Raw genomic sequence first — 56040 nt, 5'->3', positions numbered from 1 at the left:
CCGCCGACATCATGCAGGCTCGCGCCATCGCGGGCGGACTCGCGGAGTTCGGCATCGGGCAGCGCCGCTGGTCCGCCGCCTACGACCACCAGGCCGCCGCCGTCGTCCTGCGCGTGGACACCCCGCGCGGACTGTACGCGCTCGCCATCCCGGCCCCCGGCCAGCCGTTCCCCGTCCGCCACCGTGGCGAGCGCATCGGAGCGCTGGACTGCCGCCGCACATACGGCACCGCCGACAGCTACACCGCCGCCCTGTTCGCCACCTTCCTGCGCGACCGCGCCGCACTCGACATCCCCGGCCGGGATGCTTGTCTCACACCCAAAAACATGGTTTAATTAATGATGTCGGAGGGGGAGGGCAACCCCCCTCCGACACCGCGGGCCGCCAGCCGGCCCGACCCCGGCCGTACGCGGAGGGCAACCCGCCCGGCCGGGCCCGCGATTCCTCTCTCACCAGCAGGAGCACCCACGATGACCAGCGCAGCCATGCGTTTTTCCATCCCCGCCACAGCCCAGTCCCGCGTCCATCAGCTTGTCGAGGCCACCAACGCCCGCGCCGCCGTCCACCACCTCAGCGCGTACACGCTCGACATCAGCAAGCCGTTCCTTGCCGACTACCACGACATCGACGGCCGCCTGATCGGCCAGCGACCCACCGTCACCGTGACGATCTGCGGTGACATCCCCCGTCACCACGGCTGGACCGTCATTGCCCGCCTGGATCACGACGAGGAGGGTGAGACGATCACCAGCCTGTTCCCCGGTCTGCCCGGGCAGGACGCCGAGGCCGCGCGCCAGTACCGGGCCATCGAGAACTTCTGCCACGGGTGCGCCGTCGCCCGCCACCGCACCGCTACCTACCTTGCCCGCCACGAGCACGGCGAGATGCGGCAGTTGGGCACGACGTGCGTTGAGCCGTACACCGGTCTGCCGATCAAGGGACTTGAGGCCCTGTGGCGTTTCGGCACGCTGAAGGACTCCGATTGGGACGGCGAAGAGGGCGGCATCCCGGCCGATCTCCGCGTCCCGGTGATCGAGGTCCTGCGGGTCACCGCCGCCATCGTGAAGACCGAAGGCAGGTTCTACAGCCGTTCCGAGCAGTGGAAGAACACCCCGCCGACCGCCGACGGCGTCGAAGCGTACTTCTTCGACCGCAAGGCCCCGATGGACTGGCGGGCCGCCATCGACGCCGACCCCGACGCGCCGACCACCGCCGCCGCCGTCCGGGCATGGGCCGTCCAGGGATACGGCAGCCTCTCCGACTACCGCCACAAGGTGGGCCAGTTGGCGAAGGGTGAGACCGTCGACCCGCGCCACCTGCCGACGCTGGTGTCCGCCATCGCGGGTTGGTACCGCGACCAGGAGAAGGAAGCCGCCGAGCAGGCTGCCCAAAACAGCAAGCCGCAGGGCACGGTGGGCGAGCGCATCACCACCACCGCCACCGTCACCACCGTGATCGAGCTGGAGGGCCGGACGTACGGCTACCACACCCAGCGCCGCCGACTGGTGAAGTTCCAGGACCCGAGCGGCAACGTGTTCGTCTGGTTCAGCTCCGCCGCCGACGTCCCCGACCAGGGCGACGAGGTCGAGCTGACCGGCACGGTCAAGGACCACAGCATCTACGGCGAGACCGCACAGACCGTGCTGACCCGGTGCCGCGTCGCCGCGCGCGAACCGGTCGCCGCGTAGGAACAGCCCCGGCCTGGCGGGAGCCACCGCCCGGCCGGACCCCGACCGCCGGGCCGTGGGGTGGACGGCATCGAGCCGCCCACCCCACGCTCCGCCCACCACCGACCGGGGGCACCCACGTCGGCGGCCGGCGCCGGTCACCGGCCCCCGTAGGAAGGGCGTCCCTCCAGGACGGCTCAGCCTGGCCCGGCTCGCAGCCGGCCGGAACGTCCGGGCCGCGGGCGGCCCTCCCGCCCCGTCCGGACGCCGGGCCAACGGGCGTGCCCTGCGGGCACGACGGCACTGTCCATCGCGCTCCGCGCGAGACGGGCGGCACCTCCCCGACGTCGGAGCACGGTCCGACGTCGACCGGACCACCGAGACACTCACTCGACCGCACCGTCCAACGTGTCCCAAGTGAAGTGTCGGGCGTTGCCGATTCATGTCCTTGACCGACACCAGCATCGCTGCGGCTCACCCTGCCGCCTTCTCTCCGGCCGCCTCGACGAAAGGCATCCAAGTCGATCTGCCGCCGGTGTTCTGCCCGATGCCGCTGCGCTGCCATCCGGACGTCAGTCTCCTCGAACGCCGTGGCATCGAGTGGATGGACCGACACGGCTTTTGCCGCACTCCCGATCAGCGAAACCGTGTCACCGGCACCAAAACAGCCCACTTCTTCGCCTACCTCTGTCCCGATGCGGATGCGGAACTGCTGCAGGCAGCTGTCGACTGGGGCTACCTGATGTTCGTCTTCGACGACCGGCATTGCGACGAGGAGTCGGACGCCGACGACGCATTCATCTTCCTGGATCTGGCCGTCCGCATCGTGCGCACCCTTGAGGCTCCCGACGCTGGTGTTCTCGACCCCCGGCACCCCTTCACCGCACCCGTGACTGACCTGGCCCACCGCATCCACCGCACCAGCAGTCCGACCCATGTGCGACGGCTCGTCGAATCACACCGCTCCTGGTTCAGCGGAGTCGCATGGGACCAGGCCGCGCGCACCCGCGGCTGGCCCACCATCAGCGACTACCTGTTCACACGGATGCTGTACGTCGCCAGCTTCACCACACTCACCTGGTTCCAGCTCAGCGAGCACAGCGAGATGCCGGACCGTCAGATCAACGCACCCGCCGTACATGCGCTGACCGAGATGGCCGGCACCGTCGCCGCCATCGACGACGACCTGTACTCCTACGGCAAGGAACTCTGGTTCACACGCCGTCGCGACGACCCGGAAGCCGTCTTCCCCGGGAACTTGGTCAACCTTCTGCGAACCACCCACGACTGCACGCTCGACCAGGCCCTACGCGAAACCGTTGTGATGCGTGATCGCATCGTCGACCGCTTCATTGACGTACGCGACCGCCTCCTGCCGCATGCCGGCGCACCGCTACAGCGCTATCTTTCCAACCTGACCTGCCTGATCCCGGGTAACTTCGCGTGGGGCCTGGCCGCCGACCGCTACACCAACCCTGACGGCCGCCACCCAGGAGCCGTAACCACCCGAGGCAGCATCACTGACATCCCCAGCGCCACCGGATCCCCCGGCATCCCTTCCATCGCCTGGTGGTGGCACGACCTCCCCCTGCCGCCCTGCTGACCCTCGTGCCGGATTTGTCATCGCAGTGCGTCCGCCCGGCGCCATCGGCCAGGAGGCCGACTTCGCCCGGACCTAATCCGGGCCCCGACCTGCGGGAGATTCGCTGGGGGCCCGGACTGGTCGGTGCCGGTGTCAGTGATTGTGTGCCTCCGGCGGGTCCTCTCTCGGAGGGTGTGGGGGCTGGTTGGTTGGGTGCGGCGTAGTTGTGGTGCGGGTGAAGGGGGGTTCCCTCCTCGGCCGGACACCCGGGGGCGTATCAGGAACCCGGTCACGGCGTCCAGGCCGAGCCGCTGCGCGGTCGCTGCGCGAGCCCGGACACCGTGCCCGGAACCCTGATACGGCGGAGCTGTCCGACCGAGGAGGGAACCCCGCCCAGGCCCGTTGTGGCCGGACCCGGCCGAGCGGGTGCCAGCCGATGGTGGCGATAAAAGGCCAGTTCAGAGCGCATATCCAGGTTGACCCAGCCCTAGAACTCGGTTTAATTAGTGGTGTCGGAAGGGGAGGGCAACCCTCGACCGGCACCCGGCGGGCCAACCGGCCGCCGACAACCTCTCTCACTAGGAGGCGGACGATCAACACGCCTCCCACCGTCGCGGAACTGCCCCATCCGATCGCCCTCGAACTCGGCGGGAACTGGCGACCGCAGCCCGCGCGCCACGGCGTCCAGGAGCTGGACCACGCCGCCACGTTCATACACCTGGACGGCCGACAGCTCCACCTCTCCGAGCGGTTCGACGACCCTGGACACCTGCACATCCGGGGTGCGTTCCACACCACCGACTACCCGTTCCGCAGGGGGGAGCGCGACACGGTCCGAGTCGCCATGAGGGGGGACCCGGCAGACATCGCGGCCCGGATCGCCGCCGATCTCATCCCCGTGCACCGTGACGTTCACGAGCGCGTGAAGGAACACAACCGCGCACAGGCCGAAATGCGCCGGGACGTTGAGGAGGCCGCACGCGATCTCTCCGCCCGGCTCCCGGGAGCGCGAACCCGAATCGACGGCACAACCGCCCTTGTTTACATGGATCTTGAACCGGGCGAAGTCCGTATCGGACTCGACGGCGACACCGTGAGTCTCGTACTCAACGACGCCCCCGGATCATCGCCGACGCCGTCGTATTCGCGGTGAGCCGATTCCCTCCCCACGTCCAGACCCCCGAGGGGGAGCGCGGCGAATACGTCGACAGATTCACCTTCTAATTCCCCGTGCGTTGCGGCGGCGCGCTGCCCAGCGCGCCGCCCTGCCCAGAAAGGCCCAGGATGAGCGCCGACGTATTCACGATCGAACCGCAATGGATCGTGCAGGCCCCGTACCTCCGGTGCACCCTCAAGCGCGCCCTTGCGCTCCAATCCGTACATAGTGTGTGGTCCGGTACCGAGCACATCAACAACGCCGTGGCGATGGCTTATGGCGATCAACTCCCGGATTCCGGCCGATGGGAACTGACCCGCTCCCAACTCCGCACACTCAAAATCACCATTGAATGGCGCAGGGCCACGCGCGGGGCCAGCGACAGGAAGACCGCCCCCGATATCCTCGAACGCTGGACGCGAATAGAGGACGAGGTCATAGCCGCATACCGCGCCGCGAGCAATAAAGCAGGGTTGTACTGGATCTAGGGGGTTGCCGATCCCCCAGGAATATGGTTTAATTAGTGGTGTCGGAAGGGGGAGGGCAACCCCCCTTCCGACACCCCCGAGGGTCAGCCGGCCCCGGAGGCCCACCTCTCACCAGGAGGACTGCGACATGCCCCGTAAGCCGAAGATGACCGACGAAGAGCGCCGGGCCTACTCCGCCAAGATGCGCGGCGAACTCGAAGCCGTCATGGATCGTGCGTATGGCGCGATGGTTGCCCGCGAGGACTTCTGGGCCGCCGTCATGCGTACGGCCGCGAACCTCACCCACACGGACCGTGACGACCGCAGCCCCACCAACTGCATCGCCGTCGCCGCCCAGTACCCCAACGCCACCCACATACTCAGCTCCGGTGACTGGCGAAAGGTCGGACGCTTCCCGGCCAAGGGCTCCACCTCTCTCCGCATCTGGACGCCGATCAAGCGGCGGCCCGAGGGGGGCCAGGAGGCTACGGCCGCAGCCGCCGACGGCGGGCAGCGAGAGGCCACCGACGGGACCGCCGGGGGTGAGGCGCGCAAGGTGTCGGGCTTCAAGGCCGGGCCGGTTTTCGACATCAGCCAGACCGACGGCGACGCCTACGAGCCGCCCGCCGCCGCCCCGCTCGCCGCCGAGGCCATCCGCGATGTCCTGGTGAACCAGTACCGCGACCAGTACCACGAGGACCCCGAGCAGGCCGGGGGGTTCGACTTCACCCAGGAAGCCCCCGACAACGCCGTCCGCATCCTCCTGTACGGCCACGCGTGGCGGCGCATCACCGAGGCGGATGCCCCCCTTCCCGGCCAGCACGCCGCCGAAGTCGCCTCAGCCGCGCACGTCGCCGCGCTCATCCTCGGAATCACTCCGGGCCCCGCCGTCATGCCGCCGCTCGCGGGCATCATCACCCACGACAAGAAGCCCCCGGTTCACGAGTCCGCCGTACGGGCCATCGAGACCGGCCGCGCCGTCAGGGCCGCCGCCGAGCGCCGCCGCGAACTTGCCGTGACCAGTTGACCCGAACCCGAAAACATGGTTTAATTAATGGTGTCGGAAGGGGGAGGGCAACCCCCCGACCGACGCCCCCGCCTGGGCCGACCGGCCCCGGCGGAACCTCTCACCAGATAGGACACGACATGCTCACCACCGACCAGAAGCTCACCGTCCAGGACTTCCCCACCGCGACACTCGTGATCGCCGGACCCTGGCACCGGGGCCACCAGCTCGACACCCGCCCCGCCGTCGTCGTCGGCCCGTTCGGCGGGCCGGAGTTCGCGGACGAGGCCACCATGTCCGTGGTCTGGTACTTCACCCACGGTGCCCCGCAGCCGGGCGACTCGGTCCAGGCGATGTTCCCGCACGAGCTGACCCGGCTGGACGACACGCTCACCACGATGCACCAGGACACGTTCCGCGACATCGTCCGCAGCCTGCGCCGGGGCCGGTTCGCCTACGACGACGGGGACGCGCTCCGCGCCGCCGTCCGCCAGGCATGGCGCGAGCGGACCGGACTGGCCGACGCCGACCCGGCCGCCCGCCACACGCTCCACCGCAACTGACACCGAGGCCCGCCGGTCCGGGGGAGGACAACCCTCCGGTCCGGCAGGCCCCCCAGCACCCCAGCGGACACCCCTTCGGGGCGGCAGGACAGGTCCGGTGCGTTTACCGCCGCCGGCCGACTCCGCCGCAGGCGGCTCCACCGACCGACAACGGGCACCAGACCGCAGCGGACGCGCCCCGCGGGGGCGCGACTGCCCCTGTCGCCGCGCAGGCGCGACGACCCGCGAGCCGATCGTCCCTCACGGCCCGCGCCGGTGGTGCAGCGCCGCTGCCAACGCACGGTCCGCCCTGCGGCCGGACCACAAACTCTCACCAGAAAAGACCAGTTCAGTGACTATCGAGATCACCCACACCCGCCGAGAAGGAACCCTGATCGAGGGGACCAGCCGGGGCGACGGATCGGCCGAGATCCTGCGACTCCGTGAGTACGGTCGCACCCAGCGCCAGCCCTTCCGCTGGAGCAGGAACCTTGACTGCTGGTACCTCCCGCACAGCCGCGACCACGCCACCTACATCCCCTCGCTCGAACTCCTCGCGCAGCGACTCCGGGAGAAGGGGTTCGAGGTCACGTTGACCGTCGACAACGCCGACCGCCGGAGCTTCAGCGAGGCCGAGGAGAAGCGGGAGGAGAAGGCCGAAGGCCGCGCGGATCGGTTCGGGGGGTACGCCGCCAGCGCTGCCCAGTCCTCCGAGGCTGCGTGGAAGAAGAGCATCGACATATCCGAGCGGTTCGCCTTCGGTCAGCCGATCCTCGTCGGTCACCACTCCGAGGGCCGTGCCCGCCGCGATCACGCGCGGATGGACGACGCGATGCGCAAAAGCATCGGCGAGAGCGACCGCGCCGCCCACTGGAGCGGCCGGGCGCAGGCCGCCGCGAACTACCAGCAGTTCAAGAAGGACCCCGGCCGCACGCTCCGCCGTCTCGACAAACTGCGGGCCGACCTCCGCGCGGTCGAGAAGTGGCAGCGCGGGGAGTCCGCCAAGGGGTTCTCCCGGAGCCCGGCAGACCCGGAGCTGGAGATCGAGCACCAGGAGCTGATCGAGGAGATCGCCCACTGGGAGAAGGTCATCAAGGAGGCCGAGGCCGAAGGCTTCAAGGTGTGGTCGCGGGCCGACTTCACCCGCGGGGACTTCGTTCTCTACCGCGGTACCTGGTACGAGGTCCTGCGGGTCAACCCGAAGTCCGTGACCATCCCGCACATCCATAACGGCAGCGGCAAGCGCATCGTCCGCGCCACCGGCAACGAGCACGACGACTGGACATGGACCGCCCCCTACGACGGCGTGTCCGGACGTAAGAGCCCTGACGAGATGCAGCAGTCGCCCCAGGCCCCGGCCATCGAACCGCAGGAGATTGCCGAGCAGTCCCCGGCGGTCGAGGAACCGGGGCCGGTCGGGAAGCCGACCGCCGCAGCGGCCCCCGCCGCAGGTGCGAACTGGCTGGACGGAATGGCGCTGGTGCTGATCGCCTCGAAGGGCTCCAGCCGCTCCCGCAAGCGGCGTGCCCTGTGGGCGATGACCCGCCGCGAAGCACAAGCCGTATGCGGCGACCCCCGCACCTCCGGCCGCTCCTACATGCTCACCTGGACCGACCGGCCCGGCACCGAGGGCGCCGACTGGGAATGGGTCCCGGACAACGGCAGCCACGCGCCGGTCCTCAACGAGCTGGGGATCACCCCGCGCCGTGAGTGGACCGCCGCCCCGCAGGCCCCGGCCGCCGAGGCCGCGTAACCGCGCCCCCGCCCGCCCCGGCGGCCGAGCGCGCCGGGGCGGGCCCCTCTCTCACCAGAACAGGGCACCACCATGACCACGCAACTCCTCGAACGACCCGCGACCATCACCGTCCCCGAAACCGAAGCGGGCAGGCCCATCGTCCCCGGGACCGGTGGCAGCAGCACCGTCCCGACGTACCGCGTCGGCACCCCCGACATCCAGTGCCGATACCCCGTGATCGTTGGCGAAGACCAGGTCATCGGCCGCGCCTACCGGTGGCACCGTGACTGGCTCGTCCTCACCACTGCGGGCGAACGCAACCTCCGCCGCCCGCCCAAGGGAACCCCCGGCACAGACATGGCCGCCGCTCATCTCGCCGAGGAGTACGCCGCCGGTCGGATCGGCGCCGTTCCCCTGGGACAGGTGCTCGCCGAGGCTCCGACGCCGTTGTGCGGGCCGGTGCCCCTCCTGCACCCGCGGATGCCGGTCAACGATCGCAACATCGAAGGCGCGCAGATCGCGTTCGCGGGACTCGCGGCCCATCACTGGCGAGCAGTCCTCACAGGGTTCCCCGGCAGCGATAACCACTGGTACCTCAGCTGTGAATTGTGCGACTGGGAAGGCCCGAAGTTCTGGAGCCACTTGCGCGGACGCAACGGAGAGCCGCCGAGCGCGCGCCGCCACAAGGGCGGGTGCATCGGAGAGGACAAGGTCCGCCGACTGATCCCCGCCTACCACTAGCAGCCCGACCGAGGGGCGGCGGCAGCCCGCCGCCGCCCCCGTCCTTCCTGAAGGACAGCACCGTGCCGACCCGACACACCCCCGAAAGCATCGTCATCGCGGACGCCCCCGCCGCCATCCTGGAATGGGCCGCCCGCCACATCGAACACGTCGGCATCCACCAGGGCCCGCGCCTCTTCGACGGTCCCGGCCGTACGGCCACGTTGCCGTGCTGGCCGCGCGGCGCACTCCAGGTCGCCGCCGGCCACGGTCGGGGAGCCGCCGGCCGGACGTACGACTGGGACCGCATCGACCGTGCACGCGACCAGGCGTTCGCCCTACTCGCGGAAACCCTCGCCGGTCACCCTGTCGACGCCGACGACCCCACCGCAGTCAAGGCCCTGCACCGCGACGTCATCGACCGGTGGAGCGCCGAGCCCGGACGTAGCGCCGCCGACGCCGCCCGCGCTTTCCGTACCGCCGCCGCACACGCTGAGCGCGCCCTGTTCTGACCCCCGACGCCCGCCAGCATCCCGAGCCACCGAAGGCCCACACGATGGACGAGACGACAGAAGACCGCAGCACCACCAGGACGCCGAGCCGCCGAGGAGCCGCCACCCCCAGCCGGGACGGCGTCCACCGACTCAGCGTTCCCCTTCACCCCCGGCTCAGCGCGACCGAGCTGATCCGCGTACTCCTCGCGGCCCCCGAGGAAACCGACCTCTCCGCCCTCGACCCCGTACAGGTCCGGTCGCTCATCGCCGACGTGCTCACCCAACACGGCTATGACGTGCTCGACCGATCGCCGTACTACCCGGAGCTCGACCGCCACCAGGACGCCCGCCGCGCCGTGCGCCGTGCGTACGGGCCTCGGTTTCTCGACGCCCCCGACGAACAGGCCGTGCTCGCGGACCCGCTCCGCGAAGTGCTCGCCGCCGGAAGCAGGACGTCGTGACCGCCACCGTCGCCGAGCCGACCGGAGCACGGGCACGGCAGACGTACTACTGGCGAGTGCGCAACGCGCGGACACGCCACCGACCCGAGTGCGCGGCCCAGGCGTGGCACATCCAGCCCGGACATCCCGGCGGCGCGTACAGCGATCTGGGCCACGAACTGGACCCGCCCGCGCACCACACCCCTACCCTGCTCTCCCGGAGCCGGCCGACCGGTTGCCGCCGGGGGGAGAAGCAGGAGTTCCGCGGCGGGTGTCTCGCGTGCCAATGGGAAGGCCCCGTGCGCTGCGGCGACGGGTCTCGGAGACGGTGACAACGAGGCGGTGGAGGAGGCGCACGACCATGCGTTCCCCGGCTGGCGGACGCTGCCGCCGATCACCACGGTCGAGGACCGGTGGGCCGTCCCGCGGAGCCGGAGCCGCCGGGCTCAGCTCATCGCCCGGTACCCGGCGGGCTGGATCGACCAGGGCGCTCCCGTCGTGACCTGGCGCCGATACCGCCGCGAAGCTCACGCCCCGCCGTACGCGGGACGCCCCCGCTACGAACTCCGCATCACCCGGCCGTCGCGCGGCAGGGGTCACCGCCCCGCAGGCCAAGGGGCCCTCTTCTGATGACCGCCGTCCTCCGGATCAGGGCCCCGCCCCGCTCAATCCAAAGGTGGTTTAATTACTCCGCCGTCAGCGGAGCGGGCAACCTCCGAGCGTCCGTACGGGCGCCGCCCACCCCAGACACAAGATGACGGCCAGCGCACAAGGGCAACAAGGCGCTGGCCGTCGGTGTCTCTCTCACCAGAAAGACCACACCATGCTATGTGACCGACACCCCGACTGTCCCCAGCCCGGCGACATTGCACAGCTCACCAGGGGTAACAGCATCGGCGCCGATCCCAACGACACCTTCGTCATCGTCGAGGACTTCCCCCCGACCGGCCGGCACCTCGTGCTCAACCTCCCCGTCGACCACCCCGGCCGCGCCGACTGGGCCGCCGCCGTCCCCCTGGCCGACATAGCCACCCTCACCCGGCTCGAACCGGCGGGCAGCCGTACGTGGGCGCCGGCCCCGGACCCGGACGACATCCAGTGACCGCGCCAAGCGCTCACGACCCCGACCAAGAACAGGAGGCGACCGTGTCCCGCAAGACCGGCCGCACGCTCTACTCACGCGCCGACCTGCGCAAGGTCCACGGCATCAGCGAGCCGACCCTTCAGAACCTCTGGACCGACCGGGAGAACAACGGGCACCCGCCCGTGGCGGACATCATCGACGGCGTCATGCACTGGGACGGCGACGTATGGGCGACGTGGCACCACGAGTTGCAGCGGCAGCGCGCCGCCGCCAGCACCACCAACCCGCCGAAGCTCGACGGCGACCCCGAAGAGATGGTCGGCCCCGCCGAAGCTGCGAAGGTCTGCGGGTTCGCCGATTCCACCACCGTCTCCCACTACGTCAAAAACCCGCCCGAGGGGTGGCCGGCACCGGACGACTGGGACGAGCTTCCGACCCGGCGCCGCCCGAAGTGGAAGCGCTGGCGGCTGTGGCAGTACCTCGCGGACCGGAAGGGCCGCGGGCACGCCGGCGGGCGCCCCACGGGCCGCCGGGGACTGGCCTACCCCTACCAGGGAGACGAGCGGCTGACCCTCGCCCGGCAGGCCATCGCGGCGAACCCCGGGGCGAAGAACGCCGAACTGATCCCGCAACTCCAGGGCCAGACGGAGAAGACCTACTCCCGCCCGACCTGGAATTCGCTCCTCAAGTCCGCCCGCGAGCACCCCGAGGAGTGACCCGTGCCCGACGCCCGCTGTCCGCGCTGCGGCGGCCCGCTCGGTGAACGACCCGCACGTTCCCGGCTGACCACCGACCGCGAGGTCTTCATCTGCACCACGTGCGGTACGGAGGAAGCCGTGCGCGAGGCCCACGGTCAGGCACCGGTGCCGTTCGGCGAGTGGCCCCTGCACACGTAGCCGTCGGCCGAGCCACACGGCCAGCATGTCGAAGGTCCCCGCTCCGACCCGGAGCGGGGACCTTCGACATGTCACCAGACGCTTGCGGGTCGGGCAGGGCCCAACCAAGACCGCTCGACCCAACAGCAGGGGCGACGCATAGCGGCTACGAGCCCCCGCCGATCGGGAGCCCGCTTCCCCCTCCGGCCGCAATGGCTGCGCGCGTCCGGTGTTTACGGTGCGGTCGTCTTCCCCGCCGCAGTGCGCGCGTTGAGGGCGTCGGTGGCGTTGGGGTAGGAGGGCATGAGGGTGCTGATGCCGGTGAGGTCGAGCATCCGGGCGAGCCGGTCGGGCACGCAGGCCAGCGTGAGGGAGCCGTTGTCGGCTTTCGCGCAGCGCAGGATGCCGATGAGGGCGCTGAAGCCGGTGGAGTCGCAGAAGGTCACCCGCGTGCAGTCCAGCACGAGGTGCGGATGGCCCTGGGCTATCAGGTGCAGCGCCTGGGCGCGCAGGGCGGGAGCGGTCTCGATGTCGATCTCCCCGGCGACGGCGATGAGCGCGAGGGGCCCGTCGGTGTGCTGGACGGTGAGCGTGAGGTCGTCAGTCACGAGAGGTGCTCCTGGCCGGTGCCGGGGTGGCGGAGGTGTGGGTGGTCACGGCGGTCGCAGGCTGACCGGTGGCCAGGGTGAGGGGGACGGACAGGGCCAGCAGGGCGATGTCGTCGCCGGCGCCGTGCGGCAGGTCGGCGACCAGAGCGACGGTGTCCTCGACCAGCATGGTGGCCGAGGTCGTGGTGCGGGTGGCGAGGAAAGCGGCTACGCCGTCCTCGCCCAGCATGGTGCCGTCTTTAAGGCGGGCCTCGGTGAGGCCGTCGGTGTAGAGCAGCAGGCCGTGGCCGGGGGCCAGGTGCAGGGTGCGGGAGGCGAACTGCGCCCCTTCGAGGGCGCCGACCAGCATGCCGCCGGAGGGCCGCACGCCCTGGAGTTGTACGGCGCCGTCGCTGCCGGGTTGCAGGTGGAACACGGGCGGGTGGCCGCCCATGGCCACCACCACGGTGTATCCGCCGTCCGTGGTGGGGGTGAGGGTGCCGAAGACGCAGGTGCAGTACCGGGTGCCGATCGACACGTCGATGAGCAGGGCGCTGTTGAGGGCGTCGAGTACGGCGGTGGGGTCGTTGTGGTTGTGGTGCTGGGCTGCCTCGCGCAGGGTGTAGCGGGCCAGCGAGGTGACGGCGGCGGCTTCGGCGCCCTTGCCGCACACGTCGCCGAGGAAGAAGGCCCACTTGTCCCCGCCCAGGGGGAAGACGTCATAGAAGTCGCCGCCGACATCACGGGGTGAGTCGGTCTGGTAGTGGCAGGCCAGCTCCAGCCCGGGTACCGCCGGCAGGTTCGGGGGGAGCAGGGTGCGCTGGAGGGTGGAGGCGAACGCAGCAATCACCTCCGTGTCGCGCTCGGCCCGCTCGCGAGCTTCCTCCTGCTCTATGCGTCGTTCCTGTTCCTCACGCAGCCGGTGCAGGGCGGACAGGCGCAGTTCCAATGCGTCCAGGACCATCGAGGCGAGGTCGACCAGGGTCGCTATGTCGTCCTGGCTGATCACCCGGGGTTTGGTGTCGAGGATGTTGACGGTGCCCAGCCGGTGGCCGCCGGAGGTGACGATCGGCGCGGCGGCGTAGAACCGCACCCCCATAGAGCCGGCGACCAGCGGGTTGGCGCAGGCAACGGGGTCGGTGAGGGTGTCGGGTATCACCAGTGCCTGGTCGCTGCCGATCGCGGAGCCGCACAGGCCCGGGTCCCGGCCGATCTGGGTAACGCCGTCCAGGCCGTGGGCGGCCTTGAACCAGATCCGGTCACTGTCCACGATCGTCACGGTGGCCACGGGGACGTCGAACAGCCGCGCGGCGATCGCCGCGACCCGGTCGAAGGCGCCGTCCGGCGGGGTGTCGAGGATGTCGTAACGGCGCACCGCCGCCATCCGCGCTGCCTCCTCATCGATCGGAAGCACGCGTTGCAGCCGCTGCTCGTTTCCGGGTGAGGCGGCAGGAACAGGTGCCGTCATCGCTAGCTCCTGCCTTCCGCGCCGGGACCGGCCCGTACGGCCGCCCCTCGGACAGTGGGGACTCTACGGCAGCACACCCCCGAGGAACCGACCGCCGTCACCGTCGCGAGCCTGCTCGACGCCGGGCTCCTGGTCCACGCCGAGGACGGCACCGCCGTACTGGCCGACGACGTCCGGTACAGCCTCCGCCTCAGGATGCCGACGACGTCAGCACCTACTGACACACCTCATGGCAGGACCACTGACATCCAGTGGCAGATTCCGCTGACGTTCCGATGGCAGACGACACCTCGCACAGAGGTAACAGTCCAACAGGACATCAGGCTCCAGGAGCCTGATCCGCAGAAGCGACGAGGCCGCTCCGAATGCCCGAGGCTCCCTCGTCGATCATGATCTTGAATTCTGAGGACCAAGGTATCGTCACTTCGTGACGATACAATCAGCCAAGATGACCGAAACTGGCCGAATGACGGCGGGGGGTGAGCGGGCCGATGGGATGGGTAACCATGATCGGCCCGTCCGACGAGCAGGTTGAGTACCGCCTTACCGGCGGCCACGGATGCGGGAAGTCCGTAGCGGTCGACGCCGCGCCCCTTATTGCCGCCATCGAGGCGAAGGCCGAAGCCGCCGGTGCCCCCGTCGCCTCCCTGCTCGCCAACCGCGAGGCCAAGCGCGCCTTCTTCCGCGCCCGCGGGCTCATCCGCAGCAAGGGCACCGCACGCTTCACCGGCTTCGACGTCGTCGAAGTCGCCGCCGCAGCCGGGCTCGACGCCCGCGACCTCTACGGCGAACAGGCCCTCCTCGCTCGGCCTGCGGACGGACAGGTGGACTACCACCTGGACGCCAATGAACGGCCCCTGGTCTGGATCGGCGGCGGGCTCACCGAGTTCGACATCACGCCCGGCAGCACCCTCGCTCCCGAGCAGTTCCCGGCCGTCCGGCGCCTCATGCTCGGGGAAGACCCCCGGACCGGGCAGACCCTCGTGGACCCCAAGCTGGCCATCGCGCCGGCCGCCAAGCTCCCCGCCGCCCCACTGGCCCGCGCCATCCGCCGCGCCGCCGCCGAACGCAGCGTGAACCCCACCTCCCTGCTCGACTCCAAGCGCAAGCAGGACGCCTTCCGCCGGATGGAGAGCCAGCTCAAGCGGTTCGGAGAGACGCATCGCGTCCCCGTCTCTACGGTGCTGAAGCTCGCCGACGCCGTCGGCATCAACGCCGTCGACCTCTACGGCGAGGACACGATGGAGAAGGCCGTCGCCGCCGAGGCGGACGGCCACCTGGACGCCCGTGCACTCCTGCGTGCCGTCGAGGCCCGCGCCACCGAGACCGGACAGCAGCCTGCCGACCTGTTCGACGCCGCGTCCATGAAGCGCCGGTACGTCCAGACCGAAGGCGAAGGTGCACGTCGTCTCCGGGACCTGCCGATGGACGTCCGCGAAGCCGTCGCGATGGCCAAGGCGGCAGGGCTCACGCCCGAGGACGTGTGGGACGCCGAGGAGATCAAGGCCGCCCTCCTCGAAGGCCGCGTGCAAGTCGGCAACCGCGGCGCCGACGTCACCTTGGACTTGGCGAAGTCGAAGTCCGCGTTCCTCGCGTATGCGCCCGAGGAGATCGCCGCCCAGGTCGAGGGCATCTACACGGCCGCCGGCCGCGAGTCCATCGGCGCCCTGGAGCGGTGGACCGCGTACGCCATGCGCGGCCACCACGGCGATGGCGACGACGCCGAGACCGTGAAGACGAGCGGGTTCTCCGGCTGGATGATGGTCCACCGCGCCGCCCGCCCCGTGGACGGCGCCCCGTACGGAGACCCGCACTTCCACCTGCACTTCACCCTCGCCAACATGGTCAAGGGCACCGACGGCAAGTGGTCCACGATGGCCAGCGGGGGCCGCGACCTCCACCGGCACACCCGCGCGACCCAGTCCCTCATGAACGCCCGCATCCGCAGGGAGTTGACCAACGAGTTCGGTATCAGCTTCCGCCGTGAGGAGCGGACGGGAGCGTGGGAGATCTCAGCGATCCCCGAGTCCACCATCAGGCTCTTCAGTAAGCGCGACAGCCAGGTCCGGGACCTGCTGACGAAACTCGGCATCGACTACGACAGCGCCACGACCCGCGAGCGCAACGCCGCCTCCACCGCGTCCAAGGCCGCGAAGAACGGCGAGGCCGCCGGGGTCGGGGACGATGTTCTCCGCGCCTACTGGCAGGCCGAAGGCCGCGCGGCCGGAGACGACCCCGACGCCATCGCAGCCAGCGCGATGGAACAGAACCGAGCAGACCAGAACCCCACTCTGGACGAACTGTGCGCCCAGGTCTTCGACCCCAAGACCGGTTTGACCAGCCACTCCAAGGAGTTCACCCACGCCGCCGCCATCGCCGCCGTGCTGGACGCCCTCCCGTACGGCGTCGCTGGCGCCGCCGAAGCCGAACAGCTCACCAACTCCGCACTTAGGCACGCCGGATACGCGGTCCAGCTCAACCCGAAGGGCGCCCAGCACTTCACGCACGCCGACCGGTACACCACGGCGGATGTCGTGGCGGCCGAAGCGCTGATCGTCTCCGAAGCCACGAACCGGCTCGGGACTCAGGCCGCCGCAGTCAGCAGCGACACGGTCGACATGACGCTGTCCACCGTCGAGGCCCAGCACGGCGGCAGCTTCACGTTCTCCGACGAACAGCGTGCCGTCCTCGAACGGCTGCTCACGGCCGGACATGGAATCGACGCCGTCGTGGGCATCGCCGGATCGGGCAAGACCACGATCATGGACACTGCCCGGCAGGCATGGGAGGCCCACGGTCTCGTCATCGCCGGCGCGAGCACGGCCGCCGTCGCCGCCGCGAACCTGAAGGCCGAGGCGGGCATCGAGTCCCGCACCCTCGCGTCCTGGTTGACCGGCATCCGCAACGGAGGCTCCGGCCTCACCGGCGTGGACGTGTTGGTCGTGGACGAAGCCGCGATGTGCGATGACCGCGACATCGCCGAACTCCTCACCCACGCCGCGGAAACCGGCACGAAGATCGTCGGCATCGGTGACCCCAAGCAGCTCCACTCGCCCGGCATCGGCGGCAGCTTCGCCGCCGTGCACCACATCGTCGGCGGGCTCACCCTCAGCCAGAATTTCCGCCAGAAGGACATGGTCGAGCGCCGGGCACTGGAACTGTGGCGCGACGACAACCGCGTGGAAGCGCTCCGTACCTTCGCCGGGACCGGTCGCGTGCACGCTCTCGCGGACAAGGACGCCACCCTCGCCGCGATTCTCACCATCTGGGCCGACAAGCGCGCCGCGCACAACGACGACCACACCGCCGTGCAGCAGCTCCTCATGCTCGCCGCCACCAACGAGATCGTGGAAGAGCTGAACACCGGCGCCCGCGCACAGCGGAAGGAGAACGGCGACCTCACCGGTCCCGAGCACGCATACGCGCTGCCCGGCGGCGGCGAGCTGACCCTGTCCGTCGGTGACCAGGTCCTCCTTCGGGTCAACGACTACCGGGGCAAGAAGAGCCGGGGCGAGAAGAGCCGGGGCGAGAACGAAGACGTCCTGAACGGCTACCGCGGAATCGTGCGCGCCGTGGATGAGGAACGCCGGGTGCTGGTCGAGTGGCGAGAGAAGACCGAGGACGGTCACCGTGACATTGCCGAATGGGTGGACGCCGACTACATCGCACAGGGCGGCCTCAGCCTCGGATACGCGATCACCGGCCACAAGTCGCAGGGCCTCAGCGTCCAAGAGGCCCTGGTCTACGGACCCGGCGCTCAGGCGAACGCCCTGTACACGATGATGAGCCGCGACAAGAAGGAGTCCCACCTCTTCCTGCCGCTCTCCGTCTACGAGACCGATGCCGACCGCGCCCGCCACGGCGATGCACTCACCGACCAGGAACAGCTTGACCGCGCCGTGGCGGGCCTCATCCGCGAGATCGAGAACGGCACCGAGGAACGCATGATCCTCACCGAACTCCCGAGGAACGCGGTCCCTGCCCACGTCCGGCAGGCCGTAGCGGACCTGCCGACCCCGCGCGCACCTGGTACCGGAGAACCGCGTGGCGCGGTCGCTCCCGACGAGGACGTGGACACCGAGAACGGCCCCACCCCGGCGCCCGCCGCGCGGCGCGCGGATTCGACCGCGTCTCCGGAACCTGCGCCGATGGCCAAGCGTCCGTACGCGCACCTCACCAGTCCGGCCCTGCGTGACGCGGCGCGCAAGGCCGTCGTGGCAGCGCGCGCCACCAGTACGGCTGCCGACAGGGCGGAGGCTGCCGCCGATCGCGCCGAACAGCAGGCTGCCGCCGGGACGGGTCCGAACGCGCTCGCGCTCAGCCGTCGCCAGCAGGACGTTGCCCAGCGTGCCGTGGCGATTCGCGAAGTCCGAGCACTGGGCGGCACGATCACGGAACGCACTGACCGACTGCACTATGCGCAGACCCGCATCCAAGGACTCGAACAGCAGCTGGCCGCGGCCGGCCGCTTGGGCCGGCCGGTGCTCCGTGGAGACGAACGGGCTGCGGCCGAGGCCGACCGTGAAGAACTGCTCCGTACGCGCGAGGAGGACGCGCGAAAACTGGAGCAGCTGAGCACGCGGCTCCATGAGGTCACCCAGCAGGCCGGACCAATCGGCGAGCACGCCGCTGTGCTCGCCGAGGCTGACATTCCGCAGCAGGAGAAGGCCGCACTCCTGCGACGTGCCCTGGAGAAGGACAGCCAGCGCGCCAAGCAGCTACGTGGTGACGCCATCAGCTCTCGCACGACCGCCAACGGATCCGCGCATCGCGCTCAGGGACTCGAAAGGGAGGTGTCGACACGCGCGATGCAGTCCCATACGGCGACCGATGACGCCAGGGCGCTTTCACCAGAGCGCTCGACGTACTCTCTGGATGGATACGGCGCCGAGCCACTGGGACATGACGAGCAGGCAGAGCATCTCAACGACGATTTGCCGTCGCTCTAGGCCCTCTCCGGCGGATCCTATGCGCAATAAGCTCAGCTGCCGCGGGCCTTCAGCCAGAGCGGGTGCGGTTCTCAGGGTTCGGTGAGTAGCTTCTGTGCGAACCGTTCCAGCGACATGTTGTGTGCGGCTGCACGCTCTGCCAGTGCGCGAATGTCCGGCTCGGTGAGCAGAACAATCACACGGTGGGATGCTGCGATTCCCAGGGTCTGCGGGGTGTGCGCCTGCCCTAAGTGTTCCGTGAGAAGGTCGGCAAGAATCTCGGGCACCGGACTTCGAGGCTTCTCGCCGTGGCGAATCCACCGACTCACTCGATTTCCAGACACGGCCACACCGGTGTGACCCTGCTGTATTGCTCGGGCGTTAACCCGCCGAGCCGTCTCGCGGTTGCTCCAGCCGGCCTGCGAAACAGCCAAAGCCAGTTGGTAGTTAGGCCCCTTCATGATGCACCGCCGGATTGTGGTGGATAGAGGGTCGTGGGGTGCGAAGGTATTCGCACCCCCTTGAGGGCGGTGCGAACGGGTTCGCACCGCCAAGCCCCGTAGCCCCCGTGTGGTCCGGGGCCGGAAGGTGAGTGCGCTGCCCCTCAAGCACGGGGTGGCGGCCACCAGACGAGGTGGCCGGAGACGCCTTCGAGGAGGCTTTCATGGCCGAAACCGCTGTCCCCAGGATCACGCCGACCGCGACGTCCGGGCTGCTCGATTTGAGCCGCGTGCACTTCGTCGGCATCGGCGGCATGGGAATGCAGCCCGTGGCAGCCATCTGCGCCCAGCGCGGCCACATCGTGTCGGGAAGCGACGCCCGACCCTCCGCCCGGCTGGAGTCGCTGACGCGTGCTGGCGTTCAGGTCCGCGCGGGTCACCATGCGGAGAACGTCTGGGCGGACACGACCACGGTGGTGTTCACGCACGCCGTCGCTGAGGACAACCCCGAGATCGCCAAGGCCCGCGAGCTGGGCATCCCGGTGGTGCACCGGTCCGCGGTCCTGAACACGCTGATGGCCGGACACACGTCGGTCGCGGTGATGGGAACGAACGGCAAGTCGTCCACGTCGGCGATGCTCGCCTTCTCGCTCGCGCGCCTGGGACAGAACCCCTCGTACATGGTGGGCGCCGACCTGGACGTAACGGGCAGCGGCGGGCGCGCGGGCCAGGGCAAGGTGTTCGTCGCCGAGGTCGATGAGTCCGACCGCACGCACATCGGCACACGGATGGACGTCGCGGTGATCACCAACATCGACTACGACCACCCCGAGAACTACGCCGACGAGGCGGCGTACCTCGCCGCGTTCGAGGACTGCGTCCGCGCGGGACTGAACGCGAACGGCACGCTGATCCTCAACGCGGACTCCGCGGGTTGCCGCAAGCTCGCGGACCGGCTGAAGCATCACAGCGGCGGACCGCAGGTCGTCATGGTCGGATCGTCGGCCGAGGCGGACTGGCGCATGAGCCTGGCCGTCACGTCCGGTGGCCGCAGCCGTGCCGTGCTGCGGGGCCCGGCCGGGCTGACGCTCGACCTGGCGCTGCGGGTGCCCGGTGTCCACCAGTTGGCGAATGCCGCGTGCGCGGCGGTGGCCCTGCACGTGCTCGGGCAGGACCTCGACCAGGCGGTGGAGCAGCTGCGCTACTTCGACGGGGCCCAGCGCCGCATGACGGGCGCGGGGGAGGAGAGGGGGGTGCGCGTCTACGACTCGTACGCCCACCACCCGGGCGAGGTGCGCGCCGACCTCGCAGCGGCCCGTTCCCTCCTGTCCGACGGTGGCCGCATCATCACGGTGTTCCAGCCGTCCGACGCTCAGCGTCTCGCCGTGTTCGGGGGCGCGTACGCCGTGGCTCTGTCCGCGAGTGACCTGACAGTCCTCACGGACAGCACCCGCGGTCTGCCGGCGCCCGCACTGGAGACGCTGCTCACCCAGATCACCGCCGCCGAGGGCTCCGTCCGGAAGGTACCTGTCCGGGCGGAGGCGGCCGTCCACGCGGCCGAGGTCGCGCGGCCGGGCGACGTGATCGTGCTGATGGGGGCCGGTGACCTCGTCGAGTCCGGCCTGGCGCTGAAGGCGGCACTGAGCGCCGTGGCCGTGATCGCGGCCTAAGCGCCCGCAGGGCTGGCCGGGGTGGGCTTCAGCAGTTCGCTCGCGAGCTGCTGAAGCTCGACGCCCCGGCTGGCCTTGACCAACACCACGTCGCCGGGCTGGAGGGTCGAGTGAAGTAGATCCAAGGCGGTTTCCTGATCGGGCAGCCACTCGGCCATCCCGCCCCTGGTGCGTACCCCATTCAGCATCCATTCGGCTTCGTCGCCCCCCACCAGGATGATCCGATCGAGACCCTTCTCGGCCGCGTAGCGCCCGATCTCCTCGTGGGCGGTCCGCGCGTCGTCGCCGAGCTCGTTCATCTGGCCCAGCACGGCGATCGACCGCTGGTTCATGCCGCCGGTCATGGAGGACAGCGCGTCCAGTGAGTGCCGCATCGAACTGGGGTTGGCGTTGTAGGCGTCGTTGACGATGGTGACGTTGTCGGCCCGGGTCTCGGTCTCCATACGCCAGCGCGAGCGCGGAAGCGCCCGGGAGAGGCGGGCGGCGATCTCGGCGACGTCGAGCCCGGCTTCGCGGCCTACAACCGCAGCAGCCAGGGAGTTGTGCACTTGGACGCCGCCCACGAGCTGAAGCTGCACCGGCGCCGACCCCTCCGGCGTAGTGAGGGTGTACGACGTGCGTCCTTGGGCGTTGGTGACGATGTCGGTGGCCCGCACGGTGGCCTGCGCCCCGAGCCCGTACGTGACGACGCGTCCGCCAGCCCGCGCGCCCATAGGCTGCACGTAGTCGTCGTCGGCGTTGAGAACGGCCAGCCCTTCGGCCGTGAGCGCTTCCACGATCTCGCCCTTGGCGATGGCGATGTTGTCGCGTCCGCCGAACTCGCCGATGTGCGCGGTGCCGACGTTGGTGACGACGCTGATGCACGGCGGCGCGATGAGGGTGAGGTCGCGGATGTTGCCGATGTACCGGGCGCCCATCTCCAGAACCAGGTAGTCCGTGGAATCGTCGGCCAGTGTGACGGTGAGCGGGAGCCCGATCTCGTTGTTGAAGGACTGCGGCGTGGCGACGACCCGTCCGGGCAGGACCTGGGAGATGAAGTCCTTGGTGCTCGTCTTCCCGGCCGAGCCGGTGATGGCGACTACCTGAGCGTTGGTGAGAGGCCCGCGCAGCAGCGCGTTCGCCAGCTTACCGAAGGCGGCGAGCACGTCTTCGACGACGATCGCGGGCACGCCGACCGGCCGGCTGACGAGGGCTACGACGGCGCCCTTGCTGTGGGCGGACTCCGCGTAGGCGTGGCCGTCGGCGTGCTCGCCCTGCAGCGCGATGAACAGTGAGCCGGGCTGAGCCTCGCGGGAGTCGAATACTGCGGGCTGCGTCACCTCCGCCGCAGGGTCGAGAGCGTCGACGAGGCGGCCGTCGACCACGGCGCTGATCTCGGTCAGGGTCATGGGGTGCACAGTGTTCTCCCTGTTCAAGCTGTGGGATGTGACGCCACCGGCTGGTGGTCGGGCGGCTGGTGGCCCGCCGCGCGGGCCCGGCCCTTACGGACCGGGCGTCGCTAGGCAGGAAGGTTGAGGGACACGCCGCGCTCGGCGAAGAACGCGGCGAACCGGTCGACGGGCAGACAGGTCGCGCGGGTCTCGGGCGTGTGCCCGGACGGGTTGCGGAAGAAGATCTGACCGTCCCGGTGGCCGGTGGCCAGGACCAGGTGGCCGCCGCGCTTGGGCGGGTCCTGTTCGGGGTGGCGGATCCACTTGTGCACGGACGTCATCACCATCTGTCCGGCGTCCAGCAGCGTAATCAGCCGCTCCATTGGCAGGTCGGTGTGTACGTCAGCGGGCAGGGCGTGCGTGGCGCGCGTGTACTGGGTGAACGGGCGATAGATCAGGCCCTTGATGTCGCCGTCGGACTGCTGGACGTAGGCGCCGTGATGCAGGGTGCCGGCCAAGAGCTGGAACATGGTTGGCGCCCGGCCATCTCGGTGCAGTAGGGCCATGCGCAGGCAGGCGATCCCGCACATGTGGCTGCACCAGCGCCGGTACGTCGCACGGGTCGGGGCTCCGCTGCTGGCCCATGCTGGGTCGTCACCCGCGTCGTGGCCCTCGTAGGCGATGGCCTGGATGAGGTCGGCGGTCGCGTATTGGGTCACGACCGGGACCGGGTCGTGGACGGGACGGGCAAGGCCGCCAGTGTCCTCAGCGCAGCACAGCATGCTTGGTTCGTCCCCTTCGCTCCATGGCCGTATCGAGAAGTTTCCGATAAGACGACCAGTCCACGTTGCCGCCGGAGGCGACCACGCCGATCGGTCCATCCGGAAGGCGGTCCGCGGCCCGCAGCACTCCGGCGAGCGCGAGTGCTCCGGTGGGTTCGGCGGCCGTGTGGTAGTCGCTCCACAGGTGCGCCATCGCGTCGACAATGTCGCGGTCCGGCACAGTGATCACATCGGTGATCAGGCCGTTGATGATCTCGAAGGGGAGCGGGGAGGGCTGGGTGTGCCGTACCCCGTCCGCGATCGTGGAGGGTGGCGGTATCTGCCGGATGCGTCCCGCGCGCACCGAGAGGTGCATGTCGTTGCCGTTGGCGGGCTCGACTCCGAACACTTTCAGGCGAGGGTTGAGGACCTGTGCCGCCAGCAGGGTGCCTGCGGCCAGGCCGCCGCCGCCCACCGGGACAACGATGGCCGCGAGATCCTGTAGGTCCTGGAGCATTTCCCACGCGACGGTGCCCGCTCCGGCGATCACGGCAGGGTGGTCGGAGGAAGGAACGATCGTGAGGCCCTTCTCCTTTGCGAGCTGGGCCACGAGTTCATCGCGCCGGCCGTCAGCGCGGTCGTAGGTGACGATCCGTGCGCCGAGTCCGCGGATTGCATCCACCTTCGTGTCGGGCGCATCCGCAGGGATGACCACGGTCGCCGTCGTCCGCAGCAAGTGTGAGGCGAGCGCGAGGGCCTGAGCGTGGTTGCCGGAGGAAGCGCCGATGACTCCGGCCTCGCGGTCGGACTCGCGCATCGTGGCGAGAGCGTTGTACGCGCCGCGCATCTTGAAGGAGGCCGTGCGCTGCTGGTTCTCGGCCTTGATCACGATACGGCGGCCCACCATCGCGTCGAAGGACATCGAGGTGAGCAGGGGCGTGCGCACGGCGACATTGCGCAGGTTCTCGGTCGCGTACCGCACGCTGTGGGGCGACATCGTCGTCACGGGTTCGTCCTCTTATACGTGGGCGCGACGGTCGACCCGCGCGCCGCGAAGGATGTGGAGGATCAGCTGCTCGTAGGTCAGGCCGTCCGCTTGCGCCATGCGCGCGAGGTTGCCGCTGCGCGAAAGGCCAGGCAGCGTGTTGACCTCCAGCCACCATGCGCGGCCGTCGTCGCTGACGATGAAGTCGTGTCGGGAGTGGCTGACGCACCCGAGCACTCGGTGTGCGGCCAGAGCCTGGCGCCGCAGTTCGTCAGCGGTCGTGTCGCTCAGCCGGGCCGGGCAGTGGTAGTCGCAGTCGGCATTGCCCCGTTTGGCCGCGTAGCTGTAGATCCCGTTCGGGGTCTGCGCTTCCAGCGCGGGCAATGCGTGCACGGTGCCGTCGACGTCTTCCAGCACACCGACGCTCACGGATCGTCCCGTGCGAAAGCGCTCGGCCATCAGCAGGTTGCCACCGGCTCCCGCGATGGCCGAGATCAGGCTCTCCGCGCTCGTCGCCACCTGGAGCCCGATGGAGCCGCCCTCGGCGATCGGCTTCAGGATCAGAGGCAGCCCGAGCCTGGCCTCAAGCCGCTCTGCTTCGAGTTCCGGGCTCGCACCGACGTTAACGCGGTCGCTCCGGGGTACGAGGACCGCGGCTTCCGATACGACTTCCTTCGCCCGTAGTTTGTGCATGCCCAGCGCCGACGCGAGAACGCCGGAGCCCGTGTACGGGATGCCCAGGGTTTCGAGTAAGCCCTGAAGTCCGCCGTCCTCCGCGCCGCGACCGGCGATGGCGAGGAAGGCCGACTCCACATGGCCGAGTCCGCTCAGTAGCGCGTCGCGCGGCCCGTCGAGGTCGATGACGGCGGTCTTGATACCCATACCGGTCAGGGCGTCGTTGACCGTACGGCCGGACAGCAACGAGCGGTCGCGTTCCTGCGACCAGCCGCCGGTGATGACGGCGATGGGACCGGTGAATTCGTCCGGGGTGAAAGGTGGGATGTTCATATGCTCCTCCGAGCGGCGTGACGGGATACAGAGGAAGGGATTGCTCCCGCCCACTGTCCGGGAGCAGTGCACACCGGACAGCGGGCAGGCGTAGATCGGGCCGGCCCTGGCTCCCCCAGGAAGCACTCGGCCAGGGCGCGGGGGCTCGGCGCCACCTTCCCCCTTGGGGTCTCGGGTCCGCTCGCGCACGGGCGTGGCGGTCCTCACGACCAGGAGGAGGCCCCAGTCTTAGGAAGCGGCGGCTTCGAGAGGGCTGACAGCCGCGTACTCGTCGTCAATGACCGCGTTGAACGCATGGTCGCGACGGTCCATGGCCTCGTCCTCGCGGAAGCTCGCGAAGCGCCCCCAGTACGCGCGGAACGATTCCCTCTCCAGGAGCGCACGCGCCTGTACCCGCAGCCGCGTCCGGTCGAGTAGCCCCATGCGGAACTTGATCGAAAGCAACGCCATCTGCCGGTTGCAGGACACCATGCGCTTGGCTTCCTCGGCCGACATGCCGTCGAGGCGCCAGTTCTCCAGCATCTCGGGATCGCTCGTCAGGTCGGCGAGCAGCCGCTGGTGCATGTCCGCGCACCACAGGTCACGGTGCTGCCGGTGTTGCCGCTGTGTCGTCCAGATGCCGGTGGCCCCGACCGCAGAGGCGATGAGTACGGCGTGGCTGGTCTTCAAGGCGTACCTTCCGTCGAGGCGAGCATGGAGAGGCGAGCGAATTCATCCGCGACCTTGCCGCGGGCCTCGAGCAGGCTGTGCACGAGGCGGGCGATGTTCTGCGCGCGGTGTCCGGCAGCCGACTTCGTCGCGGCCGGGGGCCGGAGGTAGAGGCGCCGTGGCGCTTCACTGAGCGTCGCGTCGGCGCCGATTCGGGCATTTTCGGTTTCAGGGAGCTTCTTGCAGGCGATCTCCAACTCGTCGGCCAGGCGGCGCCCGTGAACCGTGAACCGCTCGACGAGGGCAAGGACGCTGTCCACACCGGGAAACTCCCCGTCGGTCGCCTCCCAGGCCAGCACGGTCGTGACGTCGGCCGCGATGTCAACGTCGTCCTGTGGATCAGTGGCTACTTCAGCCATCTGGTCACCTCGTCGGCGGTGACGAGCTGGTGCTGCCACAGCAGGGTGATGAGGTGGCAGGTGTTGCGAGCCCCGACGGTTTCGCGGAGGTCAAGCGCGTCCGCCCGGACGTCATCGACCGGCCGCCGCACCTCGGTGGCCATCTGCGCTGAGGTCATGCCCCGAGCGATCAACGGGATGAGCAGGCGCTGTGAGGCGGACACCCGCGGGGCGTCGACGGACAGCAACGGTGGGCGAGAGATGGCGTTGGCCGCGTATCCCGCGGCGACGGCCGCAACCGCTTCACTCACGCCGAACAGCTTTTCCTTGGCCACTTTGCGGTAGCTCTGTGCCGTGCCGTAGCTGATCCCCAAGTCCCTCGCTACCTGCATCAGGGTGTCACCCGCCGCCAGGCCCTCCAGCACTTGCCGCTCCCGTGGTCCGAGGGCTACTCGGATGGTCGTGGTGATCACGGCTGAACTCCTCGGTGGGCACTGATGAATTGCTGGCAGAGGTATGCGAACCTGCTGTGCTCGATGTCGGCCAGTGCCGTTATTGGTGGCTCGGGCCGTTGCTGCGATGGCCGCCGGTGCAGCCGGACGAGGATGTAGGCGCCGAGGAACGCGAGCGCCACGTGGCAGAGTTCCTGTCCGGCGCGGGGGTGGGCCTGTCCAGGGGGGAGGGAGCGAGCTACGGCGCCCCTGCGGACCGACGGTCGGCCGGACCGGGGGGTCGGCCCGACGACAGAGACGCTGGAGGACTTCGTCATGACGCGAGGTCTCCCAAAACGTCGTCGAGCACGTCGAGAATGGCGAGGCCGAAGCGCACGAGCTGAGCGCGCGCGTCGCGCTCGGCGGGCTCCTCGGCACTGAGCCGTAAAACGGTCTGCATCTGCTCGGGGAGGGGCTGACCGTTCCTGTTCAGCCGCGTGATGAGGTCTTCGAGTGTCGGTGCCACCGACCTGAATCGACCCGCGATGCTTTCGACGGTCTCAAGGGATCGAGGTGCGCCATGATCACCTAGGACGCTCTCTAAGTCGTCGTACATCGCGTCGGTGACCACATCGGCCACGAGTTGGCGGCGGAGCCCGAAGCTGACCCGCCCCATCGTCTCCGGGTCGTTGCGGCTCTCCGTCACACCGAGCGGCACCACCGTCTCATGCACCAGCGCCGTCATCGCTGTCCTCCGGTGAGGGCGAAGACCGCGGTGGTGGTGTAGCCGTCGTCACTGACCTCGACACGGCGAGCGAAGACTGCGGCCAGGAACATGCCGCGACCAGAGGTGTCGTCCGGGTCCGCGTTCTTCACCTTGGCCGGCTCCGGGTTGCCGTCGGTGACTTCGACCCAGATCTCGGCATCGACCTGGCGCACGACGACGCAGACCGCGCCCCGGCCGTGGACCACCGAGTTCGTGACGAGTTCCGACACGGCCAGCGTGATGTCCTCAGCGTCCTGCCGAGGAACCTTCCAGTCTCGGAGCGTCTCGGCCGTCCTGCGGCGCATCTCGGCGACCCGCGAGCGCTGAGGGGGAAACGTGGCGGCAAAGCCGGGGCCGCTGCCCTGCTGCTGCATATCAGCAACGGCGCTGAGGAGCGCGGTTGTCGCAGGGCTCATCGAGGCGCCTCTCGTACGTCGGGTGATGGCGAAGTGCGATGTGCGGGAGCGAGACAGCCTGTTGTGCGCCCACCGTCTCGTGATCACTAAGCGTGTTCGTGCGGTGACTAGCGAACACTGAAAGGTGTTGCGGAGGGAAGGAAGTTTCGGTGAAGTTGACCCGTCAGTAACTCGTTTCGGGGTGCCGGTGGGACGGCGCGTGCTGCCATGCTGTGCCGCATGCTCACTCTTGATGAAAGCCCCGCGACCGCAGACGACTTGCAGCCCCTGGCCCTGACGAACTTTGGGCACTTCACGTCGATGCGGGTGAGCGAGGACGGATCTGTCCGCGGACTCTCCCTGCACCTCGAACGACTGGCGCGGGACAGCAAGAGCGTCTTCGGTGTCACCGTCGACACGGAACGTGTCCGCGACAACGTGCGGCGAGCCGTAGGAGAGGCGGGCTGTCCGTGCACGATCCGCGTCACTGTCTATGACCCCGCTGTCGACATGGGGCACCCCGTTGACGCGAAAACCCCCAGGGCGCTGGTGTCTGTCCGACCGGCCGGCGACATCCCCGCGGCCCCGCTCAGCGCCATGAGCGTCATGTACGAGCGTGATCTGCCGGAGGTCAAGCACGTAGGTTTGTTCGGGCCGCTCCACGCCCGCCGTGCTGCACAGCAGGCCGGATTCGACGACGCCCTCTTCGTCGGCCGCGACGGACACGTTTCCGAGGGCGTCACCTGGAACGTCGCGTTCATTGACGGTGACGGAACCGTAGTGTGGCCGCAGGCCCCCGTCCTGCCCGGAATCACCATGGCCCTGCTCCAGCAGCACGGTGCCGGTATCGAGCATCGCACCGCTCCGGTCATCCTCGACCAGGCCAAGGACATGGCTGCCGCTTTTGCCACGAACACCTCGGTCGGAGTCCGTCCCCTGTCGAGGCTCGATGACAAGGAACTGCCCACGAAACACCCGGTGCTGGACGCCCTTACTGCCAGCTACTTGTCGATTCCCGGCGAAGTTCTCTGACCACGGGAGAGCGCGGCTGTGACCACCGGAGTAACACGCTGGACCGGCCGTGAAGTTGAGCTTCTGCGCGAGGCACTGCGCATGACGGCTGAAGACTTCGCAGCGAAGGTCGGAGTCACCAAGCGGCAGGTCATCACCTGGGAGTCGCGTGGCGCGACGATCAAGCCCCACGTGAGCAACCAAGCAGTGCTCGACACCGTGCTCTCCACGTCCGTCCCCGACGTTCAGTGGCGCTTCGCGCAGATGCTCACGGAGAATGCGGCCGTCGGACACGACGAGCGCACCGAGGAGCTGCTGCGACGCGACCCGCGGACGGTCCGGCACCCGGTCGATGGCAAGATTATGGCCCTCGTCGAGGAAGGCATCTACCTCTCCGGCGAGGCGGGCAGGTCGATCTGGGTCGACACCTTCCAGATCGACGTGTACCCCACAACCAATCTGGACTACGAGCCGTTCGTCCGTGCAACCGGGCACCAGCCACCAAGGCACTGGCCGCCCGGCGGCAGGTGCCCAAGCGATCTGCGAGACCACCCCGTCGTATGGGTGACATGGCACGACGCGACCGCGTACGCGAAATGGGCGGGCAAGGCGCTCCCCACGGCCCGGCAGTGGGAGAAGGCGGCCCGCGGATCCAAGGGACGCGACTATCCCTGGGGGGACGAGCCAACGGCCGCGAAGTGCAACACCGCGGAGTCGGGCATCGGCCGCACCACCCCAGTCACCCGCTACCAGTCCGGCGTCAGCCCTTACGGGGTGCAGGACTTGTGCGGCAACACGTGGGAGTGGTGCTCCACGCCGGGGGCCGCTGCGGACGGACCAGATCGGTTCCAGCTCAAGGGCTCGGCATTCTCCAGTCCCTTCGAGCGGGCGGCGCCGGCATTGGAGAACGCTGCCAACTCGCGGATGAGAGACAACGACACCGGATTCCGCTGCGTGAGCGTGGCGTAGTGAGAGGCGGACCGTGAACGAGATCCGCTCCATCCACGCCGAGCACCACGGAGCCTACAGCGCCCCGCGCGTCCATGCCGAGCTCCGTGCCCGTGGACACTGGATTAACCGGAAGCGTGTGACCCGGCTGATGCGGGTCAACGACATCGTCGGCCGGCACCTGCGGAAGAAGAAGCGGACGACGATCGCGGACAGGACCGCGCCACCTGTGCCGGACCTGGTGATGCGCGACTTCACCGCGGACGCGCTGAACACCAGGTGGTGCGGCGACATCACCTACATAGCCGTCGGTGCGACGTGGCTGTATCTCGCCACGGTGATCGACATCTGTTCACGGCGGGTGGTGGGCTGGTCGATCGCGGACCACATGCGCACCTCGCTGGTCACCGACGCGATCGAGATGGCCGTGGCCGCCCGCGGCGGCCGGGTCCACGGCGTCGTCTTCCACACCGACTGAATGGGACGACCGAGGAAGTCGATGCCGCAGGCTCCGGCCGGGGCGCGACGGCAGTGGGCCGCGGACCGGGCGATGCGGGCGCCAATGCGCTCGCCCGGCCGTCCGGAGCCGTCGCGCGCTGTGCAGCGGGAGTTCTGGCGTCTGATCGCGTCCGGGGTCACCACGGTCCAGGCGGCCGAGGGGGTCGGCGTGTCGGCCGGTCGGGATCCGGTGGTTCCGTCACGCTGGCGGAATGCCGCCGATCAGCCTGGACGAGCCCACCGGCCGCTACCTGTCGTTCGCCGAGCGCGAGGAGATCGCACTGCTGCGCGTCCAGGATCTCGGCGTGCGCGAGATCGCCCGCAGGATCGGCCGCGACGCGGGCACGGTCTCACGCGAGCTGCGCCGCAACGCGGCGACCCGCGGCGGCAAACCGGTCTATCGGGCTCTGGTCGCGCAGTGGAAAGCACAGCAGGCCGCGAAGCGCCCGAAGACTGCGAAACTCGCAGGCAACGCCAGGCTGCGTGCATACGTGCAGGAACGGATCGCCGGCAGTGTCCGTCGTCCCGACGGCACGATCGTCGCCGGGCCCAGGACGCCGGAAGGGCCTGAACAAGCCGCAGCGGCAGGACAGAAGATGGGCGACGGCATGGAGCCCGGAGCAGATCTCGCACCGGCTGCGTGTCGACTTCCCCGATGATGAGTCCATGCGCATCAGCCACGAAGCGATCTACCAGGCGCTGTTCATCGAGGGCCGTGGCGCGCTCAAGCGGGAGCTGGTCACGTGTCTGCGTACCGGCCGGGCGCTGCGGACTCCCCGTGCACGGTCACAGAACAAGCCGCAGGGGCATGTCACCGCAGACGTCGTCCTCAGTGAACGCCCCGCCGAGGCCGGGGACCGCGCGGTCCCCGGACACTGGGAAGGCGATTTGATCATCGGAACGGGCCGCTCCGCAATCGGCACGCTCGTCGAGCGCAGCAGCCGCTCCACGCTCCCCGTGCACCTGCCTCGACTCGCGGGCTGGGGCGAGATTCCGCCCGTGAAGAACGGCACCTCGCTCGGGGGCTATGGTGCGATCGCGATGAACGTGGCGCTCACGACATCGATGACGCAACTGCCCGAGCAACTGCGCAAGAGCCTCACCTGGGACCGCGGGAAGGAACTCTCCGCCCATGCCCAGTTCGCTCTCGACACCGGGACGAAGGTGTTCTTCGCTGATCCGCACTCGCCCTGGCAACGACCGACGAACGAGAACACGAACGGACTGCTACGTCAGTACTTCCCGAAGGGCACCGATCTCTCCCGGTGGTCGTCCACGGACCTCGAAGCCGTCGCCATAGCGATCAACAACCGGCCCCGCAAAATCCTGGGCTGGCGGACACCGGCCGAAGTCTTCGAAGAACAGCTACGCTCGCTGCAACAGTCCGGTGTTGCAACGACCAATTGAACTCGCCCAGTACAACGCGGCGGCCTTCGCCGACGTCTGCCACCGGCACGGCGCCAGGAACTCGTACAGATCGATGAGCTCATCGGCAAGTGCGAGACGGACCTCGGCTCGCTGACCGAGGAGGACAAGGCCACCGTCTAGGCCTGGCTCCACAGCCGGGACCGGTTCCTTACCGTGATCCCCGTCGCCGCCGTCCTGGCAGGCCGCCAGCAGCTGACCCAGCCGACCGTCGACCCGATCCTGCTGACCGGGGAGACGAGGTGACCGGCGACCGCAGCCCGCAGGGGCAGGCGCCGAAGGGACCGGCCCCCGGGCGCGCGGCCGCTCTGGACGTGGGCCGACAGGCCGCCGCGTCTCGGCGCCGTGCCGACAGCGAGGCGTGCCGACAGCGCGTGCTGGACGTCATCACCAGGATGCGCAAGACCCGCAGGCCGGTCTCCGATGCGGAGATCACCCGGCGCGCCGAAGTCAACCCCCAGTACCTGCAGCGGCACCGGGACCTCAAGGCCGAGGCGGAAGCCGTCCGCGCGCACCTCGCCGCCGACCGGCCCCGGGCCGCGGCCGCCGCGGCGGCCCGCCAGGACGCGGGGCTGGCGGTGGAGAACCGCATGCTGCTCGAACAGAACGCGGCGCTGCGCCGAGACCTTGAGGCAGCGAGGGCTGAGCTCCGCGCCGTGCGCGTACGGGACCTCGCTGCCGACGTGCTGGGGGGCCTCGCGTCGATTCCGGCCAGGGACGCCGAGGCCGAGGTGCTGCGCAAGGAGCGGGACCAGGCCTTGGCCGCCGTGCGCCGCGCGGAGGCGGATCTGCTGGCCCTGCGCAACGTCGTTCAGCGCCTCATGGTGGACAATACCCGGCTGCTCGGAGGCGACCTCCAGCCGTCCTCCGACGGTTGAGCCGAACCGTGCTCGGGGAGGCACCGCTGCGTTGATGCGGGAGAACGCCAGTTTGCCCAGCGGGGACGACCTCCCGGAGAGGCGGCCCCGGCACGTCGGCAGCGGCGCTGTGGACCGCCGTTCCGGAGAGCTGGGACGCTCCAACACCTCTACCCGCTGACCTGGCCGTCTTTGGGGCGGAGGGCGTCGATGACGAGGTCGAGGAGCCGGCCGGTCCGTTCGGGTGTGTCGCTGGCTGCGGTGGAGAGAAAGACTCCCAGGAGCATCGTGGTGACGTCCTCGGGGTCGACGTCCGCGCGCAGGGAGCCCTCGTCTGCTCCCTTCGTGAGGATCGCTCCGATCGCGGCGGTGATGCGCTCGCGCGTGGTCGGGGTGGCAATCTTTCCCGAGGCCCAGCCGGCGCGGAGGGTGTCGGCCATGCCGCGTTTGGTGGCGACGAACGCTTCGTAGCGGCCCATCCACGCGCGCAGTGCGAGGTCGGGCGGAAGCTGGTCGAGCAGGGCGGGGGCGCTGGTGGCGATGGCGTCGAGTTCGGCTGCGTAGACGGCTTCGACGAGGGCTTCGCGGGTGGGGAAGTGCCGGTAGAGCGTGCCGATGCCGACGCCGGCATCGCGGGCGATGTTCTCCAGCGGGACGGTGTCGTCGGCAGTTGCGAAGGCCGCCCGGGCGACGGCGATGAGCTTGTCGCGATTCCGCTGCGCGTGGGCGCGCAGCGGGCGGTCGGTGACGGTGGGCAGGCCGGCTGGGGCGCCGGTGGGCGTCGGTTTGGACGTACTCAAAGCGGAGGCACCTCCGGTAGTGCTACGGTTGGACTAGCGGAGGGTCCTCCGCTTTTCTCCATCATCGCACGAGGACGGGATTCCCATGACTGCCAGCAACACTCCGAACCCTCAAGCCACCACCGTCACCGGCGCCCCGCGTCCCGCAGGTCCTGGCCTGCTCGTCGGCCGTACCGTCTCTCGCATCGGATACGGCGCGATGCAGCTGGAGCGCCTGCACGACGACCGCGCAGGCGCCCTCACGCTCCTGCGCCGCGCCGTCGCGCTCGGCATCGACCACTTCGACACCGCCCAGTTCTATGGCAACGGCTTCGTCAACGAACTCATCCGCGAGGCCATCAGCCCTCAGGACGGGGTCCTCATCGCCAGCAAGGTCGGCGCCGACCCGAACCCGGGCGGACCCGTCCCGATGCGTCCCGCGCAGCGACCGGAAGAGCTGCGGGCGAGCGTCGAAGCGAACCTCACGGGTCTCGGTCTCGACCGGCTCGACCTGGTGAACCTGCGCCGGATGGACGCCGCACCCAGGATTCCCCTGGAAGCGGACCAGGTGGTCGACCTCGACGACCAGCTCGCCGAGATGACCGCACTGCGCGACGAGGGCAAGATCGGCGCCATCGGACTCAGCACCGTGACGATGGACGGGCTGCGCCAGGCGATCCCCGCAGGCATCGCCTGCGTGCAGAACGCCTACAGCCTCGTGGCACGCGGCGACGAGGACATGCTTCAGCTCTGCGTACAGGAGCAGATCGCCTGGGTGCCGTACTTCCCCCTCGGCAGCGCCTTCCCGGGGTTCCCGAAGGTGACCGACGAGCCGGCCGTCATCACCGCAGCACGCTCCCTCGACGTCACCCCCTCGCAGGTGGGCCTGGCCTGGCTGCTGCACCACGCCCCGAACGTGCACCTCATCCCCGGTACCGCCAACGCCGACCACCTGGAGGCAAACGTCGCTGCGGGCGCGCTCACGCTCGACGAGGCGGCCCTCACCGCCCTCGACGCGGTCCTGCCCCGCTCGGTGGACGTATCGATCGGCTGACGTGCAGGGATGCCTGGCCGCGCTCCTCACCCCCACACAGGAAGCCGACCACGGCCCCGCACCCTTCAACCCGTGCCGGCCGGGCCGCTACGCCACAGGAACCGACACCCGCAGCACTCCCGCCGACGAAAAGTGAGGCCCAAGATGACGCTGAACGACACCGAACGACACCGGACCAGCGACGAACTGAAGAGCAACCTCGACCTGTCCGGGCTGACCATGGCCGAAGTAGCCGCCGATCTGCACTTCACGCCCCAGCGGCTGCGGTCAACCCTCGACACCGACTTGGCCTGCGACCCGGTCGATGTATGGCAGTTGCGCGACTATCTCGACCAAGCCGTACGGGACACCGGCGGCCGTCCCGCTCCCTACACCGTGCTGACCAGGGGCTCGCGGCTGAAGGCCCGCATGTGGTTCTCCCTGCGTAAAGCCCCGCGTCACGACTTCGCGGCGTCCTGACACCCCGCGCGTTCGCCCCGCTGACCCGCATCGGGCCGGGCCCCGCCCTCGGGCTCTTAAGTCACCCGTGCCTTTTCGAAAGGTTTCCTCATGCCCGGACTTCGCACGGCATCCCCCAGATTCAGGACACTGGCGATCGCGCCGATCATCCTGTTCACCCCCTCCCTCGTCTCCTTCGTCATCGCCGAACCCGGCGTCAAGTGGCCGGAGTACACGGGTGTCTTCTTCCACCTCGCGATCTTGCTGTTGATCTCGCGGATGTCTGCGCCCGACTGGGCCAAGGCCGCCGGCTACGGCTGGATCGCGCTCGATGTGCTCACCGGCATCATGACGATCAACGACGTGCCCTACGAGATCACCTGGCCCGTCCGCCTGGGCGGCCACGTCCTGGCCGGCGTCTGGATCGTCATGAGCTCCGCCCACGCACGTCAGCGGTCCCTCCGCATCATCGGGGGTCTCACCGGCTTGTGGCTCGGCGCCTACTCGTTCATCGCGAACGTCGCGCCCGAGCCCGTCCTCTACCCTGCCTCCATGCTGATCATCGTCTGGTTCACCCTGCTCGCCCTGCACGAGCCGGACAGCCGAGAGGCTGGGCAACCGGCGGTGCACACGAGCACACCCATCGCACTCTGACCCGTAGACAACCTGCGACGTCACGCAAACGCGCTCGCTGCGGTCGTACTCGCTGTCGCGGCCGTACGACATCGTCTGCACGCGCACCTCACCGCCTGTTGGCCAAGTGGGCGAGCATGTCCCGGTGGACCTGGTCGACTGGGGCGCCCTCGCGCCGGGGCGGCAATCGACCGTTTGGGCGTCCGGCCTCGCCCATGAGCGGCTGTCGGTCTGCGGCTATGCGGCCGCCCGCTTTCCGTGCCGCCGGTCGGCGAGCACCATGAGTGCCAGTCCGGCGAGCGCCCACAGGGCCAGGACGAGGAGCGGGCCGCTCGCGCCGGTGCCGTCGAAGAAGGCGTTGGAGCGCAGCAGGCTGCCCGAGGCGCCGGGGGGAAGGAGTTGCCCCAGTGTGGACCAGCCGTCGGGCAGCCAGTACGGGCCGGTGCCCAGGCCGGAGAGCGGGTTGCCGAGGAACATCATCACCACGGAGCCCGCGCCGAATCCGGCGTAGCCGAAGAGTGACTCGAGGCCGAGGAACGGTATGGCGAGCGCCGCCATGCCCAGGCCCATGCCGAGGCTCGTGAGCCAGAAGTTGCCGTCCAGGGTGCCGATACCGAACTGGAGCACGGCGGTCACGGCCGCCCCGGCGGCCAGCGCAAAGGCGATCACCCCGGCGAGCCTCAGGCGCAGCCCCGCGTGGCCGGGGAAGAGCTGGAGCAGGACGACGGCGGGCAGGATGCCACCGAAGATCATCGGCAGTGCCGCCGAGGCGAGTCCGGTTCCCTTGGGGTCGTCGTCGGGGAAGGGGACCACCTCGTGGACGGTGGCCGGCGAGCTCTGCCGTTCCGCCAGGGAGTCACCCAGCGCGGTGATGGCGCCGCTGGCCTGCTGGCCGCCAGCGGCCGCCGTGTAGACGGTGACGCCGTCGGCCTCCATGGAGAAGCCGCCGAGCGCGTCCCGGTCCTGGACCGCGCGGGTCAGGGCCTGGGTGTCGGGGTAGGCGGTGACGTCCCACTCGTCGTCGGGAAGCTGGGCCTTGAGCGAGTCGACGGCGGACTGCGGCCCGGTCACACCCACGGGGACCTGGTGGGGGCCGCTGTTCGCGGAGGGCAGTCCGAAGGCGCAGAGCATCAGCGTGATCGCGGCGGTCAGGCCGATGACGACGGCGGTGAGCCGCACGAAGCGCTTGCGGCCGTCGGGGGCCGGTGCGGCATGGGTGGCCTTACCCGTTTCGGGAGGCGGGAAAGTTTGGGTGGTATCCGAGGGCATGGCAATCGTTTCTGGTCGTGTGTGTTGCGCCGGGAAGGAGTAGGCCGCCCCGGTGGTCTGAAGCGGGAACGGAAGGATCGCCAGCTCACGTCCTCGACGGGCGCGAACAGGATCGAGATACGGGGAGCGGCCCGAGCATCTGTCTTCACTATACAACTCAGCAAGCAATGAGTTCATTATGTAGTGAGTTCTGGGAACGGCATGATGGGGTCATGAGTGAAGTACGGGAGCGAGGCAGTGTCGGTGCCGGGACGGATGGAAGGGCGGGTGGGGAGAAGCACGCGGGAGGGCGTCGGCCCGGTGAGACCCGGACGAGGGAGGCGATCCTGACTGCTGCCCGTATGTGTTTCGCCGATCGCGGCTTCGACGCCACGAGCCTGCGGCGCATCGCGGAGACGGCGGGGGTGGACCAGGCGCTCGTGCACCACTTCTACGGCACGAAGGAGAACCTGTTCATCCAGGCGCTGGAGCTTCCGGGGATGATGCGGGAGGCGATCGCCTCCGCGGCCCGCGGCGGTATCGAGGGCGTCGGGGTGCGGATGGTCCGCGCTCACATGTCCGTGTGGGACGACGTGTCGGCGCGGCCGGCCCTGATGACCATGGTGCGTTCGGCGGCCATCCACCGGGCCGCCGCCGCGCAGCTGCGGGACACGGCGACATCAATCCTGGCGGACGCGTTGAGCGAAGTGATCACCGGCGAGGACGCGGGCCTGCGTGCGAGCCTCATCGCCACCCAGCTCGTCGGCCTCGCCCTGATGCGCTACCTCCTGATCCTCGAACCCCTGGCCTCGGCCGACGCCGAGACGGTAGCCCGCCACTACGGAGCCGCCCTCCAGGCGATCGCGGAGGGCGGCACGGGCGCATAGCAACGACGACGGTAGGTCTGCCCGATAGCGGGTCCCAGGTCAATGCCTACCCGTCCGGCGATCGGTTTCTACTGTTCGTGCATCAAGCTGCACTATGTCTGCCTGCCGTGTCGTTCAAGAAGCACCCCTGTCATGGACGTCGGCTCATCCCTCCCGCTCGGGGCGGGGCAGGCCACCGCCCGCCCCCGTGGTCGTTCCCGGGGCCGGGGCTTGAGTGGTGACGCGTGCCTGAGGGGCGTCGTGCTTCTGCGCCAGCAGGCCGTCAGGCCCAGACGACGGCGGGTTGCGGGGAGGTGCTGTCGCTGCGGATGGGTACGGGGCCGGCATGGCGGGTGTACCCGGGGCCGGTTGCGCCGAGGACGGTGTCGAGCCAGGTGGCGGCGTCGATGAGGGCGGGCAGGTCGATGCCGGTGTCGGAGCCGGTGAGGTGGAGCATGTGTACGGCGTCCTCGGTGCAGACCCCGCCCACGCGTGCCTGAGGTGCGGCGGGGTGGCCGCCTGAGCCGGCGAGGGCGCAGTCGATGGTGCCGACCTGGAGGCGGGCGAGTTCGGCCACGTCTGCCAGGCCCATGCCGCGGCTGTCGTGGATCTGGACGGTGAGGTTGTGGGGGCCGTCGGTCAGGGGGGCCACGGTCTGGATCATGTCGGTGATGTGCGGTGGCGCCGCGTAGCCGCAGGAGTCGGCGAGGATCCAGTCGTGTACGCCGATGTCGGTCAGCCGGTCGAGCAGGGGGCGGATGTCGTGCGGCCCGCGGGGCGGTCCGAGGGGCCCGCCGAAGGCTGCGATGAGGTAGGTGCCCAGGTGAGTGCCGCTGCCGTCGGCGATCTTCCGCAGGTCTGCGAGTACGGCCAGGGACTCTTCGATGGTGCGGCCGGTGTTCATGCGGGAGAAGTCCTCGTCGACCGACAGCAGGAACCAGGCCCGGTCCACACCCGCGTCGATGGCGCGGCGCAGACCGCCGGGTCCGGCGACGCAGGCTTCGAGGCTGACCTGCTCGGAGCGGGGAATGGCGGCGAAGACCTTCTCGGCGTCGGCGAGACCCGGAACGAGGCCGGGGTTGACGAAGGAGGAGACCTCGATGGCGGGAAGGCCGGCGGCGATGAGCCGTTCGACGAGCTCGATCTTCTGAGCCGTGGGAGTCGGGTGGGTCTGGAAGGCGAGGCGGGGGGCGATGTCACGGATGCGCACGGAAGCCATCAGTAGCTTTCCTCAAGGTGCGGGGGTGTCGGGACTGGACGGCGGAAATCAGATCTGGCGCGTGGGGGTGAGGCCGGCGGCGTGTGCGTCGAAGGTGTCTTCAGTCAGGCCGTCCTGGCGCAGGGTGACTTTGCGGATCTTGCCGGTGGGGGTCCGGGGCAGGCCGGTGGTGACCCGGTAATAGCGCGGCACCATGAAGCGGGGCAGGGCGGTGTCGCAGTGCCGGTACAAGGCGTGCAGGTCGAAGTTGTCGGGGTCGGCGACATCGATGACGGCCAGGACCTCGTCCTCGCCGAGTTCGGAGCGAACCGCGATGGCTGCGGCGTCCGAGATGCCGGGGAAGGTCAGCAGGGCGGCCTCCAGGTCGGCCGATGAGATGTTCTCCCCGCGGCGGCGCAGGGCGTCCTTCTTGCGGTCGACGAAGTGGAAGAAGCCGTCGTGGTCCTGGTAGCCGAGGTCGCCGGTGTGCCACCACAGGCCGGCCATGCCCTGCAGGGTGGCGGCCGGATCGTTGAGGTACTGGGTGAGCATGATGTCGGCCTGCTTCGGCCGGTAGACGATTTCGCCGACGGTGTCGGGCGGCAGAGGGGTGCCACGCTCGTCGTGGATCTCGATGAGGGAGGAGGCGGTCGGTTTGCCGAGGGAGCCGACCTTGCGGCCGTGGCGGGGGTTGTACATGACGTTCTTGATCTCGGTCTGGCCGTAGCCCTCGATGATGTGTACGCCGAAGCGCTCCTCGAAGGGGTAGAGGACTTCCGGTGGGGCCGGTGCGGCGAAGACCCGGGTGACGGCGTGCTCGCGGTCGGCAGTCGTGGGCGGTTGGGCGAGGAGGATGGGCAGGAGGGGGCCGAGGGCGTTGAACTGGGTGGCGCCGGTGGCGCGGATCTCGTCCCAGAAGCCGCTTGCAGAGAAGCGTGGTGACAGGACGAAGGTGGCGCCGGCGTAGATGGCGGCAAGTCCGGAGGCGACCGCGGCGGCGCCGTGGAACATCGGCAGGCAGGAGTAGACCCTGTCGCGAGGGGTCAGGTCGAAGGCCACGGCGGCCTCGCGGGCCATGGTCACGGCGGCGAGGTGAGGGCTGACGACGCCCTTGCTGTGACCGGTGGTGCCGGAGGTGTAGGCGATCGAGCAAGAGCTGGCCGGGCCCACTTCGGGAAGGATGACCGGGCTCTTGCCGAGGGCGAGCAGGTCTTGCCAGGACAGCAGGTGCAGTCCGGTGTCGGGGACGGTGTCGGGAATGCCGTCGAGGAAGATCACCGTGTTGACGGCCGACGGCCACTCCTCCACCGTCCACAGGGCGTCGGCCAGGGCGGCTTCGGTGACGACTGCCTTGGCGCTGCAGTGGGTCAGCTGCTGCTGGAGGAAGGCGCCCTTGTAGGCCGTGTTGACGGGAACCTGGAGCATGCCGGCGCGAGTGGTGCCGATCCAGCTGGTGAGGCATTCGGGGCGGTTGCTCAGGAAGGAGGCCGCCGCGTCGCCGGGCTGCAGGCCCAGGGCCAGCAGTCCCGCTGCGACCTCGGTGGCCTGCTGGTCGATGTCGCGGTAGGTGAAGCGCTGGTCCTCGAAGATCAGCGCCAGGTTGCCGGGGGCGGCCGCGGCCCGGGCGGCCAGCAGACCGCCGATGGTGCCGCCGCCCAGGTCACGCAGGTCGGATGTGCTGCTCACAGATTCCACCGTTCATGTACGGGTGCCACATAAAAGTAGAAGAGAACGGACTGAGGAGCCGGGTGCCGTCCGGTCTCACAGTTCACGCTTGACGCGGGCGGCGAAGTTCTCCAGTGCGGGCTCCCAGATGCCGTAGACGCCACCGGTGAGCAGGAAGGCATCGATGCCCAGGTCGCGGTAGGCGGCCAGTGCGCGCAGGACACGGTCGGGGGTGCCGACGAGGGCGGCGGAGTTGGCGAATCCGCCGAGCAGGCTGACCAGTCCGGTCCAGAAGCAGTCGTCGTGCACGTCGGTGCCGGTGTAGGCGAGCTGGCGTTCGCGGCCGGTGGAGGTGTCGGTGCTGGCGGAGCGGATGATCTGGCGGCTGCCGGTGGCGTCCTTGACGGCCTGTTCGGCGGCGCGGGCCTGGCGCCAGGCTTCCTCGTCGGTGTCGGCGACGAAGAGGCGCAGGGACAGGGAGAAGGATGGCTTGCGGCCGTGGGCAGTGGCGGCTCGGGTGACGCGTTCGACGCGTTCGCGTGTGCCTGCCAGTGGTTCCCCCCACAGCATGTACCGGTCGGCGTGGGTGGCGCCGAACTGCACGGCGTCGTCGCTGTCGCCGCCCATGAAGACGGGGATGTGGCCGCTTTCGGGGCGTAGGTCGTGGCGGACGCGTTCGGCGTCGAAGTAGGTGCCGTGGTGGTCGAAGGAGTCCTGTTCGCTCCAGGCCCGTTTCATCACGTCGAGGTATTCGATGGCCCGCTCGTAGCGGGCCGCCTTGGGCAGCCCGTCGCCTTCGCGGCGCAGGTCCTTGTCGGCGCCGCCGACCACGACGTTCACCGCCAGACGCCCGCCCGACAGGGCGTTGAGGGTGGAGAAGTACCGGGCGGCGGCTGTCGGTGCCATCACGCCGGGGCGGTGAGCGACGATCAGCGACAGTCGCTGGGTGGCGGCGAAGACGAAGGGGGCGGTGACCTGGTTGTGCGGCCAGGTGGAGGAGTAGCCGACCAGGACCGAGTCCACCGCCTTGGAGGACTCGAAGGTACGGGCGCGGGTGGCGAGATCGCTGAGATGTGACTCGCCGGGGTGGAGCGGGTTGTCGGTGGTGAAGATCTGCACCATGGGGCGCACTCCTGTTCTGGAAGGCGGTCAGACCGCGGGGGCGTCGAGGCGGCGGAACTGGCGCCGGTAGTACAGCAGCGGGTCGTCGCCGCTCGGGGCACGCACGGTGCGGGGGCGGCCGAGGACGATGTCGTGGTCGCCGGCCGGCACCACGCGGTCCACGTCGCAGGCCATCCAGCCGGCCGCCTCACGGATGACCGGGAGGCCGTCCTTCTCCTCCCAGTCGAGCCGGGCGAGCTTGTCGTCGCTCTTCGAAGCGCACTGCGTCGCCACGTGGTGCTGGGTGTGGTCGAGCAGATGAACCGCGAAACGGCCGCTGCGGCGCACGACCCCCAGCAGACGGGAGTCGATGCCCAGGGCAATCAGCACCAGCGGGGGGTCGAGCGAGAGGCTGCAGAACGCACTGACTGTAGTGGCGTGCGGGCGTCCTGCCCAGGAGGCGGTGACCACGGTTGCCGCGGCCGGAAGCCCCTGGAAGAAGTCACGGAACGCTTCGGGCAGAACCTCGGGAGGGTCGCCAACGACCTGGTTCATCAGCATGCTGTCAATTAAGCAGCATGCTGATGATCGTGTCAAGAGTGAGCCGCCCCACTAGTGAATATCAACAGCCTGCTGTTCTAATGCCAGCATGCTGGTAACTGAGTGGAGTGTGGTGACGTGATCCTCTCTCTGGGTCGGGCGACGACTCTGGCCCGTCAGGCGATGGTCGGCGTCGGCCACAGCGACGAAGAAGCGGCGGTCATCGCCGATCACCTGATCGACTGCGAACTGCGCGGCCTGGGCTTCGGCGGACTCTCCCGCGCGGTCTCCGTCATCGAGCGCATCCAGGCCACACCGACCACGCGCCAGGAGCTGCGTATCGAGCGCGAAAGTGCCGTCTCCGCGGCGATCGACGGCGGCGACCAGGTCGGGTATCTCGTTGCCCAGCGGGCCACCGACCTGGCGATCGCCAAGGCCCGGTCGGGCGGTCTCGCCGTGGTCGGGGCGCGCAACACCTGGTACACGGGAATGTTCTCGTACTACCTGGAGCAGGTGACCGAAGCCGGGTTCATCGGCATGGCCGCCGGCAGTGGCGCCCACATCGTTGCCCCGCACGGAGGCACCGAAGCACGTTTCGGGACCAACCCGCTCGCGTTCGGATTCCCCACCACCGGCACGCCGGTGATCTGGGACATCGGCACGTCCAGCGTGATGCTGGGCGAAGTGCTGGTTCGTCATCGCGAGGGCCGGCCCCTTGACGCGGGAACGGCTTTCGGCCCCGATGGACAGCCCACTCAGGATCCGGTCGCGGCACTCTTCGGCGGCGCGTTCACCGTCTGGGGCGGGCACAAGGGGTCCGGTCTGGCTCTGGTGGTTCAGTTGCTGGGCATGGCCTGCGGTGCCGCCGCCGCACCGCAGGGGGTGGCGGGCTGCGGCTTCATGCTGGTCGTCGTGGATCCGGGCCTGCTGACCGACGCCGACGACTTCCGGCAGAAGGCGGCGCAGTACGCCGACCACGTCCGTGCCACCCGGCCCGCCGACGAGGACCGGCCGGTGCGGGTCCCGTTCGACCGCTCAGCCGCCGAGCGTGACCGCCGGCGCCGTGACAGCACCGTGGAAATCTCCGAGGACACCTACGCAGCACTGATCAACGTGGCCTCGTCGGCCGCGGGAGGGCAGTCATGACCAGTCACGGGCATCCGGCGCGCGCCGTCAGCGATCGCATCAACCGGTTCGGCGTGTGGTGGGGCTCGTTCGACCAGACGCCCGCGGACCAGGTACGGTCTGCCGCCGTCCAGGTCGAGGAGCTCGGCTACGGCGCGATATGGATCGGCGAATCTCCCGGCGGCCGCGAAGCGTTCACCCACGCCGGACTCCTGCTGGCGGCCACGCGCCGCATCACGGTCGCCACCGGCATCGCCAACATCTGGCTGCGCGACCCCGCCGCCATGCGCGCCGCCGCCGCCACCCTCGCCGACGCCTACCCCCACCGCTTCCTCCTGGGCATCGGCGCCAGCCACGCGGTCGCCCTGGAACTCATCGGGCGCCCCTACGACAAGCCCCTGTCCGCAATGCGCACCTATCTCAAGACCATGGCCGACACCTGGTACGCCGGACCGCAGCCCGACGAACCCGTCCCCGTGGTCCTGGGTGCGCTGCGCTCGCGCATGCAGGGTCTCGCCCGCGACGAGACCGCGGGCATGCATTCGTTCTTCGTCACCCCCGAGCACACCGCCGCCGCCCGAGAGATTCTCGGCCCCGGACCCCTGCTCGCCCCCGAACAGGCCGTGCTCATCGAGTCCGACCCGACCGCCGCCCGGCGCAAGGCCCGCCGCCACGTCCAGTCACGGCTGGGACTGACTCATTACGTCAATCACTTGCTCGCGCTCGGCTTCACCGACGAGGACATGGCCGACGAGGGCAGCGATCGCCTGGTCGATGCCATGGTCGCCTGGGGCGACACAGAAGCCGTCGCCGCGCGCGTCCGCGCCCACCTGGATGCCGGCGCCGACCACGTCGCCGTCCATCCTCTCGGCGACCGCACCGACCCCGGCGGACTGCACCAGCTGCGAGAACTGGCTCCGGCACTCCTCCCGTCCGCTCGCGCCGACCTCCTAGGGTGAAGCCCATGCCTGACAGTTCTCGCGAAACAGCTACTCCCGACGGTGCCGCAGCGCCGGACCATCTGGACAGCACCAGCCTGATGATGGACGCCGTCTTCCGACTGGAACGGGCCGTGGTCCGCCTCCAGAACCAGCGCCTGCGGTCCTGGAACATGACCCTCTCCGGATACGCGGCCCTGCGCGTCCTGGCCGACCGCCCCGAACTCTCCCTCGCCCAACTGGCCCGACGCTGCCACGTGCGGCCACAGACCATGGCCCGCATCGTCGCCAACCTGGAAGAACGCGGGCTGATGGAGCGCAGCCCGCACCCGGAGAGCGAACGGGCCATCTCCCTCATGCTCACCCCCGAGGGGCAGACCACTCTCAGCGGAATGACCCAGGAAATCAGCAAGATCAGCGCCGATCTGGGTGACGTTCTGACCGACAAGCAAGCGGCCGAACTCAACAACACCCTCCGCGCTTGCGCGTCCACCCTCGAATCCCGGCTCCGCCACCTTTCCTGACCTAGGGGACCGCGCCGCCACAGCTCTCTGCGCCTACGCCGCCCTCGCCCCCGCCTCGCGGAAAGCGCACAGCGACCGTACCGGCGAAACCAGACCTGTCGGCCCGCCGAGCCCCGGATGCGAACACATCGCAGTTCCCGCGCGGCAGCATACCCAGCGGCTCATTTTGTCCCGTTAGGCCAATTGGCCCAATGGGACAAAACTGAGTGAGGCCGGAGACAAGATCACCTACTCGCTCGGACGACGGCGCCCATCAAGGAGCTGTACGGGCAACCATCTGACGCGCCAATGGGCACTCCCATCGACCCACAGGTCACCCACGTGGTGAGCAGCAGTGACGCGTCTTTCTGGTGCGTAGAAGGAGCCGTGACGAGGGTCCGTCGAGAAGACCATGTTGGGGTCCGTCATCATCCGGCCATCTCCTCGACTCGTCCCGTAGATCCCGTCGCTTCCCCCTGGGCCGCTGTAGGCCAGGCCGCGAGCTGGAACCGCGCCGGACGCTCCTCGTGCTTGCCGACGCGGCATTCGTCGCCCGCCTTGGCGAGCATCTTGATCATGCGGGTGAGGAAGCGGTTGTACTGCTCGTGCCAGGTCACGGACGAGCCCGCCTCCTTGTAGGCGTCCTGTCTGGCGAACGCGAGGGCCGCGATCTCGTATGCCAGGCCCTCGTGCTTCGCCCAGCAGGGCGGGATGACGTCCTGCGGCTGCCAGGCGTACCGCGCGTTCAGCCAGCGGCACACGGAGTCGAGCCACGCGGGCATTGGGTCGATCAACTCGGCGGACAGGGCACCGAGGTCCCAAGGGGAGGGACCGTCGGCGGCCATGGACTCTTGCGTGCTCCGCTCTGCGATGTACTCCAGGATCACGTCGGGCGGCTCGGGGAAGGGCTCGAAGTGGGTCAGGGTCTCGGTCATGCGGTAGCCGCTCCTTCGCGGCCGGCCCACGCCGCCGCGTGGGCCTTGGCCTGGTTCTTCTTCTCGGTGGCCTGCCGGATCCGCTCTGCTTCGTTGGCGGCTCGCAGGTCACGGACATGACCCTCGATCTCGGACCAGGAGTCCCAGGTCCACATGCCGTCGAGCCGGGTGACGATCGGCGGGAGGTTGTCCGCGAGGACCAGGGCGTGCCCCTCGGACAGGCCCCTGATCTCGTCTCCTCGAAGGACTGGTTCGAGCGACATGTGCGTGGCCGTCGAGTGGCCACCGCGGTCTCCGCCGGACGTGGTCTTCGTCGTGCGCTCTCGCTCGACCTGACCGCACAGGTCGGACATGTCCTTGAGGAAGTCGGGGTCCTTGTCCCCGGGCAGGACGATGACGTTGTTGGTGAAGGCCGCGAGTTCCTTGGCGGTGTCCTCGCCGAAGCGGGCACGGGCTGACGCCCATGCCTGGAGGCCGTAGACGACCGTGATTCCACGGCCCCGACCGTCGGCGACGCGTTGGCGGAGGGAGGGGATGGGCGCGATGTTCGGCGCCTCGTCCAGGGCCGCGAGGAGAGCGGGGTCGAGCAGCCCGGCCGGGGAGGCGAGGGCGTGCGCCTCGGCGAGGTCCAGGAGGTCTTCGGCTATCGCGGTGGTCAGGGGTGCGACGCTGTTCACCTCCGAGTCCTTGCCGAGGAGGTAGAGGGTGCCCCCGGCGTCGAGGAACGCGCCGAAGTCCGTGGGGTCCTCTCCTTCTCCCTGGAGGGCGTTGATCACCGACTGGTGCATGAAGGGTTCGAGAGCCGCATCGAGGGTTGAGGCGGTGTTCCCGACGGTGCGGCTGTCGCCCGTAGTGGCCGTGCGGAGCATGTCCGCCCAGCCGGGGCCGGCGCCCGGGTGAGCGTTGAGGATGCCGAGGGGCGCCGGGTCGGTCAGCTTGCGGGCCCACCGCAGCACCCAGCCGAGGGAGGCACCGTCCAGGGCGGCGGCGTGGAAGAACGCAGCGAGGATTTTGGAAGCCTGCCCCTTGTAGAAGGCGCTGCCCTCACTGGACTGTGCCGCGCTGTTGGAGGTGCGCGAGCCCGCGACGAAAGCCTTCCCGCGCATCATCGCCACCTCCGTGTCGGCTGCACCGCTGATCGGCGTCCACCGGAAGCGCGGGAGGCTTGGAGCGATGTTCTGCGGGTCGAAGACCGCGACGGGGCGGCCGTCCCGATGCCGCGCGTCGAGGGTCAGTTCGACCAGATCGGGCTTGGTCGAGGTGGCCAGGACCGGCCCGGCCCAGCGGCGGACGAGCGGGGCGAAGAACCTCATCGTTTTTCCGCTGCCCATCGGGCCGATGACCCGGCATGCCTTGTCGGCGCGGGACCAGAGATCGACGCCCTTCGGGCGTTGCGAGGTGCCCAGCGAGTAGCCGAAATCGTGAGGATCGAGGGGGTGGTGCATGACGTGCTCCGGAGCGAGGTAGGCGACGGGAGGGAAGGTCAGCGAGCGGCGGGGCGGTCCTTCGCGAAGCTCACCCCGGCTGCGCGGCTGCGGTGGCCGTCGTCGCTGCTGAGGGAGGGTCTGATTTCGGTGGCCTTCATGACCGCTTTGGCCGACATCTGGCGCTTGAGCTGTCCCTTGCTCGCGAATCCGGCGTTGCGCCGTCCGCGGTTCAGCAGGAACCAGAGCGTCACCAGGGCCAGCGCCAGCACGGCCGTCACGGCGTACAGGGCCAGCGAGATTCCGCCGGGCATGATGTCCATTACTCGGCCCTCCGGGCGACGCGGGCCGCCAGGTAGCGCATCCGCCGGCCGCACAGCCGCGACATCGAAGCGTCGGGCCCGGCACAGCGCGGGGGCGCGGTGTGGAAGGCGCTGTGCAGATCTTCGGCGGCTCGCCAGATGTGGGCGACGGCCGTACGTACGCGTCCTCCGGCGGCGGAGTAGTCGCCGTGGTCCAGGACGAGAGCCAGTTCCTTCGTGCGCCGAGCGAGGTCGAGAGCTTCGGCGTGCAGCTGGTCGATGTCCTGTCGCACCGCGTGTTCGTCGGCAGGGAGTGTGGTGTGGTCGGTGGTGAGGGTCATGGAGGGGGCTCGTTCCGAATCTGCGTGGAAGGGGTCGGCGGCGGAGAGATGGCGGTACGCGCTCACGCGGCGTCCGGCGAGGCAGTGGTCAGGTCGGTCATCGAGCCGGAGGAGAAGCACAGATGCTGCTCGGCCTCGACCAGGAGGTGTTGGACGCCGGGGTAGATCACTTCGCCGACCTTCCACAGGGCAATCCCGCGACGCAGGCGCATGATGTGCTCGGCCGTCCAGGACGGCAGCCCCAGCCGGGCCACCGTCGCTTCCGCCTCGGCCTTCTTCTGGCTGTAGATCACGATGGTGTCGGCCATCTTCAGCGCGGCTTGGGTCTCCGGGCTGTCGTCGATGTCCGACAGGTGATGGACGATGAAGATGCAGGACAGGCCGTATCCCCGCGCGAACTTGAGGAACTTCTCCAGCAGACTGGCCAGCTGAGGTGTTCCGAGGATGTGCCAGGCTTCCTCGCAGACGAGAATGCGCTTGCGCTGGGTGTAGCGGCGGCAGCCGGTGTTCGGGTTCGGCCCCAGCTCCCAGGCTCCGGAGTTCGCGTCGACCACGATGCGGTCGTGCTGTCCCGGTTCCGTCCCGCACTCGCACAGCGGGCGCAGCCAGACCTCTTCGAGGAAGACCGAGATCACGGCGACGAGGATGGTCATGGCCACGCCGCCGGAGGGGACCTTGGTCAGGTCGAAGACGATCATGTCGGCGTCGAGATCCTCGCCCAGGCTGGTCGGGCCGTCGAGCATGCCCGTCAGGTCGCCGGTCGCGTCCTGCTCACTGCCGCATAGCCGGTCCAGGACGTAGGACGCCTCCAGGCCGTCACCGAGAAGTTCGTCCCGCGTGCGCTGCTTGGCCGTCGCGTCGGACTCCTCCGGGGAGCGCAGCGCGGCAGCGACGTCGGCCAGGACCGGGGTACGGCCGAAATCGCCCGCCCTCTGGTGGGCCCTGCGGATCGCGATCCGCAGGGCCGAGCCGGCGAACTCGCCCAACGGCTTGCCGAGCCCGAGTTCAACGATCGTGCGGACCAGTTCGACTTGCCGCTTGCCCGCAATGGCAGGGTCCATCGGGTTGATGCACGAGGAGTCACGGCCGCCGCCCGGGGCGAACCGGACCGGGGCCTTGCCGGTCAGCGACCGGCCGAGCGCGGCCCACTCGCCTTCCTCGCGTTCCTTCTGCTCCTTGGTGTCGAGGACGACGACCTGACGGCCGAGGCGGATCTGCCGGGCGGCGTAGGTCTTGGTCAGGGCCGACTTTCCCCGGCCGGTGTCGCCCATGACGATCATGTTGCCGCCGGGCAGACCGTCACCGAAGGCGCTGAAAGGGCAGTAGATGAACGCCTTACCGGAGTAGAGCTCCCGGCCGATGATCGCGCCCGCCGTGCCGAGGGTCGGCGGTGCGATGGGCAGGTACAGGGCCTGGCTGGTGGTCGTCTCGGTGTAGAGGGGACGGCGCACCGTCTCGTACATCGGCGACAGCGGAGCGAGGTCGAGCAGGTCTGTCACTTGATGCCTCCGGCGAGGGGAAGGGTCGTGGCGAAGGCGCGGGCGTGTTCGAGATCGAGCCATTCGATACGCAGGTGCGCGTTGCGGGCGCGGGAGGCGGTGGTGCGCTTCGTGCGCTCCAACTCATCGGCGCTGCGCGAGGAGATGGTGACGTAGCCGACGACGGCGGAGCCGGCCGCGCCGGAGGAGGCCAGGGTCATGCCGCGTGATCCGGTGGCGCTGGCGGCGATCTGGTCGCGCGGGTCGATGTTCTTGCCGCGCTTACGATCGCGGTCCATCTCGGCCTGGTTGTTCGTGTCCTCCGCGAGCATCCGCTCCACGGCCTTGTCGTTGGGTTCGAGCTGCTGTGTGATCGAGATGGTGCGGATGACGTCGGGCATCCCGATCAGCAGGGGTGAGAGGAAGTCGGGGCCGACGGGGGTGGTGGGCCATCCGACGACGGCGGCCGTGGCGTGGTACCAGCTCTCGGTGGAGCCTGCCGCACGGGTGGCGACGTGGGCGCCGTCGCGGACGTCGACGTTGCGGGGGAAGGCGTGCGCCTGTCGAAGGTCGGTGTCCCAGATGGCGTGGTCCGGGTCGTAGGAGTTCCGGATGAACGCGGTCATCCCGCCTTCGTCCAGGGGCGCGATCACCGAGAGGTCGGCGTCCTCCGCGCGGGACCACAGCTCATCCAGGTACGCGGCCATCGCGGCGGCGATCCCCTCGTCACCGGTTCCGCGGGCGGCGCCCTCGGCCGCCAGGTCGCGGGTGAACTTCGCGTGGATGGTGATGTAGTAGCGGTGTTCCTCCGCGCTGGTGGACACGGCGTCCGCCAGCACGTCGTACGAGTCCTTCAGCCACTGGGGCGCGTCCAACGTCGCGGCCGACTCGTCGCGCTGGGCGATGAACCGCTGGTGGGCGTACGGGTCCGACTTCATCTGCCGGGCGAGGACCTGAATCCGCTTCACCGGGTGCTCTTCAACGTTGCCGAAGGCGTCGAGGAGTTCGCCCCAGCGCTCCAAGGCGACGACCTGCTCACCGACCTCCTTGCCGCCGAGGCCGGGCGAGGCGATCTCCAGCGTGGCCGTGACGCACCCAGCCTCCGGCTGGAGGACCACGACGGCCTGCTGCCCGCGGACCACGACCGGCACCCACGTCATGCCCGTAACGCCCTCCGGCTCCACCAGGGCCGCGTCCGGCGGCGTACCGTTTGCGCGCACGCCGGCCTCAACAGCCGGGGACACCCACACACCGTCCGTGCGACGGAGCGACTTGCGGTGGTACCGGTTGATCCGCCACCAGCGATAGATGGTGCGACGCTGCGACGTGCCCTTCGGCCGGTACGGCGCGTACACGATGACCACGGCGAGCAGGATCGGCAGGACCAGGCACGTCGCGGCGATGGCCGTCACGCCGTTGAAGAGGTAGCCGAACAGGATGCCGGTGACGGCGCCTCCACCAAGGACGACCTGTTCGCCGAGGTCGCGGCGGCCCACCAACCCGGTCGGGCGGTGCTTTCCGAACTGATACGTGCGAGTCGACATGGGGGTCACTGATCCTTGCTGGGGTTCGGTCGTCCGGGTGCCTGGCCGCCCGAGGGCCGCGACGGCGGCGGGGGCGTGATGGAGGGTCCGGAGCCCGAGGTGGTTCCTGATGCGGAGGAGGGAGAGGTGGGCGGCGTGAGGCCAGAGGCCCCCGGGCCGGGCAACGGCGGCGAGGGCGGCTGAGCAGCGCTCGGCGCACCGTTGGCTCCCGGTGGGCGTCCGGCCGACGCGTGGCCACCGGCCGAGGACCAGTCCGGAGGCGAGCTGAGGACCGGGTCGGAGGTCGCTCCCTGGGCACGCGCGGCGGCCGGTGCACCGGACGTACCCGGGTTGTCGTCGCCGCCCTGCTGGCCTTCGGGCTGTTCGGACTTGCCGCCGCCTGTGGCGTCGGTGCCCTGCGCGCCCGGCGAACTGGTGGCCTTGTTCTTCGCCACGTCGACGCCGGCCTTGGCAACGGCGGCCCCGGCCGCGACCGGCCCGGCCACAGCCGTTCCGCCGCCCATCTTGACGCCAGCGGTCTTGGCACCAGCGGTCTTGGAGCCGCCGACCAAGGAGTCCTGCACACGAGCGCCCATCGCCCGGTTGGCGTGCTGGCCAGGGCCGTCGATCGCGGCGGCCGGGCCGGAGGACTGAGCATTCCTCCGGTCGTGGTGGAGACTGGCCATCTCATCGCCGAAGGCCGGCACCCACTTATAGAGGGTGGCGGACGCGAAGACGGCGAGGAGGAGAATCAGCGCGGCGACCAACGTCTTGGAGACCGCATCGGACATGCTGCCCGAGGTGTCGCTGAGAATCGCACCGCCGAGGCCCAGCAGGGCGAACAACACCGGCTTCGACAAGCCGATGGCGAAGATGGCGCCGAACCACTTCTTGCTCTTGTTCCACAGGTCGCGGTCGACCAGCCCGGCGTTGACGAGGGGCCCGAGCGCGACGGCCACGTAGATGGCCGCGCTGCGGATCAGTAGCTCGATCCACATCAGCAGGGCGCCGCACATCATGATGAGGTTGACGACCAGCAGCTGGCCCACGCCTTCGGTGGGGTTGGCTGCCATGACCTTGAGGATGTTCTCCAGGAAGGGTTTGAAGTTGCTCGCCGCGTAGGGCTCGAAGATGGCCGTGACTTCGTCAATGGACCTCATCAGCAGCGCGATTGCGCCCGGTGTCATGGCGTTGACTACGAACTGAAGGAACAGGAAGCCGATCGCCTCGGACACGGCGGTGGTCACGGCGACTCCGCGGACCGCCCGCTTGGCCACGGCGATCAGCCAGAGAGCCACGGTGAGCAGGCTGGAGGCCGCGAAGATGATCGCGTACTGCTTCAGGAAGCCGGGGCTCGTGAGGTCGATTTTCGTGGTGTTCTGGATCAGCTCGAGCATCTTGCGCAGGAACCAGATGTTCGCCTCGGTGAGCTTCTGGAGCAGGAACCCCAGCGGGTCCTTGGCAAAGTCGATGGCCGCCTTCGCCTCGCAGACCAGCGGGATGTAGCAGAAGGGGTTGGCTACCGCCGAGGGAACGAATATGAACCCGATGATCACGTTGACCATGGCTACCGCCTGGAGGCGGCGGCGCCAGCGACCCGTGGTTCCCTGCTCGATGGTTAGCAGGCCGGGGGCATCGTCACGCAGTCGCAGGCGCATTGCTGGCACCCCCCAGGTCCGCGAAGCTGTCGGTTGGGTCCGCCTCCTGCATTGCCGGCGGCGACGGTACGAGCGGGTCGGAAGGCGTGACGGCCGTCGTCCGCCAAGTGCCGTCCTCCCACACCAGATCCACGGTCATGCGCAGGTAGGCGACCTGCGGGTGCTGCGTCTCGTCCTTCCCGGCGACGCCGCCCACCGACGCGGTCCACAGCTCGATGCTCGCGGCCTGGTCGGAGTACGAGATCGAGCGGGTGGCGAGCGCCGAGGTCCGCGTGATCAGTTCACTTCCGTCGGCGGTCGTCCCGTCGGCACCGACACCGCGGTTTTCCATGACCAGGTGAGCCGTCGAATCGCTGTCGGAAGTGACGGAGTGCAGCACGCTGGACGCAGCGGTGGCCGCCAGCATCCGGTGCCGCCAGTCTTCATCGGTGAAGAACCGGGGATCGCCGTAGAGCATGGTGGCGCTGACCGCAGCGGCGCGAGCGCCATGCTCGCTGTGTCCGTACGGGGCGGGGAAGCCGCTCTGGTCCTCGGCACCGCTCACCACGGGGTCTTCTGCAGCGTCCGGAACGTAGCCGGAGAAGTCGCCCGGCACGTTGGACGCCTGCCGCACGTCGATCGGAGCGACTGGCCCCTTCGAGGCCGCAATGTCCTTCAGCTTCCAGTCGTTCGACTCCCAGGTGAGCGTGACCGTCACCGACTGGAAGCCCGCCTTCGGCGACGCGTGCCCGGCCGCGCTGCCGCGAACCGTCGTCGTCCACAACCGCACCATCGCGCGGTGGGCGTCGAAGCCCAGGACATGAGCGGAGAGGACGCCGGTACGGGCGATGGTCTTCTTAGCGGAGACCTTGGAGGTGTCCCCCCGCAGGGAGCCGACCGCGTCACCGGCCCTGTGGTCGGCCTTCTTTACCGCCGCTCCGGCCGTGCCCTTGGCCGCCATGACGGCCACCGCGCGGTGCCGAGCGTCCGTGTCAGTAAGGAACCGCGAACTTCCCGCAACAGTCGTGTAGTTGGCCGCCGCTGCCTTGGCGCCGGAGCGAGTGTGCGGGTAGCCGATGGGGACGCCGTGTAGCTCGCGCACACCTTCGCCGCTCGCTCGCGGAGCCGAGTGAGCGGGTGCGGGCACGGAGGGAGTCGTGGACGGAGGGGTACCGGTCGCCATGCTGACGACCACACCGGCCGCGGTGACCACCGCCGCACCGCCGGCGGCGATGCCCCAGAGCTGTACGGACGGGCGGCGCGCTCCGCTAGCCTTCGAGGAGGAAACGTTCCTCCGGGATCGAGAAGCCATAGGTCACACACCCATGCCGTACGTGATGGCGAAGATGGTGCCGAAGCTGGCCACGAGGAAGACGCAGGTCAGGCCGCCGACCATCATTCCCTTGCCGCGCGAGCTGTCCATCGTGGAGTGGCCCTCACCGAACCACCCCTTGCTCTTGCCGACACCGGCCAGGAACGCGCCGGCCCCAACGACGAGGACGACGGCCGCGATGACGCCGAGGATCACCTTCGCCGTGGTGCCGAGCTTCCCGAAGGGGCCCCAGTCCGGCTTCACGCCGGACACGACGTCGGCTCCAGCGGCGAAGGCGGTGTGCAGGGAGGGATCAGCAGCGGCAGACAGAAAGTTATGCATTTACAGCCCCTTGGTGATGGAAGGGATAAATTTGGAGGCTTTTAGCGTGATTAGCCGACGTGCCGCATCGCGATGATCTGCGGTTTCCAGTACGAGAGCCGCTTGATCCGCACCTGAGCCCCGGTGCGCGGGGCGTCGATGACTTGGCCGTCGCCGATGTACATGCCGACGTGCTCAGGTCCGGCGCTGCCGGGGACGCTGAACAGCAGGTCGCCCGGGGAGAGCTGCGAAACGCTTTTGACGGCGGTTCCGGCGTGGACCTGGTCGTACGTAACTCTGGGGAGGTTCACGCCCGCCGCGGCCCACGCCATCTTGGTGAGCGAGGAGCAGTCGCAGCCGCCCACACCCTCGTACGGCATGACGCAGCTGCCGCCCCACCGGTACCAAGTGCCCAGCGCCGTGTTCGCAGCGGAGATCGCGCGAGCGGCACCCTTTCCGGCCGGAGCATCCGGCCGGACGGCGTCAGCCCATTTCGAGGCCAGAGCACGGATGTTCCGCACGTAGTCGCGCGTCTCGGGATACGGAGGGATGCCCCCGTACTTGATCACCGCGCCGCCGCCCGCGTTGTAGGCCGCGAGCATGTTCTCCGTGGAGTCACCGGGCACGCGCTTGACCTCTTTGGCCAACGTGCAGTCGTACGCAGCCTGTGCGGCGATGGCGTCGGCCGGGTTCCGGATGTCCTTGACCCCGTCCCCATCACCGTCCTTGCCGTGCTGAGCCCAGGTCGCCGGCATGAACTGTGCGATACCGAGAGCGCCGACGGGAGACTTCGCGCCGGAGTCGAACTTGGACTCGGTGTAGAGCTGGGCTGCCAGGAGAGAAGCCGTGAGCTGCGGACACTCGCTCGCGTGCTTGTTGATGAGTTCACGGACCCATCCGGGGACAGGCGCGTCCGTGGTGATGCCGCCGCCGGGGCCGGTCTCTTGTGCCGAGGCGCTGTCGGCTCCGCCGAACGTGGTCAGCAGGGCGACACCCGAGATGAGCCCGGCCGTGACGAGCCCCAGGCCAGCTTGTGTGCCCTTATTCATCGCGGCCCCGTCAAGCCCACGGCAGGGCGGTGACGCGCCAGCCCTCGGAGGTGTGCTCTAGGCGGAGAGCGAGCTGTTCACTACTGCGGCGCGCATGCCCGGACTGCGGGGTCGTCGTCAGGGTGTAGCCCACTCGAACGAGGGCGGAGGACGGCGTCACGGCTGGTGCACCGTCGGGGACCACGACCGAAGTGATCTTGGCTGTCTGGCGCGCTTTCTCAGCCCGCAGCGCGGCCCAGGGGGCGTCCTGGCCTGGCCGCTTCTGGCCCAGGATGCCCACCAGGTCGCCCGTCGCGAGCCGAGCCGCCCGAGCGCCGGCGTCGGCGTAGGAGTCGTCCCGGTCGTCGCGTGCATCGTGCTCGGCGTAGGCAGTCGTGAACGCCCGGGCCGTGTGCTCAACGTTCTTCGGCAGCACGGTGTGCGGCGCATGAGCATCGCTTGTCGCACTTGGCACGCTCGTCTCGGTGATGCCTGCCGAGACGGAGTGCGGCTTCCCGGTCGCGGCCTGGGACTGGCCAACGGTTGAGCTGGAGCAGCCGGTAGACAGAGCGGCAACGGAAGTCGCTACACCTATTACCGTTGATATGGGTATGAACCGGTTGCAACAAGGCATGCGGGAACCACAATCTTGCACAGGGGGTGGGAGAGGTCAGACGGAGAACGTGTGGGCCGCACTGCACTTGACGGGGCGTGCGTTGCCCTTCACCACGCAGGCCCTGATCTTGTGCGTGCCCTGGAAAAGGGTTGGCGTCCGCCAAGAGCAGTTTCCGTTGTTGTAGGAGTCCGTGACGGTGGTGAGCAAGCGGCCATCGTTCGCCAGGATCTGGACCGCTGCCTTGTAGCCGTCCGTCTTGATGTCACATGCGGTGACGCGGTCGTTGACGTGGTTGTAGTAGCCCTCGGCGCCGCCGCCGCTGGAGACCCACCAGCCGGAGCTCGCGGACGCTGTTGCGGTGGAGAGCGCGGTGGCAGCAAGTGCGCCTCCCACGGCAATGGGCAGGGTGCGCTTGAAGAAGCCGGATGCCAACACGGAGTTTTTCCTTACGAAGATTGGGTTCATGGGTGATCGAGCTGCCGCCGCTGGGGTCGCGAGCGGGCACCCGCCAGTCGAGGGCAGCGAGCAGCGGCGTCGGTGACTCGGAAGGCCCGCAAGGGGAGTTCGTGGGGGCCGGGGGGTTGGGGGGGGGGGGTGGCGTGGGGGAGGGGGGGAGCAAAAACACCCCCCCCGCAAAAAAAAAGAAAACAACCCCCCCCCACCCCCCCCCCCC

General features: G+C 69.3%; 58 protein-coding genes and 2 pseudogenes (1 of these 60 cut by a window edge). 30 read left to right on the top strand and 30 right to left on the bottom strand.

Annotated features, from left to right (window positions below; all coding sequences use genetic code 11):
• The 16 genes from ACFCZF_RS10115 to ACFCZF_RS10040 all read left to right on the top strand — a co-directional run.
• Window positions 1–335: the 3' portion of a hypothetical protein gene (locus tag ACFCZF_RS10115; RefSeq protein WP_376671273.1), read on the top strand. 88 nt of this gene lie to the left of the window's left edge; only the last 335 of its 423 coding nucleotides appear in the window; its start codon lies off the left edge, out of view; the stop codon is at window positions 333–335.
• 135 nt (window positions 336–470) lie between these two features.
• The gene (locus ACFCZF_RS10110; RefSeq protein WP_376671272.1) at window positions 471–1688 is read left to right on the top strand and encodes a hypothetical protein; all 1218 of its coding nucleotides are present in this window, start codon (window positions 471–473) and stop codon (window positions 1686–1688) included.
• A gap of 427 nt (window positions 1689–2115) precedes the next feature.
• Window positions 2116–3270: a glutamate dehydrogenase gene (locus tag ACFCZF_RS10105; protein ID WP_376671271.1), complete on the top strand. Its 1155-nt coding sequence runs from the start codon at window positions 2116–2118 to the stop codon at window positions 3268–3270.
• A gap of 415 nt (window positions 3271–3685) precedes the next feature.
• Window positions 3686–4402, top strand: coding sequence for a hypothetical protein (locus tag ACFCZF_RS10100; protein WP_376671270.1), 717 nt, complete (start codon window positions 3686–3688; stop codon window positions 4400–4402).
• 131 nt (window positions 4403–4533) lie between these two features.
• Window positions 4534–4893 (top strand): hypothetical protein, encoded by a 360-nt coding sequence (locus ACFCZF_RS10095; protein ID WP_376671269.1) that lies wholly within the window; start codon window positions 4534–4536, stop codon window positions 4891–4893.
• Between the two features lie 127 nt (window positions 4894–5020).
• The gene (locus ACFCZF_RS10090; RefSeq protein ID WP_376671268.1) at window positions 5021–5899 is read left to right on the top strand and encodes a hypothetical protein; all 879 of its coding nucleotides are present in this window, start codon (window positions 5021–5023) and stop codon (window positions 5897–5899) included.
• A 119-nt stretch (window positions 5900–6018) separates the two neighbouring features.
• The gene (locus tag ACFCZF_RS10085; protein WP_376671267.1) at window positions 6019–6441 is read left to right on the top strand and encodes a DUF6409 family protein; all 423 of its coding nucleotides are present in this window, start codon (window positions 6019–6021) and stop codon (window positions 6439–6441) included.
• Between the two features lie 331 nt (window positions 6442–6772).
• Window positions 6773–8173, top strand: coding sequence for a DUF3560 domain-containing protein (locus ACFCZF_RS10080; protein ID WP_376671266.1), 1401 nt, complete (start codon window positions 6773–6775; stop codon window positions 8171–8173).
• A gap of 72 nt (window positions 8174–8245) precedes the next feature.
• Window positions 8246–8896, top strand: coding sequence for a hypothetical protein (locus tag ACFCZF_RS10075; protein WP_376671265.1), 651 nt, complete (start codon window positions 8246–8248; stop codon window positions 8894–8896).
• Window positions 8897–8958: 62 nt separating this feature from the next.
• A complete protein-coding gene (locus ACFCZF_RS10070) occupies window positions 8959–9387 on the top strand; it encodes a DUF6197 family protein (protein WP_376671264.1) in 429 nt (142 codons plus the stop codon).
• Window positions 9388–9431: 44 nt separating this feature from the next.
• The gene (locus ACFCZF_RS10065; protein WP_376671263.1) at window positions 9432–9830 is read left to right on the top strand and encodes a DUF6181 family protein; all 399 of its coding nucleotides are present in this window, start codon (window positions 9432–9434) and stop codon (window positions 9828–9830) included.
• Window positions 9827–10141, top strand: coding sequence for a DUF6349 family protein (locus ACFCZF_RS10060; protein ID WP_376671262.1), 315 nt, complete (start codon window positions 9827–9829; stop codon window positions 10139–10141). The genes ACFCZF_RS10065 and ACFCZF_RS10060 overlap by 4 nt, the downstream gene beginning before the upstream one ends.
• Window positions 10142–10151: 10 nt before the next feature.
• Window positions 10152–10439: a DUF6349 family protein gene (locus tag ACFCZF_RS10055; protein ID WP_376671261.1), complete on the top strand. Its 288-nt coding sequence runs from the start codon at window positions 10152–10154 to the stop codon at window positions 10437–10439.
• A 193-nt stretch (window positions 10440–10632) separates the two neighbouring features.
• Window positions 10633–10911, top strand: coding sequence for a DUF6211 family protein (locus tag ACFCZF_RS10050; RefSeq protein ID WP_376671260.1), 279 nt, complete (start codon window positions 10633–10635; stop codon window positions 10909–10911).
• A 44-nt stretch (window positions 10912–10955) separates the two neighbouring features.
• Window positions 10956–11609: a hypothetical protein gene (locus ACFCZF_RS10045; protein ID WP_376671259.1), complete on the top strand. Its 654-nt coding sequence runs from the start codon at window positions 10956–10958 to the stop codon at window positions 11607–11609.
• Window positions 11610–11612: 3 nt separating this feature from the next.
• Window positions 11613–11789 (top strand): hypothetical protein, encoded by a 177-nt coding sequence (locus ACFCZF_RS10040; RefSeq protein ID WP_376671258.1) that lies wholly within the window; start codon window positions 11613–11615, stop codon window positions 11787–11789.
• Between the two features lie 212 nt (window positions 11790–12001).
• On the opposite strand, the gene ACFCZF_RS10035 is transcribed toward ACFCZF_RS10040, so the two are convergent.
• Together ACFCZF_RS10035 and ACFCZF_RS10030 are read right to left on the bottom strand one after the other, a co-directional pair.
• On the bottom strand, window positions 12002–12376 hold the full coding sequence (locus ACFCZF_RS10035) for an STAS domain-containing protein (protein ID WP_376671257.1): 375 nt from the start codon (window positions 12374–12376) through the stop codon (window positions 12002–12004).
• Window positions 12369–13823, bottom strand: coding sequence for a PP2C family protein-serine/threonine phosphatase (locus tag ACFCZF_RS10030; RefSeq protein ID WP_376671256.1), 1455 nt, complete (start codon window positions 13821–13823; stop codon window positions 12369–12371). The genes ACFCZF_RS10035 and ACFCZF_RS10030 overlap by 8 nt, the downstream gene beginning before the upstream one ends.
• A 491-nt stretch (window positions 13824–14314) precedes the next feature.
• Between ACFCZF_RS10030 and mobF the strand changes: the two genes are divergently transcribed.
• The gene (gene mobF / locus ACFCZF_RS10025; RefSeq protein ID WP_376671255.1) at window positions 14315–18772 is read left to right on the top strand and encodes a MobF family relaxase; all 4458 of its coding nucleotides are present in this window, start codon (window positions 14315–14317) and stop codon (window positions 18770–18772) included.
• A gap of 71 nt (window positions 18773–18843) precedes the next feature.
• On the opposite strand, the gene ACFCZF_RS10020 is transcribed toward mobF, so the two are convergent.
• Window positions 18844–19038 (bottom strand): hypothetical protein, encoded by a 195-nt coding sequence (locus ACFCZF_RS10020; protein ID WP_376671254.1) that lies wholly within the window; start codon window positions 19036–19038, stop codon window positions 18844–18846.
• A gap of 377 nt (window positions 19039–19415) precedes the next feature.
• On the opposite strand from ACFCZF_RS10020, the gene murC reads away from it, so the two are divergent.
• Entirely contained in the window at window positions 19416–20861 is a 1446-nt protein-coding gene (murC, locus tag ACFCZF_RS10015; protein ID WP_376671253.1) for a UDP-N-acetylmuramate--L-alanine ligase, read from the top strand.
• Here the strand turns inward: murC and murF are convergent.
• From murF to ACFCZF_RS09970, 9 genes are all read right to left on the bottom strand, one after another.
• Window positions 20858–22249, bottom strand: coding sequence for a UDP-N-acetylmuramoyl-tripeptide--D-alanyl-D-alanine ligase (murF, locus tag ACFCZF_RS10010; protein ID WP_376671252.1), 1392 nt, complete (start codon window positions 22247–22249; stop codon window positions 20858–20860). The two genes, murC and murF, sit on opposite strands and share 4 nt — an antisense overlap.
• 110 nt (window positions 22250–22359) lie before the next feature.
• Window positions 22360–22950: a C39 family peptidase gene (locus tag ACFCZF_RS10005; protein ID WP_376671251.1), complete on the bottom strand. Its 591-nt coding sequence runs from the start codon at window positions 22948–22950 to the stop codon at window positions 22360–22362.
• 46 nt (window positions 22951–22996) lie between these two features.
• The gene (locus ACFCZF_RS10000) at window positions 22997–23914 is read right to left on the bottom strand and encodes a threonine/serine dehydratase (protein WP_376671250.1); all 918 of its coding nucleotides are present in this window, start codon (window positions 23912–23914) and stop codon (window positions 22997–22999) included.
• 96 nt (window positions 23915–24010) lie between these two features.
• The gene (locus tag ACFCZF_RS09995) at window positions 24011–24985 is read right to left on the bottom strand and encodes a D-alanine--D-alanine ligase (protein WP_376671249.1); all 975 of its coding nucleotides are present in this window, start codon (window positions 24983–24985) and stop codon (window positions 24011–24013) included.
• A 228-nt stretch (window positions 24986–25213) separates the two neighbouring features.
• Window positions 25214–25654 carry a DUF6082 family protein gene (locus tag ACFCZF_RS09990; protein ID WP_376671248.1) on the bottom strand — a complete coding sequence of 147 codons (441 nt, stop codon included), beginning with the start codon at window positions 25652–25654 and terminating at the stop codon, window positions 25214–25216.
• Entirely contained in the window at window positions 25651–26052 is a 402-nt protein-coding gene (locus ACFCZF_RS09985; protein ID WP_376671247.1) for a DUF6415 family natural product biosynthesis protein, read from the bottom strand. The genes ACFCZF_RS09990 and ACFCZF_RS09985 overlap by 4 nt, the downstream gene beginning before the upstream one ends.
• Window positions 26040–26504, bottom strand: a complete 465-nt coding sequence (locus tag ACFCZF_RS09980; RefSeq protein WP_376671246.1) for a LuxR C-terminal-related transcriptional regulator — start codon at window positions 26502–26504, stop codon at window positions 26040–26042. The genes ACFCZF_RS09985 and ACFCZF_RS09980 overlap by 13 nt, the downstream gene beginning before the upstream one ends.
• 292 nt (window positions 26505–26796) lie before the next feature.
• Entirely contained in the window at window positions 26797–27207 is a 411-nt protein-coding gene (locus ACFCZF_RS09975) for a hypothetical protein (protein ID WP_376671245.1), read from the bottom strand.
• Entirely contained in the window at window positions 27204–27644 is a 441-nt protein-coding gene (locus ACFCZF_RS09970) for an ATP-binding protein (protein ID WP_376671244.1), read from the bottom strand. The genes ACFCZF_RS09975 and ACFCZF_RS09970 overlap by 4 nt, the downstream gene beginning before the upstream one ends.
• Before the next feature lie 219 nt (window positions 27645–27863).
• Between ACFCZF_RS09970 and ACFCZF_RS09965 the strand changes: the two genes are divergently transcribed.
• From ACFCZF_RS09965 to ACFCZF_RS09945, 5 genes and pseudogenes are all read left to right on the top strand, one after another.
• Window positions 27864–28655, top strand: coding sequence for an aminotransferase class IV family protein (locus tag ACFCZF_RS09965; RefSeq protein ID WP_376671243.1), 792 nt, complete (start codon window positions 27864–27866; stop codon window positions 28653–28655).
• Between the two features lie 18 nt (window positions 28656–28673).
• A complete protein-coding gene (locus ACFCZF_RS09960; protein WP_376671242.1) occupies window positions 28674–29603 on the top strand; it encodes an SUMF1/EgtB/PvdO family nonheme iron enzyme in 930 nt (309 codons plus the stop codon).
• A 1-nt stretch (window position 29604) separates the two neighbouring features.
• Window positions 29605–30057, top strand: a pseudogene (locus tag ACFCZF_RS09955) (IS3 family transposase); the annotation flags it as partial.
• Between the two features lie 24 nt (window positions 30058–30081).
• Window positions 30082–31487 (top strand): annotated as a pseudogene (locus ACFCZF_RS09950) (IS30 family transposase).
• A gap of 260 nt (window positions 31488–31747) precedes the next feature.
• Window positions 31748–32383, top strand: a complete 636-nt coding sequence (locus ACFCZF_RS09945) for a hypothetical protein (RefSeq protein WP_376671241.1) — start codon at window positions 31748–31750, stop codon at window positions 32381–32383.
• Between the two features lie 149 nt (window positions 32384–32532).
• Here ACFCZF_RS09945 and ACFCZF_RS09940 read toward each other — a convergent pair whose 3' ends face one another.
• Entirely contained in the window at window positions 32533–33162 is a 630-nt protein-coding gene (locus ACFCZF_RS09940) for a TetR/AcrR family transcriptional regulator (protein ID WP_376671240.1), read from the bottom strand.
• An 85-nt stretch (window positions 33163–33247) separates the two neighbouring features.
• Between ACFCZF_RS09940 and ACFCZF_RS09935 the strand changes: the two genes are divergently transcribed.
• The 3 genes from ACFCZF_RS09935 to ACFCZF_RS09925 all read left to right on the top strand — a co-directional run bounded on the left by ACFCZF_RS09935 (window position 33248) and on the right by ACFCZF_RS09925 (window position 35287).
• Window positions 33248–34195, top strand: coding sequence for an aldo/keto reductase (locus ACFCZF_RS09935; protein ID WP_376671239.1), 948 nt, complete (start codon window positions 33248–33250; stop codon window positions 34193–34195).
• A gap of 144 nt (window positions 34196–34339) precedes the next feature.
• On the top strand, window positions 34340–34654 hold the full coding sequence (locus ACFCZF_RS09930; RefSeq protein ID WP_376671238.1) for a DUF2316 family protein: 315 nt from the start codon (window positions 34340–34342) through the stop codon (window positions 34652–34654).
• A gap of 90 nt (window positions 34655–34744) precedes the next feature.
• A complete protein-coding gene (locus ACFCZF_RS09925; protein ID WP_376671237.1) occupies window positions 34745–35287 on the top strand; it encodes a hypothetical protein in 543 nt (180 codons plus the stop codon).
• Window positions 35288–35503: 216 nt separating this feature from the next.
• Here the strand turns inward: ACFCZF_RS09925 and ACFCZF_RS09920 are convergent, their stop codons facing one another.
• A complete protein-coding gene (locus tag ACFCZF_RS09920) occupies window positions 35504–36535 on the bottom strand; it encodes a hypothetical protein (RefSeq protein WP_376671236.1) in 1032 nt (343 codons plus the stop codon).
• Window positions 36536–36747: 212 nt separating this feature from the next.
• Between ACFCZF_RS09920 and ACFCZF_RS09915 the strand changes: the two genes are divergently transcribed.
• Complete coding sequence (locus ACFCZF_RS09915; RefSeq protein WP_376671235.1) at window positions 36748–37401, top strand: TetR family transcriptional regulator; 654 nt, start codon at window positions 36748–36750, stop codon at window positions 37399–37401.
• 262 nt (window positions 37402–37663) lie between these two features.
• On the opposite strand, the gene ACFCZF_RS09910 is transcribed toward ACFCZF_RS09915, so the two are convergent.
• The 4 genes from ACFCZF_RS09910 to ACFCZF_RS09895 form a co-directional block, all read right to left on the bottom strand.
• Window positions 37664–38599 carry a pyruvate carboxyltransferase gene (locus ACFCZF_RS09910; protein WP_376671234.1) on the bottom strand — a complete coding sequence of 312 codons (936 nt, stop codon included), beginning with the start codon at window positions 38597–38599 and terminating at the stop codon, window positions 37664–37666.
• A 48-nt stretch (window positions 38600–38647) separates the two neighbouring features.
• Window positions 38648–40264 carry an AMP-binding protein gene (locus ACFCZF_RS09905; RefSeq protein WP_376671233.1) on the bottom strand — a complete coding sequence of 539 codons (1617 nt, stop codon included), beginning with the start codon at window positions 40262–40264 and terminating at the stop codon, window positions 38648–38650.
• 75 nt (window positions 40265–40339) lie between these two features.
• Window positions 40340–41365: an LLM class flavin-dependent oxidoreductase gene (locus ACFCZF_RS09900; protein WP_375907484.1), complete on the bottom strand. Its 1026-nt coding sequence runs from the start codon at window positions 41363–41365 to the stop codon at window positions 40340–40342.
• Window positions 41366–41392: 27 nt separating this feature from the next.
• Window positions 41393–41899 carry a flavin reductase family protein gene (locus tag ACFCZF_RS09895; protein ID WP_375907481.1) on the bottom strand — a complete coding sequence of 169 codons (507 nt, stop codon included), beginning with the start codon at window positions 41897–41899 and terminating at the stop codon, window positions 41393–41395.
• 123 nt (window positions 41900–42022) lie between these two features.
• Here ACFCZF_RS09895 and ACFCZF_RS09890 point away from each other — a divergent pair, with 123 nt between their 5' ends.
• Genes ACFCZF_RS09890 through ACFCZF_RS09880 form a run of 3 tightly spaced genes read left to right on the top strand, consistent with a single transcriptional unit; the run spans window position 42023 to window position 44471 of the window.
• Window positions 42023–43030 carry an Ldh family oxidoreductase gene (locus ACFCZF_RS09890; RefSeq protein WP_376671232.1) on the top strand — a complete coding sequence of 336 codons (1008 nt, stop codon included), beginning with the start codon at window positions 42023–42025 and terminating at the stop codon, window positions 43028–43030.
• Window positions 43027–43968, top strand: a complete 942-nt coding sequence (locus ACFCZF_RS09885) for a TIGR03620 family F420-dependent LLM class oxidoreductase (RefSeq protein ID WP_376671231.1) — start codon at window positions 43027–43029, stop codon at window positions 43966–43968. The genes ACFCZF_RS09890 and ACFCZF_RS09885 overlap by 4 nt, the downstream gene beginning before the upstream one ends.
• Before the next feature lie 5 nt (window positions 43969–43973).
• Window positions 43974–44471 carry a MarR family winged helix-turn-helix transcriptional regulator gene (locus ACFCZF_RS09880; protein ID WP_376671230.1) on the top strand — a complete coding sequence of 166 codons (498 nt, stop codon included), beginning with the start codon at window positions 43974–43976 and terminating at the stop codon, window positions 44469–44471.
• A gap of 407 nt (window positions 44472–44878) precedes the next feature.
• Here the strand turns inward: ACFCZF_RS09880 and ACFCZF_RS09875 are convergent, their stop codons facing one another.
• The 12 genes from ACFCZF_RS09875 to ACFCZF_RS09820 form a co-directional block, all read right to left on the bottom strand.
• Window positions 44879–45385, bottom strand: coding sequence for a hypothetical protein (locus ACFCZF_RS09875; RefSeq protein WP_376671229.1), 507 nt, complete (start codon window positions 45383–45385; stop codon window positions 44879–44881).
• Window positions 45382–46830 (bottom strand): type IV secretory system conjugative DNA transfer family protein, encoded by a 1449-nt coding sequence (locus ACFCZF_RS09870; protein ID WP_376671228.1) that lies wholly within the window; start codon window positions 46828–46830, stop codon window positions 45382–45384. Before ACFCZF_RS09870 ends, ACFCZF_RS09875 begins: the two co-directional genes overlap by 4 nt.
• 38 nt (window positions 46831–46868) lie before the next feature.
• Entirely contained in the window at window positions 46869–47132 is a 264-nt protein-coding gene (locus tag ACFCZF_RS09865) for a hypothetical protein (RefSeq protein WP_376671227.1), read from the bottom strand.
• Window positions 47132–47452 carry a DUF6238 family protein gene (locus ACFCZF_RS09860; protein ID WP_376671226.1) on the bottom strand — a complete coding sequence of 107 codons (321 nt, stop codon included), beginning with the start codon at window positions 47450–47452 and terminating at the stop codon, window positions 47132–47134. Before ACFCZF_RS09860 ends, ACFCZF_RS09865 begins: the two co-directional genes overlap by 1 nt.
• Before the next feature lie 62 nt (window positions 47453–47514).
• Window positions 47515–48951: an ATP/GTP-binding protein gene (locus tag ACFCZF_RS09855; RefSeq protein WP_376671225.1), complete on the bottom strand. Its 1437-nt coding sequence runs from the start codon at window positions 48949–48951 to the stop codon at window positions 47515–47517.
• A complete protein-coding gene (locus ACFCZF_RS09850; protein WP_376671224.1) occupies window positions 48948–50474 on the bottom strand; it encodes an SCO6880 family protein in 1527 nt (508 codons plus the stop codon). Before ACFCZF_RS09850 ends, ACFCZF_RS09855 begins: the two co-directional genes overlap by 4 nt.
• 5 nt (window positions 50475–50479) lie before the next feature.
• Complete coding sequence (locus ACFCZF_RS09845) at window positions 50480–52111, bottom strand: hypothetical protein (RefSeq protein WP_376671223.1); 1632 nt, start codon at window positions 52109–52111, stop codon at window positions 50480–50482.
• Complete coding sequence (locus ACFCZF_RS09840; protein ID WP_376671222.1) at window positions 52092–53051, bottom strand: hypothetical protein; 960 nt, start codon at window positions 53049–53051, stop codon at window positions 52092–52094. The genes ACFCZF_RS09845 and ACFCZF_RS09840 overlap by 20 nt, the downstream gene beginning before the upstream one ends.
• Before the next feature lie 354 nt (window positions 53052–53405).
• Window positions 53406–53744, bottom strand: a complete 339-nt coding sequence (locus ACFCZF_RS09835; RefSeq protein WP_376671221.1) for a hypothetical protein — start codon at window positions 53742–53744, stop codon at window positions 53406–53408.
• A gap of 50 nt (window positions 53745–53794) precedes the next feature.
• Window positions 53795–54772, bottom strand: coding sequence for an NlpC/P60 family protein (locus tag ACFCZF_RS09830; protein WP_376671220.1), 978 nt, complete (start codon window positions 54770–54772; stop codon window positions 53795–53797).
• Between the two features lie 10 nt (window positions 54773–54782).
• Window positions 54783–55226 carry a hypothetical protein gene (locus ACFCZF_RS09825; RefSeq protein WP_376671219.1) on the bottom strand — a complete coding sequence of 148 codons (444 nt, stop codon included), beginning with the start codon at window positions 55224–55226 and terminating at the stop codon, window positions 54783–54785.
• A 195-nt stretch (window positions 55227–55421) separates the two neighbouring features.
• Window positions 55422–55802, bottom strand: a complete 381-nt coding sequence (locus tag ACFCZF_RS09820) for a hypothetical protein (RefSeq protein ID WP_376671218.1) — start codon at window positions 55800–55802, stop codon at window positions 55422–55424.
• Window positions 55803–56040: the final 238 nt, after the last annotated feature.

It is taken from the genome of Streptomyces sp. NPDC056296 (assembly GCF_042268605.1).
Classification (GTDB): domain Bacteria; phylum Actinomycetota; class Actinomycetes; order Streptomycetales; family Streptomycetaceae; genus Streptomyces.
The sequence above is the reverse complement of the archived record's forward strand: the minus strand, read 5'-3'. Positions and strand labels throughout refer to the sequence as shown.

Bases quoted from the DNA above. Each gene is read 5' to 3' on its own strand.
- ACFCZF_RS10110 (WP_376671272.1), top strand. From the start codon at position 471: ATGACCAGCGCAGCCATGCGTTTTTCCATCCCCGCCACAGCCCAGTCC.
- ACFCZF_RS10100 (WP_376671270.1), top strand. From the start codon at position 3,686: ATGGTGGCGATAAAAGGCCAGTTCAGAGCGCATATCCAGGTTGACCCA.
- ACFCZF_RS10095 (WP_376671269.1), top strand. From the start codon at position 4,534: ATGAGCGCCGACGTATTCACGATCGAACCGCAATGGATCGTGCAGGCC.
- ACFCZF_RS10090 (WP_376671268.1), top strand. From the start codon at position 5,021: ATGCCCCGTAAGCCGAAGATGACCGACGAAGAGCGCCGGGCCTACTCC.
- ACFCZF_RS10085 (WP_376671267.1), top strand. From the start codon at position 6,019: ATGCTCACCACCGACCAGAAGCTCACCGTCCAGGACTTCCCCACCGCG.
- ACFCZF_RS10075 (WP_376671265.1), top strand. From the start codon at position 8,246: ATGACCACGCAACTCCTCGAACGACCCGCGACCATCACCGTCCCCGAA.
- ACFCZF_RS10065 (WP_376671263.1), top strand. From the start codon at position 9,432: ATGGACGAGACGACAGAAGACCGCAGCACCACCAGGACGCCGAGCCGC.
- ACFCZF_RS10050 (WP_376671260.1), top strand. From the start codon at position 10,633: ATGCTATGTGACCGACACCCCGACTGTCCCCAGCCCGGCGACATTGCA.
- ACFCZF_RS10030 (WP_376671256.1), bottom strand. From the start codon at position 13,823: ATGACGGCACCTGTTCCTGCCGCCTCACCCGGAAACGAGCAGCGGCTG.
- mobF (WP_376671255.1), top strand. From the start codon at position 14,315: ATGGGATGGGTAACCATGATCGGCCCGTCCGACGAGCAGGTTGAGTAC.
- murC (WP_376671253.1), top strand. From the start codon at position 19,416: ATGGCCGAAACCGCTGTCCCCAGGATCACGCCGACCGCGACGTCCGGG.
- murF (WP_376671252.1), bottom strand. From the start codon at position 22,249: ATGACCCTGACCGAGATCAGCGCCGTGGTCGACGGCCGCCTCGTCGAC.
- ACFCZF_RS10000 (WP_376671250.1), bottom strand. From the start codon at position 23,914: ATGTCCTTCGACGCGATGGTGGGCCGCCGTATCGTGATCAAGGCCGAG.
- ACFCZF_RS09995 (WP_376671249.1), bottom strand. From the start codon at position 24,985: ATGAACATCCCACCTTTCACCCCGGACGAATTCACCGGTCCCATCGCC.
- ACFCZF_RS09985 (WP_376671247.1), bottom strand. From the start codon at position 26,052: ATGGCTGAAGTAGCCACTGATCCACAGGACGACGTTGACATCGCGGCC.
- ACFCZF_RS09975 (WP_376671245.1), bottom strand. From the start codon at position 27,207: ATGACGGCGCTGGTGCATGAGACGGTGGTGCCGCTCGGTGTGACGGAG.
- ACFCZF_RS09970 (WP_376671244.1), bottom strand. From the start codon at position 27,644: ATGAGCCCTGCGACAACCGCGCTCCTCAGCGCCGTTGCTGATATGCAG.
- ACFCZF_RS09965 (WP_376671243.1), top strand. From the start codon at position 27,864: ATGCTCACTCTTGATGAAAGCCCCGCGACCGCAGACGACTTGCAGCCC.
- ACFCZF_RS09935 (WP_376671239.1), top strand. From the start codon at position 33,248: ATGACTGCCAGCAACACTCCGAACCCTCAAGCCACCACCGTCACCGGC.
- ACFCZF_RS09930 (WP_376671238.1), top strand. From the start codon at position 34,340: ATGACGCTGAACGACACCGAACGACACCGGACCAGCGACGAACTGAAG.
- ACFCZF_RS09925 (WP_376671237.1), top strand. From the start codon at position 34,745: ATGCCCGGACTTCGCACGGCATCCCCCAGATTCAGGACACTGGCGATC.
- ACFCZF_RS09920 (WP_376671236.1), bottom strand. From the start codon at position 36,535: ATGCCCTCGGATACCACCCAAACTTTCCCGCCTCCCGAAACGGGTAAG.
- ACFCZF_RS09915 (WP_376671235.1), top strand. From the start codon at position 36,748: ATGAGTGAAGTACGGGAGCGAGGCAGTGTCGGTGCCGGGACGGATGGA.
- ACFCZF_RS09910 (WP_376671234.1), bottom strand. From the start codon at position 38,599: ATGGCTTCCGTGCGCATCCGTGACATCGCCCCCCGCCTCGCCTTCCAG.
- ACFCZF_RS09900 (WP_375907484.1), bottom strand. From the start codon at position 41,365: ATGGTGCAGATCTTCACCACCGACAACCCGCTCCACCCCGGCGAGTCA.
- ACFCZF_RS09895 (WP_375907481.1), bottom strand. From the start codon at position 41,899: ATGAACCAGGTCGTTGGCGACCCTCCCGAGGTTCTGCCCGAAGCGTTC.
- ACFCZF_RS09885 (WP_376671231.1), top strand. From the start codon at position 43,027: ATGACCAGTCACGGGCATCCGGCGCGCGCCGTCAGCGATCGCATCAAC.
- ACFCZF_RS09880 (WP_376671230.1), top strand. From the start codon at position 43,974: ATGCCTGACAGTTCTCGCGAAACAGCTACTCCCGACGGTGCCGCAGCG.
- ACFCZF_RS09875 (WP_376671229.1), bottom strand. From the start codon at position 45,385: ATGACCGAGACCCTGACCCACTTCGAGCCCTTCCCCGAGCCGCCCGAC.
- ACFCZF_RS09870 (WP_376671228.1), bottom strand. From the start codon at position 46,830: ATGCACCACCCCCTCGATCCTCACGATTTCGGCTACTCGCTGGGCACC.
- ACFCZF_RS09865 (WP_376671227.1), bottom strand. From the start codon at position 47,132: ATGGACATCATGCCCGGCGGAATCTCGCTGGCCCTGTACGCCGTGACG.
- ACFCZF_RS09860 (WP_376671226.1), bottom strand. From the start codon at position 47,452: ATGACCCTCACCACCGACCACACCACACTCCCTGCCGACGAACACGCG.
- ACFCZF_RS09850 (WP_376671224.1), bottom strand. From the start codon at position 50,474: ATGTCGACTCGCACGTATCAGTTCGGAAAGCACCGCCCGACCGGGTTG.
- ACFCZF_RS09845 (WP_376671223.1), bottom strand. From the start codon at position 52,111: ATGCGCCTGCGACTGCGTGACGATGCCCCCGGCCTGCTAACCATCGAG.
- ACFCZF_RS09840 (WP_376671222.1), bottom strand. From the start codon at position 53,051: ATGGCGGCCAAGGGCACGGCCGGAGCGGCGGTAAAGAAGGCCGACCAC.
- ACFCZF_RS09835 (WP_376671221.1), bottom strand. From the start codon at position 53,744: ATGCATAACTTTCTGTCTGCCGCTGCTGATCCCTCCCTGCACACCGCC.
- ACFCZF_RS09830 (WP_376671220.1), bottom strand. From the start codon at position 54,772: ATGAATAAGGGCACACAAGCTGGCCTGGGGCTCGTCACGGCCGGGCTC.